This is a genomic window from Pseudomonas sp. Irchel 3H7 (assembly GCF_900187605.1).
Classification (GTDB): Bacteria; Pseudomonadota; Gammaproteobacteria; order Pseudomonadales; family Pseudomonadaceae; genus Aquipseudomonas.
In genome coordinates this window covers 229468-287138 of the sequence record NZ_FYEA01000008.1, presented here as the reverse complement: position 1 = coordinate 287138, position 57671 = coordinate 229468, and the positions used below count along the sequence as shown (strand labels likewise).

Genomic DNA, 57671 nt, shown 5'->3' with positions numbered 1-57671 from the left:
TGCGTAGCCTTGCGCCTTCGAGGTTCTTCGGCCCACGCCGAAGCTAAGAAGGGAACGCGGTCAATGCCGCGGCTGCCCCCGCAACTGTGAACGGTGATGTTCGCTGCCACGCCACTGCCAGCTCAACTGATGAGCCCGCGGGAAGGCGCAGCAAACGCCAGGCCCAGCGCCTGAACGCCGTCAGCCAGGAGACCTGCCTCGTCACAGATTCTCAATTCAACCGGGCGGGGTGATCCGGTGGCGAACTCTCCGGGCACGCACGCGCGTTGCCGGTTCTCGTCCCGTATGCCCGCCGCTTGCCAAAGGGCATACCGATGAAAACACTGGCCAAACTCCCCGTCACCATCGTCACCGGCTTCCTCGGTTCGGGCAAAACCACGCTGCTGCGGCACATGCTCGACAACGCTCAGGGCCGTCGTATCGCGGTGATCGTCAACGAGTTTGGCGAGTTGGGCATTGACGGTGAAATCCTCAAGCAATGCACCATCGGTTGCACCGAAGAAGAAGCCACCGGCCGCGTTTACGAGCTGGCCAACGGCTGCCTGTGCTGCACCGTTCAGGAAGAATTCTTCCCGGTGATGCGTGAACTGGTTGCCCGTCGTGGCGACCTCGACCACATCCTCATCGAAACCTCGGGCCTGGCCCTGCCGAAACCGTTGGTACAAGCTTTCCAGTGGCCGGAAATCCGCAGCGCCTGCACCGTTGACGCGGTGATCACTGTGGTCGACAGCCCGGCCGTCGCTGCCGGCACCTTCGCTGCGTTCCCGGATCAGGTCGATGCCCAGCGCAAACTCGATCCGAACCTCGATCACGAATCGCCGCTGCACGAACTGTTCGCCGACCAACTGGCCAGCGCCGACCTCGTCATCCTCAACAAGGCCGACCAGACCAGCCCGGAAGATCTGGCTCGCGTTCGCGCTGAAGTCGCCGAAGAGCTACCACCGGCGGTGAAAATCATCGAAGCCAGCAACGGCCGTCTGCCGCTGGACGTGCTGATCGGCCTCGGCGCCGGATCCGAAGAACACATCGACAGCCGCCACAGCCATCACGATCACCACCACGGTGAAGGCGATGACGACCACGATGATCACGATCACGACGCCTTCGATTCGATCTCCATCGAACTGCCGCAAGCCGATGAAAGCCTGCTGCTCGACGCACTGACACAACTGGTGGTCAAGCACGGCATCCTCCGGGTCAAAGGTTTCGCCGCCATTCCGAACAAGCCGATGCGCCTGCTGATCCAGGGTGTGGGTACGCGTTTCGACAAACATTTCGACCGTCAGTGGGGCGCCGATGAAGCGCGCGTGACACGTCTGGTGCTGATCGGCCAGGAACTCGACGCCGCCCTACTCGAAGCGCAACTGCGCGCCGCGCTCAGCGTTTAAGCCATGCACCTGCTCAGGACCCAGCCCGGCGGTTTCGTCTCGGATGACAACATTGCCGACCTTGGCCAAACCCCCGCCGAGCTGGTGATCCTGTGCAGCGGCGACTCCAGCCTGGCGCTGCTCGCCGAGGCCGCGCAGCAGTTGCCCGAGGATTACCCGAGCCTGCGCCTGGCCAATCCGATGCAGGTGCAGAATCACGCCTCGGTCGATCTGTATGTCGATGAAGTGCTGCGTCACGCCAAGGTGATTCTGATTTCGTTGCACGGTGGCATTGCCTATTGGCGTTATGGCGTTGAGCGTCTGGTTGAGTTGTCCGAGCGTGGCGTGCAGCTGATTCTGGTGCCGGGCGATGACCGTCCCGATCCGGAGCTCAGCGACTTGAGCACTGTCAGCGCCGAAGATCGCGACCGGCTCTGGCAGTTTTTGCGTCAGGGCGGCTTGGGCAATGCGCTGGACTTCTTCCGCTGTCTGGCCAGCCGTTGGCTCGCCCGCGATTACGCCTGGGAAGAACCGCAGACCCTGCCGCGCACGGCGATTTACCACCCCAATAAAACCTCCGCCGCACTGAGTGACTGGGAAGCCGAATGGCTGCCCGAAAACCCGGTTGCGGCGGTGCTGTTTTACCGCTCGCATCTGCAGGCGGCGAACACTGCTTTTATCGATGTTTTCTGCCAGCGCTTGCAGGCGGCGGGGCTTAATCCGTTGCCGATCGCGGTGGCCAGTCTGAAAGAACCCGGCTGCCTGACGGTGGTCGAGGATTGGCTGGATGAAGTCGAGGCTGGGGTGATTTTGAACACCACTGGCTTCGCCCAATCCAGCCCTGAAGCGCCGCACTTGCGGCCGTTTCGCCGCAATATTCCGGTGATCCAGGCGATCTGCGCACAGGACAACGAGCCTGGCTGGCGCGCCAGCGAGCAAGGCCTGGGGCCGCGGGATCTGGCCATGCACATTGCCTTGCCGGAACTCGACGGGCGCATCATCAGCCGACCGATCAGCTTCAAGGATCTGGCCTGGCGCAGCGAGCGCAGTCAGTCCGACGTGGTCTGCTATCGCGCGCAGCCCGAGCGTATGGATTTTGTCGCTGAACTGGCGCGGCGCTGGATCGATCTGGCGCGGGTGCCGAATGGTGAAAAACGCGTCGCGCTGATTCTCGCCAACTACCCAACCCGTGATGGACGCATCGGCAACGGCGTCGGCCTCGACACGCCGGCAGCGGCACTGAACATCCTGCGTGCGTTGCAGGCTGAGGGCTATCCGGTCACCGCAGAATTGCCGGGCAGCGGCACCGAGTTGATCCAGCAGTTGCTCGGTGGCGTCAGCAACGATCTCGACACCATTGATCTGCGCCCCTGCCAACAAAGCCTGGCGATGGACGCTTACCTGACGATGTTCAACGCCTTGCCCGAAACCAATCGTGCGGCGGTGGTTGAACGCTGGGGCGCGCCGCAAAACGATCCGATGTGCCGCGACGGGCGCATGATGATCGCCGGCATTCGCTTCGGCCTGACCTTCGTCGGCATTCAACCGGCGCGTGGTTATCAGGTCGATCCGAGTGCGGTCTATCACGACCCGGATCTGGTGCCACCGCACGGCTATCTGGCGTTCTATTTCTGGCTGCGCAACACCTACGGTGCACACGGCGTGATTCACGTTGGCAAACACGGCAACCTCGAATGGCTGCCGGGCAAGGGTGTTGGTCTTTCGGAGAATTGCTGGCCGGATGCGTTGCTCGGGCCGCTGCCGAACATTTATCCGTTTATTGTCAACGACCCGGGTGAGGGCGCCCAGGCCAAGCGACGCACGCAAGCGGTGATCATCGATCACCTGATGCCGCCGCTGACCCGCGCCGAAACCTACGGGCCGCTGCGCAATCTGGAACTGCTGGCTGACGAGTATTACGAAGCACAACTGCTCGATCCGCGCCGCGCTCGCGAGTTGCAGCGCGACATTCTGCAATTGGTGCGCGAGACGCAGATCGACCGCGAGCTGCAACTCGACGCCGGGATGGACAGCGACGCCGACGCGGCAATCTGGCTACCGCGTCTTGATACCTATTTGTGTGATTTGAAGGAATCGCAGATTCGCGATGGCTTGCACATTTTTGGCGAGTCACCGAGCGGGCGATTGCGCATTGATACGTTGCTGGCGCTGCTGCGCATTCCACGCGGAGACGGCAAGGGCGCGCAGTCGAGTCTGCTGCGCGCGTTGGCCAAAGCCTTTGAACTCGGTTTCGATCCGCTCGATTGCGCGCTAGCCGATCCATGGACCGGCCCGCGCCCCGCAGAGCTGCAATCGCAAAGCGATGAAGTCTGGCGCAGCGCCGGCGACACCCGCGAACGCCTCGAACTGTTTGCCACGCAACTGATTTCCCAGACGCTGCAATCCCCTTGTAGGAGTGAGCCTGCTCGCGATAGCGGAGTGTCATTCGATACGGATTTGCCTGACACACCGCCATCGCGAGCAGGCTCACTCCTACAAGGACCGCGTTGGGCTGAAGTCAGTGCAATAGTCGAGAATCTGCGCGAAGTCGTCGCCCCGCGTCTCGATGCCTGCGGCCCCGCTGAAATGCGCGGCCTGCTCGACGCGCTCAGCGGCCGTTTCGTCCCCGCCGGCCCCAGTGGCGCACCCAGCCGTGGCCGCCTCGACGTCCTGCCAACCGGGCGCAACTTCTACTCGGTCGACGTGCGCAACCTGCCCACCACCACCGCGTGGCGCATCGGCTTCCAGTCAGCGACGTTGATTCTGGAGCGACACCTGCAAGACCACGGCGATCACCTGCGCCAGCTCGGTTTATCGGTCTGGGGCACGGCAACCATGCGTACCGGTGGCGACGACATCGCCCAGGCCATGGCGTTGATGGGCGTGCGTCCGGTGTGGGCCACTGGCAGTCAGCGCGTTGACGATTTCGAAATTCTGCCGCTGAGTCTGCTCGACCGCCCGCGTGTCGATGTCACGTTGCGGGTTTCCGGATTTTTCCGCGATGCGTTCGCTAACCTGATTCGCCTGTTCGATGCGGCGGTGCAGGCGGTAGCGGCACTGGACGAGCCGGACGATCTCAACCCATTGGCCGCCAAAGTACGGGCCGAGCGCGAGGCACTGTTGCAGTCGGGCGTCGATGCGGACACCGCACGGCGTCAGGCCGGTTGGCGGATCTTCGGCGCCAAACCCGGTGCCTACGGCGCAGGCGTGCAGGGCGCGATCGATGGCCGTTTGTGGCAGAGCCGCGACGATCTGGCCGAGGTTTATCTGAACTGGGGCGCTTACGCCTATGGCGGTGCCGACGAAGGTACGGCCGCCCGCGAGCAGTTCGTCCAGCGCCTGAGTCAGGTCCAGGCGGTGCTGCAAAATCAGGACAACCGCGAGCACGACTTGCTTGATTCCAACGACTATTACCAGTTCCAGGGCGGCATGCTTGCTGCCGTGGAAACCCTGCGCGGCGAAGCGGCGGCGAGTTATCACGGCGATCACAGTCAACCGGATCTGCCGAAGATTCGCACCTTGAAAGAAGAACTGAACCGGGTGATTCGCTCACGGGCGGCCAATCCGAAATGGATCGACGGGGTCAAGCGTCATGGCTATAAAGGCGCGTTCGAGATGGCGGCGACGGTGGATAATCTGTTCGCGTTCGATGCCACGACACAGTTGATCGATGATCATCAGTACGCTTTGCTGGCCGATGCCTATTTGCTCGACCCGGCGACTCGGGAGTTTGTTCGCGAGCATAATCCGCATGCACTGAGGGACATGACCGAGCGCATGTTGGAGGCTCAACAGCGGGGGATGTGGCAGGAGCCGGGGGCTTATAAGGAAGCACTGGAAAATCTGCTGCTGGATATTGAGGAAGATATGTAGCGTCCTCAGGAAAGTCACCCCCTCACCCCAGCCCTCTCCCCCAAGGGGGCGAGGGGGAAAGGGAGCCGATTTGTGTGCTGTTCAGAATCGAAGTCGACTCGATAATCCAGGTCGGCGTAACTCGAAAGAGCACCGCAATCAGTTCCCTCTCCCCCAGGGGAGTATGGGGGGAAGGGGGAAAGGGAGCCGATTTTTGTTGGCTTGGAGTCTGAGTTCAACTCGATAAATCAGGTCGGCGTACCTTGAAAGAACACCTCGGTCAGTTCCCTCTCCCTCCGGGAGAGGGCTAGGGTGAGGGCCACCCCGACTGACACCCCACAATGCCAAGTACATCCACGACCACGACAGAGAAAACCCAAATGACCGACACCCCGCATTTCCCGCTCTCCGCCGTGGTCGGTGCCGATGACTTGAAACTCGCCCTGTGCCTCACCGCCATCGACCCGAAAATCGGCGGTGTGCTGATCGAAGGCCCGCGCGGCATGGCCAAATCCACCCTGGCCCGTGGTTTGGCCGACCTGCTCGCCAGCGGTCAATTTGTCACCTTGCCGCTGGGTGCGACTGAAGAACGCCTGGTCGGCACCCTCGACCTCGACGCCGCCCTCAGCGAGGGGCGAGCGCAGTTTTCGCCGGGCGTACTGGCCAAGGCTGACGGCGGCGTGCTCTACGTCGATGAAGTCAATCTGCTGCCCGATCATTTGGTCGATCTGCTGCTCGACGTTGCCGCCAGCGGCACCAACCTGATCGAGCGCGACGGCATCTCCCATCGGCATTCGGCGAAGTTCGTGCTGATCGGCACGATGAACCCGGAAGAGGGCGAGCTGCGTCCGCAACTGCTTGACCGCTTCGGCCTGAACGTTGCCCTCAGTGGCCACACGGCGCCGACCGAGCGCGGGCAGATCATCCGCCGGCGTCTGGATTTCGACAGCGACCCGCAAGCGTTCTGCACGCAGTGGGAAGCTGAGCAACAAGCCCTGCGTGTGCGTTGCGAAAATGCTCGCGCTGCCTTGGCCAATATTGCGCTGGACGATGCCGCACTGGCGCAGATCACCGAGCGTTGCTTTGCTGCCGGCGTCGATGGACTGCGTGCCGACCTGGTCTGGTTACGCGCCGCTCGTGCTCACGCGGCATGGCGTGGGGCCGCGGTGATTGGCGAGGAAGACATCGACGCCGTGGCCGAGTTTGCCCTGCGCCATCGGCGCCGTGAGCAAGCGCCATCGAGTCCGCAACAACCGGCTCAGGCGCCGGCCGAGACTCAGGCATCACCGAGCGAAGGGCAGGGCCAGTGGGGTGACATGCCGGCGCCGGCGCTCGCCACCGGCGCCCGCCGCGAAGTGCCGAGCTGGCCAAAAAAGCCTTAGGCATTCGCCCCCGATCCGATGCGGGGGCGAATGCCAGACCCCGCGCCGGACGGCTGGACAACGGACGTCAGGGCAAGCGCCATACGGCCCGCAGCGGTACGGTGAACTGGCCGGGCACGTTGCTCAAGGGGCGTCCTCGGGTTCGTGAAGATCTGCTGTTTCAACTGCGCACACGCTCGCCGCATGAGCTGTGGCTGGTGATCGTCGATGCCTCCGCCTCGACGCGGCGTCATCAGGCCTTGAGCGATGCCAAAGGCCTGCTCGCGCAACTGTTCGATGACGCCTATCGCCAACGGGCGCGCCTGGCCTTGTTGACGGCCAGCGGCTCGGCGCCGAAATGGCAGGTGCAAGGGTTGAAGGCCTCCAGCGGTTTGCATAGCTGGCTGGAGGCGTTGGGCGCTGGCGGTGGCACGCCGTTGCTGGCGGCACTGGCGCAGGCAGAGCAATGGCTGGCGGTGCGCCGCAAGCGTTTTCCCGCCGAGCAGCAACGCCTGCTGGTGGTGACCGATGGGCGTTTGAAACAGTGGTCGGGACTAGCGGCGCTGGCGTGTCCGGGGTTGTTGATCGATATCGAGCGCGGGCCGATCCGGTTGGGTCGGGCACGGGATCTGGCTTCAGCGTTGGGATCCGAGTATCGACACATTGATGAGCTGATTTCTCTCTAACCTTTTCGGCGATTGTTCTACCGTCTTCGCGAGCAGGCTCACTCCTACATTTGGAATGCGTTCCCCTGTAGGAGTGAGCCTGCTCGCGATTGCATCGACCCGGTCTAGAACCGAACACTCAAAACCCGCATCACTGCTCTATGCTGCACCCAGCCCAATCACAAGGAGTGAGCGATGCGCGTTCTGGTCAAAAACCCTCAAGACGACTTCCGCGTCAAAGCCTACGCCGGCACCAACGGCGTGCTGCTGGCCATGGATCTGGCCGAACCCCGGCGCAAAGGCCTGCTGGGATTTGCCATCGAAAAGCAGCAGGGCGCCAAACCCTGGTTGTTCCTGTTCAACAGCCTGACCTTCCCGAATAAGGCTCACACCTTTCCCCAGTTCCACGCGACACCAAGCGATACCGCGCCGCTGCAGAAATTTCGCTGGGCGGATTACGCGGTCAATCCGGGCATGACCCTCCACTATCGCGTGCATCCGGCCTACGGCACGGCCGATGCCGTGCAGTTGGGCGAGTCGCTGGAGCTGACGATCACTTCCGATGACGGCCAGCCGAGCAACCAAAGCGTGAATTTCAATCGAGCCGTTGCTGCCAGTCAGGCGTTCCAGCGCAAGTTTCCCGATCTCGACGCGCAGATCAGCGCCAATAAAAACATGCCCATCGAAGCCTGGCCCGATGCGGCCCGTCAGTGGCTGGAAAACGGCTTGCTCGGGCGCTTGCTGGGTTTTATCGAGCGTGCCGTCGATGGCCAATGGGCGCTGGACATTGCCATCTACGAATATCAATTGCAGGCGATCGTCGTAGCGGTGAACGCGGCGTTCGCGCGGGGCGTGAAGGTGCGGGTGCTCTACCACGCCCGGCCGGACGATGAAGACACCACAATCAACGAAGCGAGTCTGGCGGCACTGCCTGCGGCGAGCAAACGCGGGCGAGTGACCCATAACATCTTTCACAACAAATTCATGGTCCTCAGTCGCGTCGGTGTCAGTGGTGAGCATCACCCTGAAGCGGTTCTGTGTGGCAGCACTAATTTCACCGCCAACGGGGTCTACCGGCAGGCCAACGTGGTGCATGTGCTGGACGATGAATCGATCGCCGCGAGTTATCAGCAGACGTTCGAGCAGATCTGGGTGCAGCCGGACGACGTCGGTGCAACCCGTGACTGGATCACCGAACACAATCCGATGAATCCGCAGCAGCCGTTATTTACCGGGTTTTCACCGCGTACCGGCGGGGCTGACCTGCAGGCGTTCGAGAACATCATCAGCGCGGCAAAAAAGGACGTGCTGTTCGTCACCGCGTTTTCGCTGCCGGACGCGATCCTTAATGCCTTGCTTGGACAGCCCCACGACGACATTTTGCGTTATGGCCTGCAAAACACCGCCAGCCGCATCACCGGGTTTCACGCCGACCGCAGCGCCGAATTCGCCGCCACCGCTTTGCTCAATACCGGTCTGGAAGGCTGGCTGCGCGAGAACATGAAAGGTCAGAAAGGCAATCTGCTGGTGCACACCAAAGCGGTGGTCACCGACTTCACCACCGATACGCCGACCATCATCAGTGGCAGCCATAACCTCAGCGCTTCGGCCAGCAATGGCAACGATGAAAACTACCTGATCATTCGCGGCGACACCGATCTGGCGGATCGTTACGGGCTGGAACTGCTGCGATTTTACGAGCATTACCGGTTTCGCTATTTCGCGAAGAAGCTGGCGTTGAAGCAGGTGAGTCCGTTGGCCGTGGATGACAGTTGGACTAACGATTACTACATCGAGGGGGACTTGCGGCAGTTGTCGCGATTGCGTTTTGCCGGACGCTGACACCGAACTGTAGGAGCTGCCGAAGGCTGCGATCTTTTGATCTTGTTTTTAAGAATCAAAATCAAAAGATCGCAGCCTTCGGCAGCTCCTACAGAGGTATTCGGGGCGGATTACAGATTTTGAAATGATTTGCCGCTGTAGGAAATGTTCCCAAAGCCTGTACGCTCCAAGGCCACTTTTCATTCAGGATCTACATGAACACCCTCTCGGAGCCTCCCAGTTTCAGCTTCCCCACGCGCCATGGCGCGGTCTTGACGCACTCGCAGCAACCAGTTTTCCGACACCCGACTATCGTTGCTAACGCGGCCCCAGAGCCTTTGCGTTGCGCTTTGCCGTGTCCGGCAGCCTGAATCAATCGAGAGAGATAGAGACGTTTTATGGAATGGTTAGCGGATCCCACGGCCTGGTTAGGCTTGTTGACTTTGATCGTGCTGGAACTGGTGCTGGGTATCGACAACCTGGTGTTCATCGCAATCCTCGCGGATAAATTGCCGCCGCATCAACGTGATCGTGCACGGATTATCGGCCTGTCGCTGGCGCTGATCATGCGTCTTGGCCTGTTGGCGAGTATTTCCTGGCTGGTCACCCTCACGCAGCCGTTGTTCGAGGTGTTCGACAAGAGCTTCTCCGGCCGCGACCTGATCATGCTGTTCGGTGGTGTGTTCCTGCTGTTCAAGGCCACCATGGAATTGCACGAGCGCCTTGAAGGCCACATCGGTGAGCGCACGACCAACGCCGCTTATGCCTTGTTCTGGCCGATCGTCGCGCAGATTGTGGTGCTCGATGCAGTGTTCTCCCTCGATGCGGTGATCACCGCCGTGGGCATGGTCGATGAACTGGCGGTGATGATGATCGCGGTGATCATCTCGATTGGCTTGATGATTGTCGCCAGCAAGCCGCTGACGCGCTTCGTCAACGCGCACCCGACGGTGATCATGCTGTGTCTGGGCTTCCTGATGATGATCGGTTTCGCCCTGACCGCCGAAGGTCTGGGCTTCCACATTCCGAAAGGTTATCTGTACGCCGCCATCGGTTTCTCGATTCTGATCGAGGTGTTCAACCAGATCGCCCGGGCTCGGCGCAAGCGCTCGATGCAGGGTTTACGGCCGATACGCGAGCGCACGGCTCACGCGGTCATGCGTTTGCTGGGCGGGCGCAAACTGGCGGTGGAAGAGGTCGGCGAAGAACTCTCCGACCTGCTCGACGACGGTGACGCGCCAAGTACCGAACTGTTCGATCGTCGTGAACGGGTGATGATCAGCGGTGTGCTGCAACTGGCCGAGCGGCCGATTCGCGGGCTGATGACCGTGCGCGCCGATGTCGACACGATTGATCTGGCCGATGACCGCGAGGCGATTCGAACCCGCTTGATGCACTCGTCCTATTCGCGTCTGCCGTTGATTCGCAACGGTGCGGTGGATGAGCCGTTGGGCTTCGTGCACAAGAAGGAACTGCTCAAGGAATACCTGGCCGGCACCGAGCCGAACTTGGAACACCTGGCGCGCAAGACCATCAATTTGCTCGACAGTTACTCGATCCTCAACGCACTGGAGCAGATGCGCGCTGCGTCGACGCACATTGCCTTCGTGGTCAACGAGTTCGGCGACTTTGTCGGCGTATTGACCATGACCGACATTCTCGAATCGATTGCCGGTGAGTTGCCCGATGCCAGCGAAATCGAAGGCCCGGACGTGGTCGAGGAGCAGGGCGGGTTTATGGTCAGCGGTGCGTTGAACCTGGCGCGGGTGCGCCAACGCACCGGGTTTGGCGCCAAGACGACCGAGGACTATCAGACCATGGCCGGGTTGGTGATGAGCCTTCTTGATCGTCTCCCGGTCATTGGTGATCGTCTGGAACTTGAAGGCTGGCACATGACGGTCAAAGCGGTGGAAGAGCGGCGGGTGACGCGGGTGCTTTTGGAGCGCGCGCCAGCGTAATCCTTGAGTTCTCTACGAAACGTGCCGGCCACTTCGCGAGCAAGCTCGCTCCCACATTGGAATGCGTTTCAAATGTGGGAGTGAGCCTGCTCGCGAATGCTTGGGTTGATCCATTGTTCATCCTGACGTACCACTGCCTTGCTGTTCCTTGGGCGTTTTTACTTCCGGCTTTCGACGTCACTGCTCGAATGAGTGCGCTTCAACAAGAGAACAGGAAGCTGGATTTATCCCCTGACACCGAACAGGGATCTCCACTACACCACGATTCGCTCAAGGGTGTTTTTCGGTTCTCTAGTCTCCAGACTCAGTAGCACCAGACTGCCAAATTGCGCGGCGGCGACGCTGTTTGCTCCGTCTGTCTGGAGTCTGACTGTGGCGCCGGTCGTGCCGGCTGGCGCGAGGATCCAGTCGGTTCGCACTTGCCAGTTTGGATCGTCTGTCAGCGCCAACTCAAGTTCGTCGCCAGCAGGATGTAGCGTCAATATCACGCGAGCCGTGGAGCCGGATGCAGTCTTGATTCTGGCGGACAGCGCATATTCTTCGGCTTCAGATTGGAAAATGACGTCCTGACTGATGTATCCGGGTGAAGTGATCCTGCAGTCATCCTCGTTGAATTTCACCTGATCTGGATGGCTCACTGACCAGTCTTTCTCGCCTTCGTAGAACTCGCCATTCCTGATCAAATTCGTCATGTCCTTATCCCTCCCTGCGACTTTTTGGTTAACCCGGCTTCGGAACCTTCAGCCTGTTCAGCACTGACTCCGCAGGTGTGCACGTGCAACGGTGCACAGAGTACGAAGTGTCTGACGCAGCCAGAGCAGATCATGCGTTTTTTTACGGACGGCAACGGGCGCTTTGGTCTTGCCGATGTGCTCGGTGAAATCCCGTGAGAGGGTTTCTTCCGTGCCGATGCCTTTGAGTTTTTTCACCAGCCTGCCGTTCTTGTAGAACAGTACGGTGGGCGTGCCGGTGACCAGCGGGTGGCGCGGGGACTCGCTGGTATTGAGCATGTAGATATTGGCGCGATGCCGGTATGGCTCGGCCGTCTGGCGAAAAATCGGCCCGGCCCACTCGCAGGCGGGGCAATGTTCGTTAGCGAAATAAAGGATTACTGGGCGCCAGGTTTTCAGGGCTTTGCGATAGGTGGGGGGCAACGTGGCGAGAGGGATATTCGCGCTCATGAGAATCTCCTTTTCAGTTGTCGCTGTTTCACTAAACGGTAATCCAGCGCGCTCCGCACGCCTACTGTCAGAGTTGACAGGTGTCACGCGCTTTTTTTTGTGTCATGCGCCCCGCAATGTGGCGCGAATACCCGGCGTGTGTAGCCAACGGTAGCGAGTCTTCATGGTGTCTTTGGTAACAGCGCCATTGTCTTTTTCTGCATCTCTTTGATTTCGAAAACTTTTAATTCCACTACAGATTCCCCAACAATCCTGTGGCACACTTTCTGCTGTCTATTCCGTAGTAACAAACCGTGTTCCGGTATAGCGGAATAAACACCATTCTGGAGTGCTTGCCATGCATCGCCGTCCTTCGTTGTTCAAAGCGTGTGTTTTTGTTCTTGCGGCTTCGTCCGCTGTCATGGGTATGGCCCAGGCAGCCGACAGCAAACTCGACAGTGTTCTGGCCCGTGGCAAATTGATCGTGGGCACCGGCAGCACCAATGCGCCGTGGCACTTTCAGGGCGCGGACGGCAAGTTGCAGGGCTTTGATATCGACATCGCGCGGATCGTCGCCAAAGGTCTGTTCAATGATCCGAGCAAAGTCGAGTTCGTGGTGCAGTCGTCCGATGCGCGGATTCCCAATCTGCTCACCGACAAGGTCGACATGAGCTGCCAGTTCATCACCGTTACCGCCAGCCGCGCGCAACAAGTGGCGTTCACCCTGCCGTACTACCGCGAAGGCGTCGGCCTGTTGCTGCCGAATAACAGCAAGTACAAGGAAATTGAAGACCTGCAGGCCGCCGGCGACAGCGTCACCGTGGCGGTGCTGCAAAACGTCTATGCCGAAGAACTGGTGCATCAGGCATTGCCGAAAGCCAAGGTCGATCAGTACGACAGCGTCGACCTGATGTATCAGGCGGTGAACTCCGGCCGCGCCGATGCCGCCGCCACCGACCAGTCCTCGGTCAAATACCTGATGGTGCAGAACCCTGGCCGCTACCGCAGCCCGACCTATGCGTGGAGCCCGCAAACCTATGCGTGCGCGGTGAAACGCGGCGATCAGGACTGGCTGAACTTCGTCAACACCGCGCTGCATGAAGCCATGACCGGCGTTGAATTCCCGACTTATGCGGCGTCGTTCAAGCAATGGTTCGGTGTAGATCTGCCTTCGCCAGCAATTGGTTTCCCAGTCGAATTCAAATGATCCCGTGAGAGTGGGGCGATTGAAGTCGCCCCGCTCAAGGTACTGCTGACCATGAACTATCAGTTGAACTTTGCCGCCGTCTGGCGCGATTTCGACACCTTGCTGGCGGGGCTCGGTCTGGGCCTCGAACTGGCGCTGGTGTCGATCGCCATCGGCTGCGTGATCGGCCTGCTGATGGCGTTTGCCTTGCTGTCGAAGCATCGCGCCTTGCGGGTGCTGGCTTCGGTGTACGTCACGGTGGTGCGTAACACGCCGATTCTGGTGTTGATTCTGTTGATCTACTTTGCGCTGCCAAGCCTGGGCATTCGTCTGGACAAGATTCCCTCGTTCATCATCACGCTGTCGTTGTATGCCGGGGCGTACCTGACCGAAGTGTTCCGTGGCGGCTTGCTGAGTATTCCCAAGGGCCAGCGCGAAGCAGGGCTGGCGATAGGGCTCGGCGAGTGGCAGGTCAAGGCCTACGTCACCGTGCCGGTGATGTTGCGCAACGTCTTGCCGGCGCTGTCGAACAACTTCATTTCGCTGTTCAAGGACACCTCGCTGGCTGCCGCGATCGCGGTGCCGGAGCTGACCTATTACGCGCGCAAGATCAACGTCGAGAGCTACCGGGTGATTGAAACCTGGCTGGTGACCACGGCGTTGTATGTCGCGGCCTGTTACCTCATTGCCATGCTGCTGCGCTACCTCGAGCAGCGTCTGGCGATCCGCCGATAGGAGGCTGCGATGTACGAATCGCCCAGTTGGTTACATGAGTTGTGGGTCGCACGCGAGCCACTGTGGCAGGGTTTTTTGACCAGCGTGCAAGTGTCGGCGCTGGCGATTCTGCTCGGCACGATGCTCGGCGTTATTACCGGGTTGGTGCTGACGTACGGCAAGTTCTGGATGCGCGCACCGTTTCGGTTTTACGTCGATCTGATTCGCGGCACGCCGGTGTTTGTGCTGGTACTGGCCTGCTTCTATATGGCGCCGGCACTCGGCTGGCAGATCAGCGCATTTCAGGCCGGGGCCTTGGGGCTGACGCTGTTCTGCGGCTCCCACGTCGCTGAAATCGTGCGGGGTGCGCTGCAAGCCTTGCCGCGCGGGCAGATGGAGGCGAGCAAAGCCATCGGCCTGACATTTTATCAATCCCTCGGTTATGTGCTGTTACCCCAGGCACTGCGGCAGATCCTGCCGACCTGGGTCAACTCGTCCACCGAAATCGTCAAGGCTTCGACCTTGCTCTCGGTGATCGGCGTGGCCGAATTGCTGCTCAGCACGCAACAGATCATCGCCCGGAACTTCATGACCCTGGAGTTTTATCTGTTCGCCGGTTTTCTGTTCTTCGTCATCAACTACGGCATCGAATTACTCGGCCGGCACATTGAAAAGCGGGTGGCCCTGCCATGACTCAAGCTCAAGTTTCTCCACAGAATCAGGCGTTGCTGGACATCCGTGGCCTGCACAAACAGTACGGCGCAGTAGAAGTGCTCAAAGGTGTCGATCTGAGCATGCAGCGCGGCAACGTGGTGACGCTGATCGGTTCCAGCGGTTCGGGTAAAACCACGCTGCTGCGTTGCGTGAACATGCTCGAAGAATTCCAGGGCGGACAGATCCTGCTCGACGGCGAATCCATCGGCTATGAAGAGGTCAACGGCAAGCGAGTGCGGCATGCCGAAAAAGTCATCGCCCGCCATCGTGCGATGACCGGCATGGCGTTCCAGCAGTTCAACCTGTTCCCGCATTTGACCGCGTTGCAGAACGTCACCCTGGGCTTGCTCAAGGTGAAGAAAATGCACAAGGACGAAGCCGTCGTCCTCGCGGAAAAGTGGCTGGAGCGCGTCGGCTTGCTGGAGCGGCGCAATCACTTTCCCGGTCAGTTGTCCGGCGGTCAGCAACAGCGCGTGGCGATCGCCCGGGCGATTGCGATGAACCCGAGCCTGATGCTGTTTGATGAAGTCACTTCGGCCCTCGACCCGGAACTGGTTGGCGAAGTGCTCAACGTGATCAAGGGGCTGGCCGAAGACGGCATGACCATGCTGCTGGTGACCCACGAGATGCGTTTCGCCTTCGAGGTCTCGGACAAAATCGTTTTCATGAATCAGGGGCGAATCGAAGAGCAGGGGCCTCCCAAGGAACTGTTCGAGCGCCCGCAATCGCCGCGTCTGGCTGAGTTTCTCAAGAGCACGCGGTTTTAACTTTCGTTTTGTAATCAGGAGAAGCACCCATGAGCATTACGCGTTACGGCACCGGCAGCACCGCCGCTGGCGGCCAGCCACGTCCCTTCGCTCGCGCCGTTGAAGCGGATGGCTGGCTGCATGTGTCCGGCCAAGTGCCAGCGGTGGATGGCGAGATTATTGTCGGCGGCATCGTCGAGCAGACCCATCAGACCATGAAGAACCTGATCGCGATTCTCGAAGAGGCCGGTTATGGCCTGGAAGATGTCGTGCGTGCCGGGGTGTGGCTGGATGATCCGCGTGATTTCAGCAGTTTCAACAAGGTTTTCGGCGAGTACTTCAAACCTGAACACGCACCGGCGCGGGCCTGTGTGCAGGCGAGCATGATGGTCGATTGCAAGGTCGAGATCGACTGCATCGCGTACAAGAAGAAGGCTTGAAAATTGCTGTGTTGCTTAGGCCGCAGCCCCTCACCCTAACCCTCTCCCAAGGGAGAGGGGACTGATCTGTATCGATGTGGATTTTGCGTATGACGCTTACATTTACATCGATACGGCCAGGCTCTTTCTCTCTGGGAGAGGGGACTGATCTCCATCGATGCAGATTTTGGCGGCTGACCATGACATGTGCATCGATACAGTCAGGCTCCCTCTCCCTCAGGGAGAGGGCGGGGGGTGAGGGCAGCAATCCAACTGACACAACACCAAGGGCCAGTTACCATCCGGCGACTTTGAATGGGAACCACTGAAATGACCGAAGACACCATCAAACGCCGGGCACGCGGTCTGGACCGGGCGTTCGATATCCTCGATTTCCTCAAGGAGATCGGCCAGCCGCTGCGCCCCAACGACATCGCCAACGGCATCGGCAGCCCGAAATCCACGGTCTACGAACTGGTCGCGTCGCTGCTCGAGCGACGAATTCTGGAGCCGGTGGGCAAGGACGGTCATGTCTATCTGGGCCGGCAGTTGTATTTTCTCGGTCAGGCGCATTTGCGTCATTTCGACCTCAGCCGCGAGGCCGATCACGCCTTGCAGGAGATCGTCAGCCAGACCCATGAAACCGCGCAGATGTGCCTGCTCAACGGCCGTAAATACACAGTGGCGTTGATGAAGGAGGGCGAGCGGCATTTCCGCATTTCCTCCGACATCGGTGAAAACGCCCCCATCCCGTGGACGGCTTCCGGGCGTCTGTTGCTCGCGCACTTGAGCGATCAACAGATCATCGACCTGATCGACGAAGACGACTTCATCCTGCCCGATGGCGAACGTCTGCCGCTGGAGCGTTTTCTCGCGGAAATCCGTCAGGCGGGTATCGATGGATTCTTTTCCTTCGACAGCGTCGCCGACACCTTTACCCACTGCTTCGCCGCACCGGTCAAAGACCCTCAAGGCGTAGCGATTTGCACTTTGTGCATCGTCGCCCCGCGGGCCGATGCGAAGAACAATTACAACGACTATCGCCGAGTGCTGATCGAGAGCGCCAACAGCCTCGCCCGGCGCATCAACGAATAACCACGGCTGCCTGCGGCCGCGAAAGTGAGGAGTTCGACCATGACGACTGCCATCAATACTGCTGTGGAAAAGGGCGACGCCGCCATCGGCGCGCAACTGGTACGCGACGTCAGCCTGCCGGCGCTGGTGCTGCACCGCGAAGCGCTGGAGCACAACATCCGCTGGATGCAGAAGTTTGTCAGCGACAGCGGCGCGCAGCTTGCGCCTCACGGCAAAACCAGCATGACCCCGGCACTGTTCAAGCGTCAGCTCGACGCCGGTGCCTGGGGCATCACCCTCGCCAGCGCGACCCAGACTCGCGCCGCTTACGCCCATGGTGTGCGCCGGGTGCTGATGGCTAACCAACTGGTTGGCACGCCGAACATGGCGCTGATTGCCGATCTGCTGGCGGATCCGTCGTTCGATTTTTACTGCATGGTCGATCACCCGGACAACGTCGCGGATCTCGGCGCCTACTTCGCCACGCGCGGGGTGAAGCTGAACGTGATGATCGAATACGGCGTAGTCGGCGGGCGTTGCGGTTGCCGCAGCGAACAGGAAGTCATCGAACTGGCCAAGGCGATCACCGCGCAACCGGCGCTGGCCCTGACCGGCATTGAAGGTTACGAAGGGGTGATTCACGGTGATCACGCGGTCAGTGGCATTCGTGAATTTGCCGCGTCACTGGTGCGCCTGGCGGTGCAATTGCAAGACAGCGGCGCGTTCGCTATCGGTAAGCCGATCATCACTGCCTCGGGTTCGGCGTGGTACGACCTGATTGCCGAATCGTTCGAGGCACAAAACGCATCCGGACGTTTCCTCAGTGTGTTGCGTCCCGGCAGTTACGTGGCCCATGACCATGGCATTTACAAGGAAGCGCAGTGCTGCGTGCTTGATCGTCGCAGTGATCTGCACGAGGGCTTGCGCCCGGTGCTGGAAGTCTGGGCGCACGTGCAGTCGCTGCCCGAGCCGGGCTTCGCGGTGATCGCACTGGGCAAACGTGATGTTGCGTTCGATGCCGGTTTGCCGGTGCCGTTGTTGCGTTACAAGGCGGGTGTGGTGCCGGCAGTGGGCGAGGATGTCGGTGCGTGCAAAGTCACGGCGGTGATGGATCAGCACGCGTTCATGACGGTGGCGCCGGGCGTTGAATTGCGTGTGGGTGACATCATTTCCTTTGGTACGTCGCACCCGTGCCTGACGTTCGACAAGTGGCGTGTGGGGTTGCTGGTGGATGAGCAGTTGTCAGTGATCGAGAGCATGGAGACCTGTTTCTAAAGCTTGAGACCGAGTCGCGGCCATTCGCGAGCAGGCTCGCTTCCACAGGGGAATGCATTCCAAATTGTGGGAGCGAGCCTGCTCGCGAAGGCGCCAGTCCAGACACCATCGATCAACCAGAGACAGCACAAGATGAACACCCTCAGCCCCTTGGGCCCGAACACCCCGCGCATCGCCCTGATCGGCGAATGCATGATCGAACTGCAGCAGCGTGCCGACGGCAGCCTGCAGCAAAGTTTCGGCGGCGACACCCTGAACACGGCGCTGTATCTATCCCGCGCCATGGGCGACAAGGCCCAGGTCGACTACGTCACCGCGCTGGGAGATGACAGCTTCAGCGACGCCATGTGCCAGATCTGGAGCAGCGAAGGTATCGGCCTCGGTCTGGTGCAGCGTCTGCCGGGTCGCTTGCCGGGCCTGTATTGCATTCAGACTAACGCCAACGGCGAACGGCGCTTTCTCTACTGGCGCAACGAGGCCGCCGTGCGCGACTGTTTCACCACGCCAGCCGCCGCGCCGATTCTTGCGGCGTTGCCGGATTACGATGTGCTGTATTTCAGCGGCATCACCCTGGCCGTGCTCGGTGCGCTCGGCCGGCAAAAACTGATCCAGACCTTGATCGAAGCACGGCAGCGTGATGCGCGCATCGTCTTCGATAACAACTACCGGCCACGGTTGTGGGCTTCTGTAGAAGACGCGCGGACGGCGTATCGCAGCGTGTTGCCTTACGTTGATCTGGCGTTGCTGACCGTGGATGACGAACAGGCGCTGTTCGGTTTCGCCGATGGCGACGCGGTGTTTGCCGCTTACACGCAGTTCGGCACGCCGGAAGTGGTGCTCAAGCGCGGCGCCGAGGCGTGTCTGATTCGCTGTGATGGTGAGGCATTTGAAGTGCCAGCGCAGAAGGTCGAGAAAGTGGTGGACACTACGGCGGCGGGGGATTCGTTCAGTGCGGCGTATCTGGCCAGGCGACTGCTGGGGGGGAGTCCGGCGGAGGCTGCCGAGGCCGGGCATTTGCTGGCAAGTCGGGTGATTCAGGTGCCAGGAGCACTGATCCCCAGAACCTGAAATGCAATCCCTGTAGGAGCTGGCGAAGGCTCGGGCCGCGATCGGACGATCTTTTGATCTTGTTTTTCAAGATCAAGATCAAAAGATCGCAGCCTCGTTTCACTCGACAGCTCCTACACAGCTCCTACGCAGCTCCTGTGAGGAAAGTATTAATCCCGGTAAAACACCTGCACCAGGTGATAGCCGAACTTGCTCTTGATCGGCCCATGCACAGTGCGCAGCGGTTTCTTGAAAATCACCGCATCAATCGCCCCGACCATCTGCCCCGGCCGCACTTCACCCAGATCGCCGCCGCGCTTGCCGGACGGGCAGGTCGAAAATTTCTTCGCCAGCACATCAAACGCTTCACCCTTGGCGATGCGTTGTTTGAGCTGTTCGGCCTCTTCGGCGGTTTTCACCAGAATGTGGCGGGCTTGGGCTTTCATCGTGCGGTACCTGATAACGGGGTGACGGCGGGGCGCGGATTATGCCTCAAGTCACGGGGTTTGGCTGATCATCGTGCGGATCTTGCTGGCCAGCAGCTCAATGGCAAACGGTTTGGCGACCATGTCCATGCCGTCCTCGAGAAACCCCTGCCGTTCGGCGGCTTTCTGTGCGTAGCCGGTCATGAACAGCACCTTGAGGCCCGGCCGATGCTGACGGGCAATCTCCGCCAACTGTCGGCCGTTCATGCCTGGCAGGCCGACGTCGGTGACCAGCAGGTCCACGCGCAGATCGGATTCGAGCAGGGGCAGGGCGGTCTTGGCGTCTTCGGCTTCGTGGGCCTGATAACCCAGCTCCCGGAGCAGATCGAGCACCAGCATGCGCACCGCCGGGTCATCTTCGACGACCACCACGGTTTCACCGGTCGCCGTCGTCGGCGCTTGTTTTACTGGCACGATAGCCGGCTGTTCCGGTTCGATGCCGTACAACCGCGGCAAGTACAAGCGCACACACGTGCCCTGGCCTGGCAGGCTGTCGAGGCTGACATGCCCGCCTGATTGCTGGGCAAAACCATAAATCATCGACAGGCCCAGCCCGGTGCCTTGACCAATAGGCTTGGTGGTGAAAAACGGATCGAAGGCCTTGGAACGTACGGACGGCGTCATGCCGGTGCCGTTGTCGCTGACCGCCAGCATCAGGTAATCGCCAGCCTTGACCGGTTCGAGCGTGGTGATATCGCTGCCGTCGAGATAGACGTTGGCCGTCTCAATCAACAACTCGCCGCCATCGGGCATGGCATCGCGGGCATTGATGACCAGGTTGAGCAGGGCGTTTTCCAATTGGCTGACGTCGGTGCTGACCGGCCACACGTTCTCGGCCAGACGCAGGGTGAGTTCGATCGGGTCGCCCTTGGTCCGACGGATCAGGTCTTCCAGCGAATGCACCAGTTCATTGACGTTCAGGGTTTTGCGATCCAGCGACTGGCGCCGCGAAAATGCCAACAGGCGATGGGTCAATGCTGCCGCACGGTTGGCCGATGACACCGCCGCTTCGGTAAAACGACCAATCTCGTCTGCCCGGCCGTTGGCGATGTAGCGCTGCATCAAATCGAGGCTGCCGATAATGCCGGTGAGCATGTTATTGAAGTCGTGGGCGATACCGCCGGTGAGCTGACCGACCGCCTCCATCTTCTGCGCGTGACGCAAGGCATCTTCGGCGCGCTCGCGTTCGAACATCTCGTTCTGCAAACGCTGGTTGGCCTGGGCCAATTGTTCGGTACGGGCGCTGACCCGTTCTTCCAGGGTTTCGTTGAGATTGCGCAAGGCTTCTTCGGTTTTCTTGCGCTCGGTCTCATCGATCACAAAGATATAGAAACCACTGATCGCGCCGTCGGCGGCGTAACGCGGCAAGTAATTCATCAGCGCGTGGCGATTACTGCCATCACGGTGCGGGGTGTACAGGCTGAACGAACACGGTCTGCCGGCCAGCGCTTCGGCAATGTAGGGCAGGCGCAGGAAATAGGCTTCTTCACCGATGACTTCGCGAATGGTGCGGCCGTAGAGTTCCTGTGGCGTGAGGCCGTACCAGTCCAGATAGGCCGCGTTGTTCAGGCGAAAGCGCTCTTCACAGTCGACATAACTGATCAGGATCGGCATGGCGTTGATGATCAACTGCAGTTCGGTCTGGCTCTGGCGCAGCGCCTGTTCGGTGTGTTTGCGCTCGGTCAGGTCCAGCGCCGCGCCGAGGAAGCGCATGGGCCTGCCGTGGTGATCCTTGTAGCAACGCCCGCGGGCGAACACCCAGCGCACCTCGCCATCGCCTTGCTGCAAGCGATATTCCTCAGCGTATTCGGTGCCGTGGGTGATGCAGTGTTTGATGCTGCGCGCAATCATGGCGCGGTCTTCAGGGTGCACGCCTTGCAAGTAATCGCTGATCGGCAACTGCCCGGCGAGACTGGGATCGACGCCGTGCAATTGGGCGAAATGCGCGTCGGCGATAAAGCGGTCTTCACCGATGTCCCAATCCCAGGTGCCGACCGCATCAGTTGCGGCCAACGCCAGTTGCAGGCGCTCTTCGGTTTCCCGTTGAGCCTTGAGGCTTTCCTCGGAGCGTCGCTGCAGTTCCAGAGCGATGCGTCGGCGTTCGTTGGTTTCGATGGCGGTGACCAGAATCCCGGCGACTTGCGCGGTTTCATCGCGGATCGGACTGTAGGTCAAATCCAGCCAGAAGTCGGACTCTTGGCCTTCGCGCTGCAGGGTGAAGCGTCTTTCGCTGTAGGTGCGAACCTGGCCTTGTAGGACGGCGCTGTAAATCGGGTCGGTAAAGTCGCGAAGTTCTGGCCAGATCTGGTGCGCAGGCTGTCCGAAAGCGTGCGGATGCTTGTGGCCGGCGAGCAGGGCGAAACCATTGTTGTAGATCTGCGTGAGTTGCGGGCCCCACAACAACAGCATCGGCATCGGCGAGTGAATCACGATGTCCACCGCGGTGCGCAGGCTTTGCGGCCAGTTGCCGGCAGCGCCCAAAGGGCTGCGGCTCCAGTCGGTGCGGGCGATCAGTGCCTGGGCGTCGTCGTTGTTCGGTACAGCATTCATTACATCAGTCCTGAGCGTGGTTCGGTGAGGCGACGTCTATCATTGTTGCAGTTGATCTGCGCCAGGCGTAGTTCATTGTCTGTTCATTGAATGCTTCGCGGGTGTTTTTTGCCATGGAAATCGATGCACTGTTGTCAGTTTTGTCCAATAAAAACGGTTCGGATCTGTTCCTGTCAACGGGAGCAGCGCCCAGTGCGCGCGTCGACGGCGTGCTCACGGTGTTGAGCGAACGACCTTTCAAAAACGGTGAAACGGCCGCCATCGCTGCCTCCCTGATGGACGCCGAGCAACGACGGGAGTTCGACCGGGATCTGGAAATGAACCTGGCGATTTCGCGAACGGGCATTGGCCGCTTTCGCGTCAATATCTTCAAACAGCGCAACGATGTATCGATCGTCATTCGCAACGTCAAACTCGACATTCCGCGTTTCGCTGATCTGAAACTGCCAGCGGTACTGCTCGAAACCGTCATGCTCAAGCAGGGGCTGATTCTGTTTGTCGGTGCCACCGATTCCGGCAAATCGACGTCGCTGGCTGCGCTGATCGACCACCGCAATCGCCACAGCAGCGGGCACATCATCACCATCGAGGATCCGATCGAGTACATCCATCGCCACCAGCGTTCGATCATCAATCAACGGGAAGTCGGGGTCGATACGCGCAGTTTCCACGCCGCCCTGAAAAACACCCTGCGTCAGGCACCGGATGTGGTGCTGATCGGCGAAATCCGTGACCGCGAAACCATGGAACATGCGCTGGCATTCGCCGATACCGGGCATTTAGTGCTCTCGACGTTGCACGCTATTAACGCCAATCAGGCGCTCGACCGGATTATCAACATGTTCCCGCAAGAGCGACGACCGCAGTTGTTGCAGACGTTGGGCAATAATCTTAAAGCCTGTGTTTCCCAACGATTGGTGCGCACGGTTGACGGGCAGAGACGGGCAGCTGTGGAAGTCATGCTGGGAACGCCGACTGTCAGAGATCTGATACATCGTAATGAATTAGGCGAGCTTAAAACGATCATGGAAAAATCCGTGGCGCAGGGTATGCAGACGTTTGATCAATCATTGTTCGATTTGTTTGAGAGTCATGTTGTTAACGAAGAGGAGGTGATGAAACATGCCGACTCTGGAACCAATCTGAAGCTGAAGATCAAGCTGAAAGTTGAGGGTGGGAGTGGCACGGGCGACGGGAGTGATGGTTGGGGTTTATTGGAGTAGTTGTTGTTTTTTGAATTTCTTACATACGAACTTATAAATGTTTGATGGCGTCTTTGGCGATGAGTGGGGTTAACTTTACTTGCTCAGCTAGAGCGTATCTATATTTATAAGGAAGTCGTGATGTCGTCTGAAAGTTCAGGGAAGTTATTCAAGTCTTACAGCGTTGCCCATCAAGAGCAGCAGCGCCGACAAGCGATTGACGCTGAAGAGCGAGAGGCCGTACTTGCTCAGTTGCGCGATGCAGTCAAAGAGCAAGGTGTTGATCCGGTTTATAGCTGGCAGGGCTACGCCGTTGATGTGCAGGCGGGATCGTCTTTTCATGAGGTTTTTAATCCTGGGCGCGTGCTCTGGAGCAAATTGCTCGACAACGACCGGATTATGAGTGAGCTACGTCGCCATCGTGCGCTTAATACCGTCTTGGTCAGAGTAAATGAAAACGGTGGGGTCGAAGTCTTTCGAAAGGAAACCGGGAAATGGCATGAAGTGGATATCGACAATATCCCCCATCGTACCCGCCTTTATCAAAATGTTCTGCTGGTCGGTGATATCGCCAGTCAGGCTTGTGGATATATCTACGACGCCGATGACGTCAACATTGATCAATGGCTAAAGTTTCACAATTTGCCCGTCCCGCAAACCTTGGTGCAAACCCAGAATCTGATCGGTTACTTCGAATTCAATCCGCAGGTGGATTCGCTCGGCAATTTCTGGGAATTGCTGGATGCAGAAGATCATTCGCTGATCGTGCTGTCTGCCGAACAATGCCGCGCCATACGTTCGGTAACAACGCAACTGGTAGGAGCAGGCCAAAAGCTATTGGACGTTCTGCACCGTAATACCGGACAAACATCCGTCACCGCAGAGAATGCTGACGGATGGATTGTGCGTGTACTTAGCCATGACTATGCGCGTGATCTGGCCGCGGCTTATCTGCAAAAACTGCAGTGGCTGGGTTCGCAGCCGGGAGAGATACCATCAAATCGTGGTCTCGCCAAGTTGTTGGTAACTGCCCTGTTGCTGGATATCGACCCATCGATTGGCGGTAACTCCGTTCGCAAGTCCATCGCAGGCCTGCAGCTTTATGCCCCGAGCAATGTCGGCCGCCAGGCCTCCGTTATTTGCCAGGAGCTACGGGCCTTTTTGGTAGCCAAACAAATGGCATCGGCCGGTTTGGCAGCCGTTGCTGCGCACTTGTTGCTGACGGGCATTGCTCCGGAATTTATGGTCAAGGGTATTCCGTCTTCGCTACTGATGGGATCGGTGGAATGGATGAGTTATTGCCGCGCCGTCGTCTTGGCCGAGTCTGTGAGAAAGGGCGCTGCGCGGGTGATGAGCTATGCGCAAATAGTCGCCTATGGCGAACTGGAGCCACTGGGTGAGGCGCAGATACACCTGCGTGATATGGCGATGATCGGCCCGATGATCGACTGGGCATTGATCAATGATGTGGTGACGTCGTCTGAATTGGCGAATAAGGAAAAGGCCACCACAGAGCGTGCGCTGTCTGCATTTCAGGAGTATGCAGACAACTTCGTTCCGCGCTTCGGGCGGCTGCCGGACAGACGTCTGATCGCAAAAGAAGCGCTGGAAGATGCCGCGCCGTTGTGTGACTTTCTGGAAGAAAAAGTACTTCACCAGCATCCGGGCCTCGGCGCGTCTCCGACGGCCGCCTGCATGATCGATTTGCATATGTCCGGCGATCTGTCTGGAGGGGCTTGGGATCGGCCGGAAATCTTCCCGGATAACGTCTACTCCAATATTCCTTCCTTGCATGCTGGTGTAACCAACTACGAACGGCCCAAACGTCATGACCCTTCGGTTGCGAGTATCCACGAAGAATTTCCACGGCTACGTCGCCTGCGCCCGAATGACCAAGAGTTTCATCGCCAGTTGCGGGTCTATCTGGAAAACCTCAATCGCTCGTTGGTTGCCACGGTGAAACTGGCGCTTTCCAACATGCCTCATAGGGATCTGCAGGCCTTTCTGACAGGCACTGTCACCTTCTTTACCTTCCGCGACCGTGCGATTGAAACTTCGTCGTTTCGCGCCGCCGGACCTTTTACCTTTGAGGTGGACTATGAAACACGCCAAGGCAAGGATGCTGCCACCGGGCGTTTCGGACTATTGATGTGCGTGTCAAATGGTGCGGAGCTGACTGCCTATGAGCTGTTTACGTTGCGGGGCGAACTGGTAAAGAATAATCAGCTTGGTAATGAACTGGTCAGCAGAGGCTTGTTCCAGAAACCCGCCAGACTGGATTTTAAGGGTGATCTGAAGAAACAAGACGAGCCCATCGCTAAAACGTCTTTCAATATTGATTTCTCCAAGTACTTACATGGCGATTCTCCAGACTTCAGTTCAGGATCTGGTCAGGCCATCGCTGAAAAACTGGGCGTGCTGAGCGCTGCTGCCAATCCGATCCAGCTGGACAAGAGTGTTTACAAGAACTTCAGCAATCCACAACTTGTGCGCCTGGCCGACTTCATCATCAATCATCATCCTGTCATCAAGTTTGAAGAACTGGTAGCGGCGGCCACCGAGCCAACGGAACTCGAAGCAGAGCGGGCCAAAGGCGAGAAAATCGCCACTTACTTCGTTGATCTGGCCGTGCCTTTCAAAAAATGTATCGAGGACATATCAACGGGTGAGCACAATCGAGTCGTAGACGGGATCTACGGTTGCCTCATGGATGCCATTGCTTTGGGTGGCGCATTCTATGGCGCCGGTGTCAAAGCCTTGAGCATTTCCGCCAAGGCAGTCTCTGCGGCCGGCAAAGCCGCGCGCGTGACCAAACTAGTGGTGGCAACCTCCGTATCGGCTTTCAATCCGGTGGATGGAGTACCTACGGCGGTGTACGGCGTCGGCAAACTCGTTCACAAGGGATTACTGCGATTCAGCAAGCCTACGCTGGAACTGTTGGGACTGGCCAAATCTCAATTGACCACGTTGCACGGCGGTAATAAAGGCAAGCACCTGATCCGCTCAGCGGATAATGCTTCAATAGCGCATGGTACCTGGCGGCCGAATGCTTCAGCTTCGGACACGCTCACGGTGCTGGCGGCGCGCAATAACTACAAGTGGTATGCACTGGATAGTTTGGGCAAGCCCTGGGGGCCGGCTCTGGGGCATTTCAACTTTACTGCGTCACTTCGGTTGCCGCGTGCCAATCACACCTTGCCCGTCAGTTATACACGACTGTTCATCGAGCAAAGCTTGCCCCGGGCACGGGCAAAAATAGAAAGTGCAATCGGTGTGTTGACCAGCCATGACTACCGGGCTGAGCGCGATGCGCTGATAAAAATATTGATGGGCCAGACCTCCAGCGATGCGGCGAATCGTGTGTTGGATTATCTGCGGTTGGTCAGGGCGGATTTTGCCGGCGTTTCCATGAGCAACTTCTTTCTCGATCCGCTCAAGGAGACGAACGACATCGCTGAGTTTGATGCGCAGGCCTACCAGCAATGGAAGCGCGCCGGTGGGCAGAGTCCGATTCCGTTCATCCAGATCAATACACCCAATATCAATCGACAGTTCATCGATAAGGGCATGAACCACGACGTAGTAGCGGATGATGTGATTCACGAGTTATTTCATGGGGTCGTACAGAACAATGATGTCGGTTATGCCCTGGATGTCGATGGCGTTACCAAGGGTGGGCAACAGCTGGACGTGGCTGCACTGCTTAATCTTGCCTTGGGGCGACTGGCGGTTGCAGATGCCAGCAACGTCTTTCACCCAAGTACCAAAGCCTTTGAAAACGCCGATTCTCTGGCAGTGCTCACCTCGCTCCTCAGCCAGATGAGCACCGATAAAGTGACGTTTGAAAGCAATCTGCGAGTGCTTCGCGCAGCCGTTGACAACAAGGTCGAGGGCACGATTATCGGACCTGTATTGATCAAACTGAACGCCACATCTACACACGATCTGATTGATCCGCCCCTGGCAGATGGCTGGGTCAGACCGGTGTAGTCATCTGGCGCAAATCTGTTGTACTAGATCTCCAGCTCCGGCCGATCCCGAAACTGCTCCAGCGCTTCGGGATTGGCCAGCGCATCGGTGTTCTTCACTGGCCGTCCATGCACCACTTCACGTACAGCCAGTTCGACAATCTTGCCGCTGATGGTGCGCGGAATGTCCGTCACCGCAACGATCTTCGCCGGCACGTGCCTTGGGGTGGTATTGGCGCGGATCACCTGGCGGATGCGTTGTTCCAGCGCCTCATCCAGCGCTAACCCTTCACGCAACCTGACAAACAGCACAACCCGCACATCATCCTGCCACTGCTGACCGATGGCGACGCTGTCCAGCACTTCGGCGACTTTCTCGACCTGGCGATAAATCTCTGCCGTGCCAATGCGCACGCCTCCCGGATTGAGCACGGCGTCGGAGCGGCCATGGATCAGCATCCCGCCGTGCGGCCGTTGCTCGGCGTAATCGCCTTGTGCCCAGACGCCCGGAAAGAGGCTGAAATACGATTGCCGCAGTTTCGTTCCGTCGGGGTCATTCCACAGACCGATCGGCATGGCCGGAAAGTGCCGGATGCAGACCAGTTCGCCTTTTTCGCCAATCACCGGTTGGCCGGCGTCATTCCAGACTTCCACCGCCATGCCCAGGCTCTTGCCCATGATCTCGCCGCGCCGCACCGAGGACAGTGGATTGGCGTTGACGAAGCACGAAACGATATCGGTGCCGCCTGACATCGACGCCAGGCACACATCCGGCTTGAAGTCGCGATAGACGAAATCGTAGCTTTGCGGCGATAACGCCGAACCGGTGCACAGCAGCGTCTTCAGGCTACCGAGGTCATGACTTTCACGGGGTTTCGCACCGCTGCTTTCCAGGGTGGCGAGGAACTTGGGGCTGGTGCCGAACACGCTGATGCGTTCGTCGTCGATCAAGTCGAGCAAACGCTGGTTGTCCGGGTGAAACGGCGAGCCGTCGTAGAGCACCACGGCGCTGCCGACCGCGAGCGCCGAAACCAGCCAGTTCCACATCATCCAGCCGCAGGTGGTGTAGTAGAAAAGTCGATCGCCCGGGCCGAGATCGCAATGCAGGCCGTGTTCCTTGACGTGTTGCAGCAGTACGCCGCCGGTGCTGTGGACGATGCATTTCGGCACGCCAGTGGTGCCGCTGGAATACAACACGTACAGCGGATGACTGAACGGCACCGGGACAAAATCCGCTTCGCCGCCGGCTTGATAGAAGTCATCCCACAAGGTCACTTCGGCGTGAGTCCGGTACGTCTCGACGTGGGCGTGCGGCTGGGCATAAGGCACGATGATCAACTGCCTTAACGTTGGCAGTTGCTCGAGTATTCCGTTGATCTTGTCAGTCTGGTCGATGGTTTTGCCGGCATAGCGATAACCGGCGCAGGTGAGCAGCACCTTGGGTTCGATCTGGCCGAAACGATCAATCACGCCGTGGGTGCCGAAATCCGGCGAGGAGCACGACCAGATCGCGCCGAGGCTGGTGGTGGCCAGCATCGCCACTAGCGTCTGCCAGGTATTCGGCATGCACGCGGCGACACGATCACCGATACCGACGCCGGCGGCCTGCAAACTGGCTTGAAATCCGGCGACATGCTCGGCGAGTTCGGCCCAGGTCAATTGCTCGCGCTGACCGTTCTCCGCCACGCTGATCACCGCCACTGCATCGTCACGCCGGCGCAGCAGGTGTTCGGCGAAGTTCAGCGTGGCGCCGGGAAACCAATCGGCGTCGGGCATGTTTGGGCCTTCGCGCAGCACCGCATCGGGCTGAGTGTGGAAGCGGATATCGAAGAAATCGACAATCGCCTGCCAGAACTCCGCGCGCTGCTCGATGCTCCATTGGTGCAGGGTAGGGTAGTCGTCGAGTTTCAGCGAGTGGCGCTCATTGATCGCACGGCGGAAGGTGTCCATGCGCGAACTAGCGATACGGTTGGCGTCGGGTTGCCAGAGGATGTCGGACATTGGTTGCCTCTTGTTATCGGATTACAAAAATTCCCCTGTAGGAGTGGGCCTGCTCGCGATGGCGGTTTGTCAGTTAACTGTTACGGGGCTGACACACCGCTATCGCGAGCAGGCTCACTCCTACAGGAACGCAGCATTACTGCGCCAACCACCCACCATCAATATTCCACGCCGCCCCACGCACCTGACTGCCAGCTTCGCTGCACAAAAACAACACCAGTTCGCCCAGATGCTGCGGTGTCACGAACTCCAGCGACGGCTGTTTCTCTGCCAGCAAATCATGCTGCGCCTGCTGCGGATCGACACCCTTGGCTGCGCGGTCATCGATCTGTTTCTGCACCAGCGGCGTCAGCACCCAGCCCGGACAGATCGCGTTGCAGGTGACGTTGCTGGTCGCGGTTTCCAGGCCGACCACTTTGGTCAAACCGATCACGCCGTGCTTGGCGGCCACATAAGCCGCTTTGCCGGTGGAGCCGACTTGGCCATGTACCGAGGCGATATTGATGATCCGCCCCCAGCCTTTGGCGCGCATTCCCGGCAGGCTCAAGCGCGTGCTGTGAAACACCGAAGACAGGTTGATGGCAATGATCGAGTCCCAGCGCTCGACGGGGAAATCCTCCACGGCGGCGACATGCTGGATGCCGGCGTTGTTGACCAGAATGTCGACGCCGCCGAACTCGCGCGCGGCGTAATTGATCATGTCGGCAATTTGCGCCGGGTCACTGACATCGGCCGGATGATGGCCGACCTTGCCGCCGAACCGGGCGACTTCGGCGATGACTTTCGATGCATCGCCAAACCCGTTGAGAATCAGATTGGCGCCAGCCTTGGCCAGGCTCAGTGCGATGCCCAGACCGATGCCGCTGGTGGAACCGGTCACCAGGGCGGTCTTGCCGGAAAGAGTCGTCATGAATACCTCACACAATGCCAGTGGCGTAGAAAGTGCCGATCACTACGAAAACCGCCAGGGTCTTGATCAGCGTAATACAGAAAATGTCTTTATAGGCTTCGCGGTGGGTCAGGCCTGTCACCGCAAGCAAGGTGATGACCGCGCCGTTGTGCGGCAGGGTGTCCATGCCGCCACTGGCCATCGCGGCGACGCGGTGCAGCACTTCCAGCGGAATATTCGCGGCGTGGGCCGCACTGATGAACTGCTCGGACATCGCCGCCAGCGCAATGCTCATACCGCCCGACGCGGAGCCGGTGATACCGGCCAAAAGGGTCACGGTGATGGCTTCGTTGACCAGCGGATTGGGGATTTGCTTGAGCCAGTCCGCCAGCACCAGAAAGCCCGGCAGCGACGCGATCACCGCGCCGAAGCCGTATTCCGACGCGGTGTTCATCGCCGCCAGCAATGCACCGCTGACCGCACTTTTGCTACCTTCGGCGAGCTTGCTGCGAATCGCCTGAAAGCCGAATGCCAGCACCATCAGAATGCCGACCAGCAAAGCCGCCTGCACGGCCCAGATCGCCGTCAGTTTGGCGATCTCGGTGGTGACCGGAGCCGCCATGCCCGGCAGCGCGAGGCTGTGGGTCTTGCCGTACCACTGCGGAATCCACTGGGTGAAGAGCAGGTTCATGATGCCCACCGCCAACAACGGCGACAGCGCAAGCCATGGGTTTGGCAGTTTCAGGTCTTCAGCGGTTTCCGGCTCGTTGCGCAATTCAGTGCCGTAGCCTTCGCCAGCGCGTTGGGCCTTGTTGCGTTGACGTTGCAGAAACAGCATGCCGGCGCAGAACACGAAAATTGTACCGATCACGCCCAGCCACGGCGCCGCCCACGCGGTGGTATTGAAGAACGTGCTGGGGATGATGTTCTGGATCTGCGGGGTGCCGGGCAGGGCGTCCATGGTGAACGAGAACGCGCCGAGGGCGATCGTTGCCGGGATCAGCCGCTTGGGAATATTACTCTGGCGGAACATCTCGGCAGCAAACGGGTAAACCGCGAAGACCACCACGAACAGCGACACGCCGCCGTAAGTGAGCAAGGCGCAGACCAGCACGATCACCAGCATCGCCTGTTTGGTGCCCAGCAAGCGAATGGCCGCAGCGACAATCGAGCGGGAGAACCCCGACAGTTCGATCAACTTGCCGAACACGGCGCCGAGCAGGAACACAGGGAAATACAGCTTGATGAACCCGACCATTTTTTCCATGAACACCCCGGTGAACGCGGGAGCGACGGCGGAGGGGTCGGTGAGCAGCACGGCGCCGAGGGCAGCAATCGGGGCGAAGAGGATAACGCTATAGCCACGGTAGGCAGCCAGCATCAGCAGCGCCAGGGCTGCCAAGGCAATGATCACACTCATGGTGTGTCTCTCCAGAATTGTTATTTTTGTGGGTGGAACGGGTGTGGGAGAGGTATTAGCGAGATCTGTGCCAGATATTTAAGGTATTGAAATATATGGATTTTATTGGTTGTGACTAAAGGTTTTCACCGGTTTCGTCTCCTTTTAGAGACTGAGTTAAACCGAAAAGATCGCAGCCTTCGGCAGCTCCTACAGTGCGAACGCGAATTGCCCCTGAAGGAGCTGCCGAAGGCTGCGATCTTTTGCTCTTCAAATAACTGATCTAAAAAAAGAGATTGATGTCTCTTTATAGAGACTCAAGCAATCCCCAGTGCCACCATTTTTTTGTATAACGTCGACCGCCCCAGCCCCAGTCGAGCCGCTGCCTCGGGCACGTTCCCCGCACATTGCGCAAGAGCTGCCTGGATCAGTTGTCGATCAAAACGCTCCCGCGCCTGAGCGAATGTCTCTTCAGCCAGCGCCTCTATCGTCGGTACGGTCGCACGTTCAACCGGCGTCAACGTGCCAATCGCCGCGCGGATATCCTGCTCGGTCAGCATCAAGTCATCACTGAGCAACGCCGCCCGTTCCAGCACATTGCGCAGCTCGCGAATGTTCCCCGGCCAGGCGTGTTGCCCGAGCAGTTCGAGAGCATCACGGTGCAGCTCATGCTGACTGCGCAGCTCTTCAAGGATTGCTTCGCTGAGCGCCGGCAGATCATCGAGACGCTCACGCAATGGCGGCACCTGAATCGGCAACACATTGAGGCGATAGTACAAATCGGCGCGGAACTCACCGCGTTTGATCGCCGCTTGCAGATCGGTCGAGGTGGCGGCAATCACACGCACATCGCTCTGAATCACCTCGTTGGAGCCGACCGGTTCGAACTCCTTTTCCTGCAACACGCGCAGCAGCTTGCTCTGCAAGGGCAGCGGCATGTCGCCAATTTCGTCGAGAAACAGCGTGCCACCCTGGGCAATCTGCAGCTTGCCGGTGCGGCCCTTGCGGTCGGCACCGGTAAAGGCGCCCGGTGCCGTGCCGAAAAATTCTGCCTCCAGCAGTGCCTCGGGAATCGCCGCGCTGTTGATGCTGACAAAGGCTTTGTGTGCCCGTGGCGAGGCACTGTGAATCGCCTGGGCCAGCAACTCTTTGCCAGTGCCGGTCTCGCCGAGCAGCAACACCGGCGACTCGGCGCTGGCACTGCGTCGGGCACGGCGTTTGACTTCGAGGCTGGCGGCGCTGGTGCCGATGAAATGGGCGAAGTTGTACTTGGTCTGTCGGGCGCGCAGCAGAGAACGGGTCGAGGCCAGTTCTTCCTGCATGCTCAAGTAGCGTTTGAGCATCGGCGACAGCGTGCGCAACTCGTCGAACAGGGCAAATCCGATCGCGCCGATCACCGTGCCGGCGTCGTCATGGATCGGCAGGCGCATCACCACCAAAGGCTCTTTTGGCGTGTCTTGCATGTCCAGAAGAATAGGGCGGCCGGTGCGCACCACTTCCCGCAACAAGCTGCCGGGAATCACGCTTTCACAGGGTTTGCCGATCGCGCCTGCTGCCGATTCAAGACCGAAACGCCGGGCGTAACGCTCGTTCATCCAGACGATGTTGGCATCGCGGTCGACAATCACCGTGCCTTCGCTGGACTGCTCGATGATCTCGAACAGCGAACGGATCGCGAGGGTGCGAACCCGTTGGTAGTCCTTGAGGCTTTCGGTGGTGTTCATCTGGCGGCTGGTCCGGAATTTGAGTTGTTGATGCGGGCCTCTTCGCTGGCAAGCCAGCTCCCACAGGGTTCTCGGTCGTTCACACCTGTTGTGTACACCGCAGCCCCTTGTGGGAGCTGGCTTGCCAGCGATGGCCGCGACTCGGTTTCACGTCGATCCCCGATTATGCCTACCCCGGATGCGCCGCCGCCAACAGCTCTTTGGTATACGGATGCTGCGGTGCATCAAACACGTCATGGCTGGCACCACGCTCGACCACTTTGCCATCCTTGATCACGATCATGTCGTGGGCCAGGGCGCGCACCACCGCCAGGTCATGGCTGATGAACAGATAGGTCAGACCGTGTTTTTCCTGAAGCTGGCGGAGCAGGGCGACCACTTGTTTCTGCACCGTGCGATCCAGCGCCGACGTTGGTTCGTCGAGCAGGATCAGTGCCGGTTTCAGCACCAGCGCCCGAGCGATGGCAATGCGTTGGCGCTGGCCACCGGAGAACTCGTGTGGGTAGCGATGGCGACTCTCGGGGTCGAGGCCGACTTCTTTAAGCACGCGGATCACTTGTTCGTCGCATTCATCAGCGCTCGACTCGCAGTGCACTTCCAGGCCTTCGCTGATGATCTGCGCCACTGACATGCGCGGGCTGAGACTGCCGAACGGATCCTGAAACACCACCTGCATTTGCCGGCGCCACGGCCGCATCTGCTTCTGATTGAGGCCGTCGAGCGCCTGGCCCTGAAAGCGGATACCGCCCTCGGAGTCGAGCAAACGCAGGATCGCCTGACCCAGCGTCGACTTGCCTGAGCCGGACTCGCCGACGATGCCGAGGGTCTTGCCACGCTGGATGCTCAGGCTGATGCCATCCACCGCCCGCAGGTATTGCTTGCGCTGAAACAGACCGCCACCGACGACGAACTCAACCTTCAGGTCATCGACCTCCAGCACGTTTTCGCGCTCATCCCGGGGCAGGGCTTCGCCTTCGGGTTCGGCGTTGAGCAGCACGCAGCTGTAAGGATGCTTCGGCTCGGTAAACAGGGTTTCGCAGGGCGCCTGTTCGACGATTTCACCGGCCTTCATCACGCACACGCGTTGGGCAATACTGCGCACCAGATTGAGATCATGGCTGATCAGCAGCAGCGACATGCCCAGGCGTTGCTGCAGGGATTTGAGCAGCAGCAGAATCTTGCGCTGCACCGTCACGTCGAGCGCCGTAGTCGGTTCATCGGCGATCAATAGCTCCGGTTCGCAGGCCAGCGCCATGGCGATCATCACCCGTTGCCGTTGGCCGCCGGAGAGTTGATGCGGGTAAGCCTTGAGGCGTTCCTTGGGTTTCTGGATGCCCACCAGTCCCAGCAGTTCGAGGATCCGCGCCTGCGCCGCTTTGCCGCTGAGGCCACGGTGCAGCAGTAAGGTTTCGCCGATCTGCTTTTCAATGGTGTGCAGCGGATTGAGCGAGGTCATCGGCTCCTGAAAGATCATGGCGATGCGGTTGCCGCGCAACTCGCGCAAGACCTTGGGATCGGCGCCGATCAGTTGCTGTCCGCGATAGCGAATGCTGCCAGTGGTTTGCGCTTCGCTTTCGGGCAGCAATTGCAGAATCGAATGGGCGGTCACCGATTTGCCCGAGCCCGATTCGCCCACCAGCGCCAGACATTCGCCGGGGCGGATGTCCAGACACAGGTCGCGCACCACGTTCTGGCCATGGAAGGCGACGTTGAGGTTACGGATTTCAATCAGGTTGTCAGTCATGGCCACGCTTCATGATCGAGGGTCGAACGCGTCGCGTAACGCTTCGCCGATGAACACCAATAAAGAAAGGATCAGCGCCAAGGTGAAAAACGCTGTCAACCCAAGCCACGGTGCTTGCAGGTTCTGTTTGCCCTGACCGATCAACTCACCCAGCGAGGCGCTGCCGGCAGGCATGCCGAAACCGAGAAAATCCAGCGCAGTAAGGGTGGAAATCGCCCCGGTCAGAATGAACGGCAGGTAGCTCAGTGTCGCATTCATGGCGTTGGGCAGAATGTGCCGGAAGATCACCTTGCGGTCGCTCAGGCCCAGCGCGCGGGCGGCTTTGACGTACTCCAGATTACGTCCGCGCAGAAACTCGGCGCGCACCACATCCACCAGCGCCAGCCATGAGAACAGCGCCATGATCCCCAGCAGCCACCAGAAATTCGGCTCGACGAAACCGGAGAGGATGATCAACAGGTACAACACTGGCAACCCCGACCAGACTTCCAGCACGCGTTGCCCGAGCAGGTCGACCCAGCCGCCGTAGTAGCCCTGCAAAGCCCCGGCGGCGATGCCTATGAGGGCGCTGACAAACGTCAGCATCAAGGCAAACAGAATCGACACCCGTGCGCCGAAAATCACTCGCGCCAGTACATCTCGCGATTGATCGTCGGTGCCCAGCCAGTTGACCGACGTCGGCGGGCTCGGCGCCGGTTTGTTGAGATCGTAGTTTGGTGTGTCGTCACTGAATGGAATCGGTGGGAACAGCAACCAGCCGCCGTCCTTGCGAATCAGCTTCTGCACATAGTCGCTGCGGTAATCGGCCTGGAACGGCAGTTGCCCGCCGAACTCCTGCTCGGTATGCCGCTTGAACACCGGGAAGTACCATTGGCCCTGATAGCTGACGACCAAAGGCTTGTCATTGGCGATCAACTCACCGCCCAGTGTCAGCACAAACAGGCCGATAAACAGCCACAGCGACCACCAGCCACGGCGGTTTTTCTTGAAGCGTTCGAAGCGCCGACGGCCCAACGGCGAGAGCTTGAACATCAGGCGTTCCTCGCGGCGAAATCGATACGCGGATCAACCATCGTGTAACACAAGTCACCGACGAGTTTTATCAGCAGGCCGAAAAGGGTGAAGATGAACAGCGAACCGAACACCACCGGGTAATCCCGCGAAACCGCGGCTTCGTAGCTCATGCGCCCGAGACCGTCGAGGGAGAAGATCACTTCGATCAGCAAGGAACCGGCGAAGAACACGCTGATGAACGCCTGCGGGATGCCTGACACCACCAGCAGCATCGCGTTGCGGAACACATGTCCGTAGAGCACGCGACGTTCGCTCAGACCTTTGGCGCGCGCGGTGACCACGTACTGGCGAGTGATCTCATTGAGAAACGAGTTTTTCGTCAGGATGGTCAGTGTGGCGAAACCACCAATCACCAGCGCCGTGACCGGCAGCACCAGGTGCCAGAAGTAGTCGGCAATCTTGCCGAGAGTCGACAGCGATTCGAAGTTGTCCGAGACCAGGCCACGCACCGGAAACCAGTTCAGCGACGTGCCGCCGGCAAACACCACGATCAGGAACATCGCAAACAGAAACGCTGGCATTGCATAGCCGATGATGATCGCCGTGCTGCTCCAGATATCGAAATGACTGCCATGGTGCACAGCCTTGCGGATTCCCAACGGGATCGACACCAGATAGGTGATCAGCGTCGCCCACAGCCCGAGGGAAATGGTCACCGGCATTTTTTCCAGGATCAGGTCGGTGACCGTCGCGCCACGAAAGAAGCTCTTGCCGAAATCCAGTTGCGCGTAGTTCTTCAACATCAGCCACAAGCGTTCGTGAGCCGGTTTGTCGAAGCCGTACTGTTTTTCGATGTCCTTGATCAGTTGCGGATCGAGACCGCGACTGGCGCGGGAAGTACCGCTCATGGTTTCGCTGGCACCACCGCCGACACTGGCGCCGCCGATCCCTTGCAGGTGGGCGATGGCCTGTTCCACCGGACCGCCGGGCGCGGCCTGGATGATCACGAAATTGACCAGCAGGATGATCACCAGCGTCGGGATGATCAGCAGCAGGCGCCGCAGTATGTAACCCCACATCAGTGCGGTCCTCCGGGTCTGCCACGGGCGATCTTCTCGGCCGTCATCTGTTGATTGGTCAGCGGCGTGCTGCTGATTTCCCACCAGCTCTCGATGGCTTCGTCATTGCTGGCTTGCACCGACGGTATGCCGAAGCGGTTCCACCACACGGTCGAGGTGCCCGGTGGATAGTAGTTGGGAATCCAGTAGTAATTCCATTGCAGCACGCGGTCCAGAGCATGGGCGTAGCGCAGCATGTCGGACTGCGTGGAGGCGCGGATCAGACCGTTGATGAGCGTATCCACGGCAGGGTTTTTCAACACCATGTAGTTGTTCGCGCCCGGGTCGTTGGCCGATGCGGAACCGAAGTAGTTGAGCAACTCGCCTCCCGGCGAAGTGCTGACCGGATAGCCGGTGACGATCATGTCGTAGTCACGACTCATCAGGCGATTGACGTATTGCGAAGAGTCGATGCGGCGAATATTCAGGTCGATGCCGATCTGTTTCAGCGTGCGCTTGTACGGCAGCAGCAAGCGGTCCATGCCGTTCTGGCTGACCAGGAAGGTGAAGGTCAGCGGCTCGCCCTGGGCATTCACCAGTTGATCGCCATCCGGTTTCCAGCCAGCCTGTTCGAGCAATTCGAGGGCCTGTAATTGTTTGTCGCGGATCAGGCCGCTGCCGTCGGTTTTCGGTGCTTCAAAGACTTTGCTGAAGACTTCATCGGGAACCTGACCGCGCAGCGGTTCGAGAATTTTCAGTTCCTGCGCATCGGGCAATTCGCTTGCGGCCAATTGCGTGTTGGAAAAGTAGCTCTGCTGACGGATATACATGCCGCGCATCATCTGCCGGTTGCTCCATTCGAAGTCCCAGAGCATGGCCAGGGCCTGGCGCACGCGGCGATCGGCGAATACAGGTTTTTGCAGATTGAACACAAACCCCTGGGCCGACTGGGGCGCCTCGGTGGCCAGATGCGCTTTTTGCAGGCGTCCGTCGCTCAGTGCGGGGCTGTCGTAGCCGATCGAGTAGCCGGTGGCCGAGAACTCGCGGTTGTAGTCATAAGCACCACCGCGCAGCACTTGCCGGGCGACGTCGGTATCACCGAAGTACTCGATGCTGAAATGATCGAAATTGTAGAGGCCGCGACTGACCGGCAAATCCTTGCCCCACCAGTCGGCGTTGCGCTCAAAGGTGATGCTGCGCCCTGAATCGACTTTGCCGACTCGATAAGGGCCGCTGCCCAGTGGTGGTTCATACCCGCCACCCCCGGCGAAATCGCGGCTCTTCCACCAGTGCTCGGGAAATACCGGCAGGGTCGCGACGTCCAGTGGCAGGGTGCGGTTTTCATTGCTCTTGAAGTCGAAACGCACGGTCAACGGGCCTTCCACTTCGACGCCTTTGACGTCAGCAAACTGGGTGCGATAACGCAGGCTGCCCTGGGTCATCAATAAATCGTAGGTGTAGCGTACGTCTTCGGCGGTAATCGGCTTGCCATCAGCAAAACGTGCCTTGGGATTGATGAAAAATCGCAGCGACAGACCGTCATCCGAGCGCTCCATCTTTTGCGCGACCAGTCCGTAAACCGTGTAAGGCTCATCCAGCGAACGCTGGGCCAGCGGCGAATAGAGCAAACCATCGATCTGGGTGACGCCGATGCCTTTGTCTATATAAGGAAGAACATGATCGAAGTGGCCGATTTCGATGGCCGAGCGGCGCATCGTCCCGCCCTTGGGCGCTTGCAGGTTGGTGTAGTCGAAGTGACTGAAGCCGGCAGGGTACTTGGCGGGTTCGCCATAAACAGTCAGCGCGTGTTGCGGTGCAGCGTTCGCGCCGGTGGCGCCCGTCAGCAGGGCGAGGGCGGTGAGCATCAATGTGGGGAAAACCAGTCGCATCGTCAGCCTTGGAACCGGGAAATCGATAAGCGCAAGTTGTACGCGAGAGGCGCGCCAGTCGCCAGCCGTATGTGTAACTGAAACACAACGGCCCACCAGAAGGCGGGCCGTTGATAAGCAGTCAGGCGACGGATCAGTCCTGACGGCTGGTGACTTCCAGCAGGTGATAACCGAACTGGGTTTTCACTGGACCTTGCACGACGTTGATTGGCGCGCTGAAGACCACGGTGTCGAATTCCTTGACCATCTGGCCAGGACCGAACGAACCCAGATCACCGCCCTGGCGGCTGGACGGGCAGGTTGAGTTGGCTTTGGCAACTTCGGCGAAATCAGCGCCACCTTCGATCTGGGCCTTGAGTTCGTTGCACTTGTCTTCGCTGGAAACCAGGATGTGGCGGGCAGTGGCTTTAGCCATGGGGAAACTCTCCAATCTATTTCAGTAAAGTGTGGAGCCTACCGGATTCAGTGGGCGAATTCTCGGCAAAGTTCCGTTCGATTGTCCGCAGCTTTGCTCAGAGATTCGCGGCGTGCAGACGTTCGGCGTGTTCAACGTACAGTTCAATCGGGTCGGGCAGGGTCGTGATGGGACTGGCCGTGCGGCGCAGGCTGCCCAGATGGTCCAGCGGATAGTCGGAGCGGATAACCTGCCCCAGATGAGAACTGAAGCGACCGACGAAACCGTCATTCTGCTGGGTCTCGGTCATGAAGTATTGCGATAGCGCATGGCAAATGTTCCGGGTCGGATCGAGTGTCGATGGACTGTCAGCCGGCAGGACGCCGCTCCATGAGTAATAACGCACACCATTGACTTGCTCCGCGCCGTGGCCGCCCCAGCTCCCGGGCAACCCTTGAGGAAACTTGTCGTTGAAATCGCCCACGCCTTCGGTAGTCAAGGCATTGAGTGCCGCCAGCGCGTTTTGCGGCAATCTTGCACTGCCACTGAGCAGCGAAAGAAAGTTGCCGAACAGGGTCGCAACATTCTGTGCGACCGCCTCGGGCAGTCGCCCGGGCACCAGTGCCTTGCGCAGAAAGTCGGCCAGCTCCGAACCGTGGTTCGGACCGCTGACAGAAGTCACCGAGGCTACCGCGTGTGGCGCAAGCGCCGCAGCGTATCGGGCAGCCAGTGCGCCCTGGCTGTGTCCGATGAGATTGACTTTTTCGGCACCTGTGCCCCGCAATACACGATCAATCTGTGCAAGCAGTTGTTCACCTCGTATTTCGTTTTTGTGGGTGGCAGAGAGGTGCGGAACAAACACTCGGCTGCCGCCGGCTTTCAGCGCGTTCTTTACGTCATGGAACAGCTCGAAATGACCAATGCGCTCAAATCCGAACAGGCCATGTACCAACAGGACGGGATAACGAGTTGAAGCATTCCGTTGCATGTTCTTACCTTTTTCGCAGAAGTTCATCGGGGAGTACCGAGGCCACTCTAAAACACTCGTCCCGTTGACGAAGTAAGAAGAGGCTTCTCTTGGCCGTTGAATCTGGACTAGGTGCTGTACGAATTTTCAGATACTTATGAAATCCGAATCGGAAGTTGCGGCCATCTTTCGCCCGGTTGATAGCGGTTTTGTGCAGTTTGCCTACCCAGTTGGAGGCCTTTGCCGGGAACCTGCGGCGGATCGGGCTGACATCGAAAATGTGAGAGGGCGGGTTAAATGTTGGCTGTCGACGCCGTCCACCTACACGGCGTTTTTTCCAAGGAATGGAGCCACCAATGCACACGCATGAAGTCGAGTTTTGCTACCGGATGCGTCACCCCGTCAGTCCCTGTGTGGCGAACGAACTGCTGCCAGCGGCAACCCTGGATTGTCTGGAGGGGGCGGTGCTGGACCCTTCTCTTGGCAAGGTCGTTGCCCGTATTGCCCCTTATGCAAACATGACCTGTGGCGATCAGTTGCTGTTGAGTTGGGACGGTCTGGATATAGAGGGCTTTGCTTATCAGCATGAAATGGTTCGTTATGTCAGCGAAGCCCAGGTCGGCAAGGATGTCGTTTTCGTTATCAAAGGCATGCACATCGCGGCGCTGGATGGCGGCTCGCTGGAGGTCTACTGGAAGCTGCTCAGTGCGGGCGCGTCCGTCCCTGCGCTATCTGCACGGGTGCAATTGTCTGTGGGAGATACTCCGCCGCAGTTGCTTGCACCAGTTGTCGAGGGGGCGATAAGGGGAACACTGGATCCGGAGCGAGTGACGGAAGGCACGCTAATCGTGATCCAGCCTTACGCCCGAATGGCGGTGGGGGATCGGGTCAGGTTGCTGTGGGGCGCTGACGCACTGCCCGCAGCGTTCAGCGACAGCTTGAAGGTTGAAGCCTGTGCTGTCGCTGACGTGCTGTCGTTCTGGGTTGACGGGGCGCACATCGCAGCGCATCTCGGTGGCGAAGTGATGGTGAGCTATCGAGTCGAGCAGGCCGGTGGAGCAGTGCGAAAATCCGAGGTGACAAAAATCCTCGTCGCTCCGCTCCTTCGTGGTGAACTGGATGCTCCCGACGTGCTGGAAGCTGAAAATGGCGTGTTGCTGAAAGAGGACTCAGTCGATGGTGTCACCGTCGTGATCGGTAATGCCCAGACGCAGGAAGGTGAGCTGGTTTATCTCAAGTGCGACGGCGATCTTTTCAACCACCGGGATGACCGTGAGATCACTCGGGAGACGGCGGGAAAGCCGCTGATCTTTATCGTGCCACACCGGTTCTGGCGTGAGCACCATGGCACGACCGTGCGTGTGGCCTACACGGTTGAGCGTCTGGACGATGTCAGTCAGGCATCGGCGGTGGCGCAGGTGCAAGTGGAGGCATAGCGGGAACGTGGCCAGCCCTCCGGATTGCACTGAATCTGGAGGGCAAGCCTGGTTGTCAGGCTTTTACCTGTGCCGCCAGGCGTTGTGCGGCGTCAAGGAGCAGGTGTTCCGTTGCGCTGAAACCGAGGCAGCCATCGGTAATCGACACCCCGTAACGCAGGGACTCGCTCAGTGGCTGGCAGCCTTCGAACAGGTGCGATTCAATCATCATGCCGATCAGTGCGCGATCACCTTGCAGGCGTTGCTCGAGCACTTCGTTGAATACGCCTGGCTGGCGCAATGGATCTTTGCCGCTGTTGGCGTGGCTGCAGTCGACCATGATTCGGCCTGGAATCTTCAGTCGGTTCAGGTCAGCGTGGATTTTTGCCACGCTCTCGCGATCATGGTTCGGCCCTTTATGGCCCCCGCGCAATACCAGATGAGTGTCGGGGTTGCCTGGCGTTTGAATGATGGCCGGATGACCTTGGCTGTCGACGCCGAAATGCCGGTGCGGATGGGCTGCCGAACGCATGGCGTCAACCGCAATGGCTGCGCCGCCGTCGGTGCCGTTCTTGAAGCCGACCGGCATGCTCAAACCACTGGCCATCTCTCGGTGAATCTGCGATTCAGTGGTGCGGGCGCCAATGGCCACCCAGCTCAACAGGTCATCGAAGTAGCCGGCGGCCATCGGTTGCAGCAATTCTGTGGCCACCGGCAAGCCGAGACGGATCATTTCCAGCATCAGCTCGCGTGACAGAGTCAGGCCGCCAGCCATGTCATCGCTGCCATCCAGGTGTGGGTCGTAGGCCAGACCTTTCCAGCCGACCGTGGTGCGTGGTTTTTCGACGTAGGCGCGCATCACCAAGAGCATTTCGCCGCTGACTTCTTCAGCCAGTCGAGCGAGTTTGCCCGCGTATTCGAGTGCCGATTGCGGGTCGTGGATGGAGCAGGGGCCAACGATAACCAGCAGTCGCGGATCTTGGCCATTGAGAATGGCACGAACCGCCTGGCGGTGGTTGGTGACTTGCAGGCTTAAGGCATTGCTCAGAGGCAATTGCTGTTTGAGTTGCAACGAGCTGGGCAGACGCAGGGTCAATGCTTCGTTGGCAGGGTTCAGGGTGGACAGTGGCAGAGCAGAAACGGACGAGTTCATATTCGGTCTTCCTGGGCTGGCGGCGGGTTCTTCCCGCGCACTCGGCCCTACTGGGGTGTTCGACAGTTGGCCGTATTGGCTATATGTGTGTGCTTGCCACCTGTAGGTGACCGATCGGAGGCGGCAGGCTGTCCCGAGCGGAAGCTGGTAAATCGCCAGGCGCTAAAGCTGTCGTAACGGTAATAAGTGGCGTAGTTCATTTCGTGAATCCTCAAAGTGTCTGGTGTGTTGCTGAAAAAGTGTGGGGCTGAAAAAACAAAACCCCCGGTCGGGAGGCCGACCGGGGGTTGAGAATTCTCTGGTAGGCGACCCGTTTTTATGGGCGCCGTTTGGGTATCAGGCGCGCCAGTGGCTAAACCAATACCCAAAATAAAAGCTGATCGGAGCGCAAACGTCATTCACCCGGGCAGCCGCAACCGAGCGCAGGGCGCTGGCGGTACGAAGCTGTGAGAGGGCGTTGAGCATGGTCTGTCTCCGATGAATGGGCCGAGCTTACTAGAGGCTGATACGCCTCAGCAATCAGAAATTGCTATCGCCTGATCAACAAAACGCCTATTGCGAGAGTCACGCAAGAGTGGTGACACTCTGTGCTTTGCTTGATTGCCAAGGATGAAACGTGTCGACATTGACTATTGCTGCTGCCCAGACCATTTCCATCGCCGGTGATCTTTCTGCAAACATTACCCGGCATGGTCGCTTCATTGAGATCGCTGCGCAGCAAGGCGTCGAATTGCTGGTTTTCCCCGAGTTGTCGCTGACTGGCTACGAGGGAGAGGTGGCGGCAGCTTTGGCGATAGACCCGCAAGATGCCGTGCTGCAACCTCTGAGGGATTTGGCCCGAGCGCTTGGTATAACGGCCGTCGTCGGCATGCCGATTCGGCTTGAAGACGGTGCTTCGGTTTTGATCGGTGCCCTCGTCCTGGGCGCTGATGGCTCGCTCGGCGTGTACAGCAAGCAGCATTTGCACTCGGGCGAGGAGCTTGTATTTGCCCCAGGTGTCGGCGGGTCGACGCTGAACATTGGCGGCGAAGTGATCGCATTGGCGGTGTGCGCCGATTTCTCACATGCCAGCCATGCTGCAGCGGCCGCTGATCAGGGCGCTGGCTTGTACGCGGCCGGTGTATTGATCAGCGAAAAAGGGTACGCAGCCGACACAGCAATACTTCAGGGTTATGCCCGGCAACATTCGATGGCTGTGTTGATGGCCAATCACGGCGGGCTAACCGGTGGATGGCAATCCGCAGGGCGCAGTGGCATCTGGTCTGAAGATGGTTCGTTGGTCGTTGCGGCGCCAGGGGCGGGCGATCTTCTGGTAATCGCCGAGCGCCACGAGGGTGGATGGCAGGGGCGAGTAGTTCCTGTTGTGCAAGCCTGATGACATTGCGCTTACGTCTCGCAAGTCCAGAGGATCTGGCGTGTGCCCGCGATCTCACCTGTCAGAACATGCTGCGCTACTACATTCACCATGACCTGTTATGGCAGGACGAGGCGTTTGACGTGGCGTGGTCGGGGCGGCAGAACTGGCTGATAGTGCAGGGTGATGTGCCGGCAGGTTATCTCAGCCTCAGCCGGGATATGCGCGCGTTGTACATTCGTGAACTGCAGATTGCTGAAGCGTTTCAGGGGCGGGGCCTGGGTTCCTGGGCGATTGATCAGGTTATCGAGATGGCTCGCAAAGAAAAGCGTCCGGCTTTGCGGCTGACCGTATTCGAAAATAATCCGGCGAGAAACTTGTATGAAAGAAAAGGCCTACAGGTTCAGGGCGCGGACGAGTGTTTTCTGCGAATGCAGCTTGATATCAGTACACATGTGCTCTGAAACCCACGGCCGGCAAGCCTTCAATGATGAATTGAAACTTTTTAAATGATGCTTTCCGCTAGGTCTGTGTGGCTCTTTTTGCTAAGGTGTCCGGCATCCCAATATGACCATATCGCGAGGTGTCTGCTTGATTAGGGTGCTAGTGGTCGATGACCATGATCTCGTTCGTACAGGCATTACACGTATGCTGGCCGATATCGATGGCTTGCAGGTGGTTGGCCAGGCCGAATCCGGGGAAGAGTCCCTGATCAAGGCCCGAGAGTTGAAGCCCGATGTGGTGCTGATGGACGTCAAGATGCCTGGCATCGGCGGTCTGGAAGCCACGCGCAAACTGTTGCGCAGTCATCCGGACATCAAGGTGGTCGCGGTTACGGTGTGTGAAGAGGATCCTTTCCCGACACGTTTGTTGCAGGCAGGTGCCGCGGGTTATCTGACCAAGGGCGCGGGTTTGCCGGAAATGGTCCAGGCCATTCGCCTGGTGTTCGCCGGCCAGCGCTATATCAGTCCGCAGATTGCCCAGCAATTGGCGATCAAGTCCTTTCAGCCGTCCAATGATTCGCCCTTCGACGCCTTGTCCGAGCGGGAAATTCAGATCGCCCTGATGATCGTTGGCTGTCAGAAGGTACAGATCATTTCCGACAAGTTGTGTCTGTCGCCGAAAACCGTGAACACCTATCGCTACCGTATTTTCGAGAAGCTTTCGATCAGCAGCGACGTCGAGTTGACACTGTTGGCGGTTCGTCACGGCATGGTTGATGCCAGCCTCTGACCATGACTGACACATTCGATTCCGGCGCGTTTCTGTCGACAGTCAGCGGGCGGCCGGGCGTCTATCGCATGTTCGACAGCGATGCACGCCTGTTGTACGTGGGCAAGGCCAAGAACCTGAAAAAACGCTTGGCCAGCTATTTTCGCAAAACCGGTCTGGCGCCCAAGACTGCCGCGTTGGTGGGGCGCATTGCGCAGGTCGAAACGACCATCACCGCCAACGAAACCGAGGCGCTGCTGCTTGAACAGACGCTGATCAAGGAGTGGCGGCCGCCGTACAACATCCTGTTGCGCGACGATAAATCCTATCCCTACGTATTTCTGTCCGACGGCCAGTTCCCGCGTCTGAGCATTCATCGCGGGGCGAAAAAAGCCAAAGGCAAGTACTTCGGCCCCTATCCGAGTGCCGGCGCCATACGTGAAAGCCTGAGTCTGCTGCAAAAGACCTTCTTCGTTCGCCAGTGTGAAGACAGCTATTACAGGAACCGCACCCGTCCCTGTCTGCAGTATCAGATCAAACGCTGCAAAGCGCCTTGCGTGGGGTTGGTTGAGCCTGAGGTTTATGCCGAAGACGTTCGTCACTCGGTCATGTTCCTTGAGGGGCGTAGTCACGCGCTGACCAACGAATTGTCGACTGCAATGGAAGAGGCGGCAATCAACCTGGAGTTCGAGCGAGCTGCCGAACTGCGTGATCAGATCGCGCTGCTGCGTCGAGTCCAGGATCAACAGAGCATGGAGGGCGGCACGGGAGATATCGATGTCGTCGCGGCATTCGTCAATCCGGGCGGCGCCTGCGTGCACTTGATCAGCGTCCGTGGTGGGCGCGTGTTGGGCAGCAAGAATTTCTTTCCGCAAGTCGGTATCGAAGAGGATGTGTCGGAAGTCATGGCCGCGTTTCTCGGCCAATACTTCATCAGCAGCCCTGAGCGCGATCTACCGAGCGAGCTGATCGTCAACGTGGTGCATGAAGATTTTCCAACTCTGATTGAAGCGATCCATGAGTTGCGTGGTCGCGAGCTGGCCATCAGTCACCGGGTGCGCGGTACGCGTGCGCGCTGGCAGCAACTGGCCGTCACCAATGCCGAGCAGGCGTTGGGCGCGCGCCTGGCCAACCGTCAACACACTGCCGCGCGGTTTGAGGCCTTGGCCGAAGTATTGAACCTGGATGAGCCGCCGCAGCGCCTGGAATGCTACGACATCAGTCATTCCAGTGGTGAGGCGACGGTCGCGTCTTGTGTGGTGTTTGGTCCGGAAGGCGCGATCAAGTCGGACTACCGGCGCTACAACATCGAAGGGGTCACGGCGGGAGACGACTATGCCGCCATGCATCAGGCCCTGACGCGTCGCTTCAGCAAACTCAAGGAAGGCGAGGGCAAGTTGCCGGACATCTTGCTAGTGGACGGTGGCAAGGGCCAGCTGTCGATGGCACGAGATGTTCTCAACGAATTGGCCGTGCCGGACCTGATCCTCCTCGGTGTTGCCAAAGGTGCTACGCGCAAGGCGGGCTTCGAAACGTTGTATCTGAATGATGCAGCGCATGAGTTCACCTTGCGTGGCGATTCGCCGGCGCTGCACCTGATTCAACAGATCCGCGATGAGGCCCACCGCTTCGCGATTACAGGACACCGCGCACGCCGCGGCAAAACCCGCCGTACGTCAACGCTGGAAGGCGTTGCCGGCGTTGGGCCGACCCGACGTCGCGACTTGTTGAAACATTTTGGTGGATTGCAGGAGCTGTCTCGTGCAAGCATCGAAGAGATCGCCAAAGCCCCGGGGATCAGTAAAAAGCTCGCAGAGTCGATTTATGCAAACCTGCATAGCGAGTAGAATGCCCCTTCACCTCGTAGCCAGTTGTGCCGATGAATATCCCTAATCTGATTACCGTTCTACGCGTCCTGCTCATCCCGATCTTCATTTTGCTGTTCTATCTGCCTTACCAGTGGAGTTACATGGCCTCCGCCTCGGTGTTTGCCTTTGCGGCAGCGACGGACTGGCTGGACGGTTATCTGGCCCGTCGTCTGGAGCAAAGCACGCCTTTCGGTGCGTTTCTCGATCCGGTCGCCGACAAACTCATGGTTGCGGTGGCACTGGTACTGCTGGTCCAGGAACACGGCAACCTCTGGCTCACTCTGCCGGCGGCTGTCATCATCGGTCGCGAGATTGTGGTATCGGCCTTGCGTGAATGGATGGCCGAACTCGGCGCCCGTGCCCACGTCGCCGTTTCCAATCTCGGCAAATGGAAAACCGCAGCGCAGATGCTCGCACTGGTAATCCTGCTGGCCAATCCAAAGGACTTCAGTTTCTGGGTTATCCTGGGTTACGCCTTGCTGATGGTCTCTGCTGGCCTGACATTGTGGTCGATGGTTCAATACCTTCGTGCCGCCTGGCCGCACCTGAAGACCGATGTTGAAAAGAAATAAAACTTTTTTGAATCAAGGGGTTGACGGAGCTTCTTAATTCTATAGAATGCGCATCACCAAGCGGGAATAGCTCAGTTGGTAGAGCACGACCTTGCCAAGGTCGGGGTCGCGAGTTCGAGTCTCGTTTCCCGCTCCAATTTGTACAGTGTTTGTTGTTGTGCTACTGACAGCAAATACTTTGAGGCCGAGTAGCAAAATGGTTATGCAGTGGATTGCAAATCCACCTACGCCGGTTCGATTCCGACCTCGGCCTCCACTATAAACAAGCTCCGTAGATCCATGATTTACGGAGCTTTTTTATTTGCACTGCGCTGCAAGATTTAGTCTTGAAAAACGGCCATTGCGAACTTGCTTCACCGGGAAGTGATGTATATATTTCCCGCACTACTGTTCAAGGCTGGATCCTGTCAGGATCGCTACCGTGCAGCAGAACACAGCAACACCGCGCTACCGCCCGAATGGCGAAACTGGTAGACGCATGGGACTTAAAATCCCCCGCTCGTAAGGGCGTGCCGGTTCGATTCCGGCTTCGGGCACCATCTTGAATCAAGGGTTTGCGGGCGAAAGCTGATGCAAACCCTTGTTTGTTTCCGGGTCGCAATCCAGGTCGTAAACGCGCTGAAGTTGGTGCAATCCCATCCCTTGGGCTTGCAGGCAAAGGTGTGTGGAGGCCGTTGGCTGCTATCGGCAGTTTGCAGGCGTTACGAATAAGAAGCCCGGACGTATCCGGGCTCGTCGTGGAAAATTCAGCGCGAATCTACTTCTTTCGAAGAGCGAGAGGAAGATCTTTCAATCCGTCTCCGAAGCCAGCTGAAGATCGCGTGCACCGGGTGTAGGAAGGCGGTAAGCACGCCTATGAGCATGATGATGAAGATGGCAACAAGCGGGATGCTTTCGTGCGAGAACATGGTGGGTTACTCCTGTAGTCACTATGTCGGAACCCGCAGCCTAGACGCATCGAGCCATGTTTTCGATGAACGTATGTTCATCCTTCGGTGCCTCATTTGTGCTAAAGCGAGGCTCTCCAGATTGGCGGGATTGAGTCCATGTGGATGTTCGGACAACGCCGCGCGGCACCTTGAATATTAAAGGCCTGCATGAGTTTTCTCATGCAGGCCTTTTTTGTGCCTTGCTTATACGCGCTGCTAGACGAATGCTTGCCCGCTAAAGCCGCGAGGCAAGCGCTGAAGGCCGGCCATGGCGGTCAGGCGCTCGATCCATTCTGCGCGCCAATTTGTTGCGCCGTGCGAGGTTTTGGCCTGACGGGCCATGCGGCGGGTGGCGTTGCGCTGATCCTTTCGTGCCTGCTTGTAGGCATCGGTATTGCGGCAACTGCGGCACTTCACGCGATTGAGTTCGCGACTTGCCGACAGTTGTTTGCCTTTGTGGCCGCAGGCCAGATGCCCGTCGACGCTGAAATGGGTAACCATGACTGTCTCCTTTGCGACATGTATAAGTTATGACAACTTACGAACTGCAACCGTTCGCCGTTTGGGCATTGGCAAAAAAACACCCGCATGCGGGCGGGTGAGGGCGTTACTTTGCAAAGGAGTGATTTCACTGTAGTCGCGCGGATGTATTGGTCATGTGAAAAACTGGAAAAAGAAACATAGCGGCCAGACACATGCGCGGTGACCCATGTGTCACCGCTAATGAGCAAATTCCTGAAACCCTGGCCGGGTCGAGGTCATCTGAACCGAGGCAGTGGCCGATCAAGGGGTTTGAGCGCCGACAGCGTATTGCGAATCAGCGGAGCATCTTTCTCTATGTCGTTCAGCCGGTCACGGATGCGCAGGGCGGTTGGATGTCCGCCTTGGTGGTCGACCCAGTCGGCGATCTCTTTGCAGGCGGCCGCGAGGCGCGCTTGCCGAGCGTCGAGCAGGGTGAGGAGGGTGGTGATGGACTCTTTTTCGGACATGGAACACCTCCGTTCTATGAAACCTGAGCTGCAGCAAAAAGCCCGCGTGTTGCGAGCCTTCTGCCGTGGGGTGCTGCTCCTTCAGCTGGTTTCAGTATAGACCCGCTTCTGATCGGCATCAGCCGGACGGCGCGCGGGCCGGTAGTGGGGAACTGGCTGCGTTGAGACGCCTGCATTCGCGCTGCGCGTCCTGCTCTGCGTCGAAGCCGTCGCCGATAAAACCGCCGGTGCGAGTGTCGCAGATGCGAAACCAGCCAGTGGCTTCGGCGGGATCATGTTGACTGTCTCCGGCGCGTCGACCGTGAATGATGATCTTGTTGCAACGCTTCACGACGAAAATGTCTTCCATGGCGTCACCGCAGCTGATTCGTGTCAGATCAACTATAGAAGCCCTTGGCAATCGTGCAAAAAATAGACAGCTCAGCTCGTCGGTTGCCAGCGCCAGCCTTCGCGGTGCCAAGTCAAATGATGGCTTGGGTTTAACGACTCTAGAAACGCCTGATCGTGGGACACCGTGATAATCGCTCCGGGAAATGTCCGCAAGGCTTGTTCGAAGGCCTGCACCGACGCCAGGTCCAAATGATTGGTGGGCTCATCCAGCAGCAGTAGTTGTGCGGGTGTCTGGCGCCACAGCGCCAGCGCGAGCGCGGCTTTCAAGCGTTCACCACCACTGAGTGAGGCGCAAGGTCGGGTGACACGCTGCGCATCCAGTTGCAGTTGAGCGAGGTAACTGCGCAGCGTCCCTTCGCTCAAAGGCGTCTGCTGTGTCAGCAATTGATCGACAATAGATGCATCGGGATCCAGCAGTTTCAGCTGTTGATCGAGAAAGGCAAAAGGCACATGGGTGATGCACTCGCCACTCACGGGTGCCCACTCGCCAGCCAGCAATCTCAACAGCGTTGATTTGCCGCAACCGTTAGGACCGCTGACAGCAATGCGCATCGGCCCTTGAATGGCGAGGTCAAGCCGAGAGCTGGGCGCGTCTGCCGACAACCATGGCAAACAGGCGTCGACGAGTGTGCACACCCGGCGATTATCTGGAACCACGCTGCCCGGCAAATTGATCAGCACACCGTCGTCCAGCGGGACCTTGGCGTAAGCCTCACGAACGCGTTCATCCAGTTCGGATTTGCGTGCCTGATGGCCAACCTTTGTTTGCCCCGTGATGTCCCGCGCGGCCGCTTTCATCGCCGCCCGTTCGAAGGCAGAAACGTTGGCAGTTTGCGCATTGCGCCGGCTGCCAGCCGCGTGGCGCTGAATCGTATCGTGCTCGCGTTGCAGTCGCGTGCGTTCGCGCTGACGCTCGGTACGGGCCTGATCGAGTTGTGCCTGCGCGGCTTGTTGATGTATCCGGCGCTGCTCGGTGAACGCCGAAAATCTTCCGCTGAAAACAGTTGCCCCCAGCGGTGTAAGTTCGACGATTCGCTGCATGTGCTCCAGTAGTTGTCGGTCATGGCTGACGACAATCAGTCCGCCCTGCCAGCGATCAAGTGCGCTCATCAGCCACTGTCGACCGGCAGTGTCGAGGTGATTGGTGGGTTCGTCGAGGACGAGCAATTGCGCCTGACTCAGCAACGCGCCGATCAAGGCAATTCTGGCTTGCTGGCCACCGCTGAGGTTTTCGGTCAGGTCCGTCGCGGTGATATCGCTCATCCCGGTCTCATCAAGTATTTCACGCAAGCGTTCGCTCAGGTCCCAGCGTTCGCCGATGAGATCGAAATCTTCGCTTGTGGCACAACCGAGTTGCAGTCGCTCCAGTGCGCGGAGCACCGTGGCTGTTCCTGTGGCGTCAGCTACGGTTTGTCCATGTGTGGTGACCAAGGTTTGCGCGACATAGTGCGCGGACGCTGAACGTGCCACGCTGCCGAAATCAGGCTGCAAATGCCCGGCAATCAAACGTGCGAGCACACTCTTGCCGACACCATTGCGCCCGACGATAGCGGTCGGTTGACCATCGAAGTTCAGGTTCAGGGCTTCGAAAAGCGTTGCGCCATTGGCGAACTGAAAGCCCAGTTGATTCAGGGAAACGAGTGCGGCTGTACGCGAGACGTGAGTCATCGGCACCTCCAAAAAATGTCGTGAACACTGACAAGCGCCGAGAGCGGCCTGTCGCGATTACATTTTTAGAAGGCTGGATTGTTCACTTCTGCGGTCGTCCGGGGAGGAGGAGAAGGTCGCTAGCCTAGATGACGTTTTGCCGTGGATCAAGGGGCTTCGGTCATCTCGCTCATTTGTTCGAGAAACATCGCCAATGCCACTTCCTCGGCACGCAGGCCCTTGCGCACACGCGGCCGGGGCAGTTCAGCGAGGGCGCCGAGCATGAATTTCTCCACCACCGCGGGGTGGATGTAGCACTTGCGGCACACCGCCGGGGTGTTGCCCAATTGCTTGGCGACGCCTTTGACCATCTCCACCACATGCCGCTTGGCCTCCGTCTCGGATTCCCATTGCAACTCGCGCAACACCGCCAGCGCCAAGGCACTGCCCGCCCAAGTGCGGTAATCCTTGGCGGTGAAATCGGCGCCGGTCAGAGTTTGCAGGTAGGCGTTGACGTCGGAAGAGCTGACGCTATGTCGTTCGCCGTTTTCATCCAGGTACTGAAACAGGTTCTGCCCGGGAATCTCCAGGCAACGTTTGATGATGCGGGCCAGGCGTCGATCCTTGACGGTGATCTGGTGTTCGATGCCGCTTTTGCCGCGAAACTGGAACAGGATCGCGCTGCCGTTGACCTCGACATGTCGGCTGCGCAGGGTGGTCAGGCCGTAGGAACGATTGTCGCGGGCGTATTGCGTGTTGCCGACGCGAATCAGTGTGGCGTCGAGCAGCGTGATCACCGTGGCCATGACCTTGTCACGACTGAAACCGGGTGCGTCCAACAGTGCCTCCAGTTGTCTGCGCAATTTTGGCAACGCCAGACCAAACTCGCGCAGGCGTGAATACTTGTCGGCATCGCGCACTTCGCGCCAGCGAGCGTGATAACGATATTGCTTGCGGCCACGGGCATCACGGCCGGTGGCTTGCAGGTGGCCACGCGGGTCCGCGCAGATCCACACGTCGGTGTAGGCGGGCGGCACGGCGAGGGCATTGATGCGTTTGATTTCGTCGGTGTCGGTTATGCGCTGACCTGACGGTTCGAAGTAGCTGAACTTGCCGCGCAGCTTCTTGCGGGTGATACCGGGCTGGGTGTCATCGACGTAATGCAGATCGGAGGGCAGTTCGGCAATCAGCTCGGTGTCGGGCATGGCGGTTTCCTTCAATGGCGCGGCGGTCTGTAAAACGATTGACCGCGCGCCGTTGCCGTCGTGCCGAATGATTCAGGCGAGAACCGCGACCGCTTTGATCTGCGCCCACAATGACTGGCCCGGATGTACGCCCAACTGATCTCTGGAGTAGCGCGTGATGCGCGCGAGCAGCGGGGTGCCGCCGGCATCGAGACGAATCAGCACGTGAGCGGCGTTGTCTGCCGATTGTTCGCTGACCACCGTTACCGGCAGTCGATTGAGAATGCTGCTGACCTCGCTGTTGTGCAGGGTCAGGCTGATATCGCGAGCGTGTACCTTGCAGCGCAGGGCCTGACCCACTGCCATCGGCGCGTGCGTGACACGGATGCTCATGTCGGTGGCCGGCAATTGCAGACTCAGCAATTGATACTCCGCATCGTAAGCACTGACCTGGCCTTCAATAATTACACCCGCGTCATCGCCCATCGCCATCGGCAGGTCCAGACGCGCAAGGGTTTCGCCGATCGGGCCGCTGGCCAACGCCTTGCCTTCGCTGAGCAAGACCAGATGATCGGCCAGCCGTGCGACTTCATCTTGAGCATGACTGACGTACAGCAGCGGAATATCCAGCTCGTCATGCAGGCGTTGCAGGTAAGGCAGGATTTCACTTTTGCGCTGACTGTCGAGCGCCGCCAATGGCTCGTCCATCAATAGCAGCTTCGGGCTGGTCAGCAACGCGCGGGCGATACCGACTCGCTGGCGTTCGCCCCCCGATAAGTGCTGCGGATGGCGTTCGAGCAGATGACCGATGCCCAAGAGCTCGGTGGCTTGCGCCATGTCGACGCGACGCTGGGATCTGGCGATACGCTTGAGGCCGAACTGCAGATTGGCCAGCACCGACAGGTGCGGGAACAGGCTGGCTTCTTGAAACACATAGCCGAGCGCACGTTTGTGCGGCGGGACGAAAATGCCGTTGGCGCTGTCCTGCCAGATTTCGTCGTTGATCCGGATAAAACTTTGTTCGGCGCGCTCAAGCCCGGCGATACAGCGCAGGCAGGTGGTTTTACCCGAGCCGGAATGCCCATAAAGCGCGGTCACGCCACGCCCCGGCAAGTTCAGGTCGACGTCGAGGCTGAAGCCCGAGTAGGCAATGTTAAGACGTACATCAATCATCACTCAGCTCCAGCCTGCGCGGGTTTTGCGACTGGAGTACAGCGCCAGCAACACCAGAAACGAGAACACCAGCATCGCCCCGGCCAGCCAGTGCGCCTGTGCGTATTCCATCGCTTCGACGTGGTCGTAGATTTGTACGGAAACCACGCGGGTCTTGTCGGGAATGTTGCCGCCAATCATCAGCACCACGCCGAATTCGCCGACGGTATGGGCGAAGCCAAGAATAGCTGCGGTGATAAAGCCGGGGCGCGCGAGCGGCACAATCACGCTGAAAAAAGTGTCCCACGGGTTGGCTCGCAGGGTAGCGGCGACTTCCAGTGGGCGGGTGCCGATCGCCGAGAACGCGTTTTGCAACGGTTGCACCACGAATGGCATGGAATAGATCACCGAACCGATCACCAGGCCCGTGAAGCTGAAAGTCAGGGTGCCCAGACCCAGCCATTGGGTGAATTGGCCGAGAACCCCGTGCGGGCCCATCATCAGCAACAGATAGAAACCGATGACGGTCGGTGGCAACACAAGGGGCAGGGCGACGATCGCGCCGATCGGGCCGCGCAACCACGAACGGGTGCGCGACAGCCACAGGGCAATCGGAGTGCCGACAACCAGCAGGATCGCGGTGGTCAGGGACGCCAGTTTCAGGGTCAGCCAGATCGCCGCGAAATCGGCACTCGTCAGCGACATTTACAGCTGGTATCCGTAAGACTTGATTACCGCAGCGGCTTTCGGGCCTTTGAGGTATTCAACCAAGGCTTTGGCGGCGGCGTTGTCTTTGCCTTTATTGAGGATCACGGCGTCTTGCTTGATCGGGTCGTGCATGCTCGCAGGGACGATCCATGCCGAACCGCTGCTGACTTTGCCGTCCTTGAAAATTTGCGACAGGGCGACAAAACCCAACTCGGCGTTGCCGGTCGAAACGAATTGGTAGGCCTGAGTAATGTTCTGGCCTTCAACGATCTTGGCTTTGGTGGTTTCGGTCAGTTTGAGTTTTTCCAGCACTTGTGTGGCTGCGAGGCCGTAGGGAGCCGCTTTCGGGTTGGCGATGGACAGGTGCTGGTACTCGTTGTTTTTCAGCACCTCGCCCTTTGCATCGACATAACCTTCTTTCGCCGACCACAGCGCCAGAGTGCCGATGGCGTAAGTGAAGCGCGAACCTTTGACGGTGTCGCCTTCTTTTTCGAGTTTTTCCGGGGTGGTGTCGTCAGCGGAGAGGAACACTTCGAACGGCGCGCCGTTCTTGATCTGGGTGTAGAACTGGCCAGTGGCGCCATAGGCAGCCACCAATTTGTGCCCGGTGTCTTTCTCAAAATCGGCGGCGATGGCCTGGATCGGCGCGGTGAAGTTGGCTGCTACCGCCACCTGCACCTCATCAGCCTGAGCAGCGCCAATGGCGAAGACGGCGAGTAAAGAGGCCAGGCAGGTAGGGGCAAAACGTGGGGCACGAATGGTCATGTAACAGCTCCGTGTTGGCGAGTGCAGAGGGCGCTTTTGTTGGACGTGGACTGCGCCGATGCGAGGGGGTGAATTCGCTATATAGCGAAATATATAGCGAAATGCCGCCAAACGGGAAGCGTTGCTTAAAAGCAGAGTGAGGATGCTTGAATCCTCACTCTGGTTAGCGTCACTGGCGAGTGAGTTTTGCCAATGCACCTTCGGCCAATTGCCGGGTCAGCTCAGCGCTGCCGATGTCTTTACCGAGAGTGAATGCCTGACCGGCCCAGAGGTTGGCAAACTCTGTTTCGTTGATCGCTCGCAGTGGCATCAGTGCACCACCGGCCAAGGGAAATGCCGGTGCCTTCGACGACATCGGACCCAGCTCGCGCATGACGCGGTTGAGAATACCCCGCGCTGGTCGCCCGGTGAAAATATTGGTGATCGCTGTTTCGCTCTCTTTGGCGGTGCGCAGTGCTTTGTGGTGAGCGGCGCTGACTTTCGCTTCCGGCGTGAACAGATAGGCTGTGCCGACCTGCACTGCTGAAGCGCCCAACAAGAATGCCGCTGCCACACCGCGAGCATCGGCGATGGCCCCGGCAGCAATCACCGGCACTTTCACCGCATCGACCACCTGAGGCACCAGGGCAAACGTGCCGACCTGACTGCTCAGATCATCGCTGAGAAACATGCCGCGATGGCCGCCGGCCTCGTAGCCCATGGCGATGATCGCGTCGCAACCGTTCTGCTCCAGCCAGATCGCTTCATCGACAGTGGTGGCCGAGGACAGAATTTTCGCCCCGGTCGCCTTGACCCGATCCAGCAGGGATTTCTCTGGCAGACCGAAGTGGAAACTCACAACCTCAGGTCGAAATTCTTCCAGCACTGCGCAGGCTGCCGCATCGAACGGTGCTCGGTTCGACACCGGCGTCGGTGCGTCGAAATCGGCGCCCAGTTCGCGGTAGTACGGTTCCAGCAAATGCTTCCATTCACGCGCGCGCTGCTCATCGGCCGGCGGTGGCTGATGGCAGAAGAAGTTGACGTTGAAGGGCTTGTCGGTGTGGTGGCGAATGGTGTTCAGCTCTTCGCGCAATTGCTCGATGCTCAGCATCGCCGCCGGCATCGAACCCAGGCCACCGGCATTGCACACGGCGATGACCATGGACGAATTCGTCGCGCCGGCCATCGGGCCCTGGATGATCGGCAGTTCAATGCCGAGCAGGTCAACAATGCGCGTGTCTGGCCATTGGCTCATAAGGCTGTACTCCAAACTATGAAAGGCAGAGCCGGTTTTTTAACAGCAAAACCGGATCCGCAGCCAGTTCGAAATTCAGAACAACCCGTGCAGTTTTTCAGCGTCGATGAAATCCGCCGCCTCCACCGCCGCCAAACGAGTGATTCATGAATTGCGAAGAGTTGTGAAAGTTGTTGGTGCGCTGGTTGCCGAAGTTGCGCGCAGCGGAGTCACGGTTGAGGTTCTGCAATTGCGCATTGTTATTGACCGGGGCAGTGCGAGTCGCGCCCCCGACCATCGATTGCCAGCCGTTGTCGGTCTTCTTGTAGACGTTGCCGTCGCGTCCTGCGTAAACGTTGTCGCCCACGCGTGCAGCGCCGCCATTGCGCCCGCGAATCCCGCCATATTGAGTGGTGTTGCCGGTGTTGGGGTTGTACACGGCGCCACGATTGGCGGTGACCTGCGTGCCGTTACGCG

At 59.0% G+C, this 57671-nt stretch carries 47 protein-coding genes, 3 tRNA genes and 1 riboswitch (1 of these 51 running past the window's edge); of the genes, 25 read left to right on the top strand and 25 right to left on the bottom strand.

Going from position 1 to position 57671, the window contains the following annotated elements; all coding sequences use genetic code 11:
* Positions 1 to 3 precede the first annotated feature (3 nt).
* Positions 4 to 216, top strand: a riboswitch (cobalamin riboswitch).
* A gap of 98 nt (positions 217 to 314) precedes the next feature.
* From cobW to CKW38_RS17350, 6 genes are all read left to right on the top strand, one after another.
* Positions 315 to 1388 carry a cobalamin biosynthesis protein CobW gene (gene cobW, locus CKW38_RS17375; protein ID WP_095113373.1) on the top strand — a complete coding sequence of 358 codons (1074 nt, stop codon included), beginning with the start codon at positions 315 to 317 and terminating at the stop codon, positions 1386 to 1388.
* Positions 1389 to 1391: 3 nt separating this feature from the next.
* Complete coding sequence (gene cobN, locus CKW38_RS17370) at positions 1392 to 5240, top strand: cobaltochelatase subunit CobN (protein WP_095113372.1); 3849 nt, start codon at positions 1392 to 1394, stop codon at positions 5238 to 5240.
* Positions 5241 to 5599: 359 nt separating this feature from the next.
* Positions 5600 to 6601, top strand: a complete 1002-nt coding sequence (locus CKW38_RS17365) for an ATP-binding protein (RefSeq protein WP_007919214.1) — start codon at positions 5600 to 5602, stop codon at positions 6599 to 6601.
* Positions 6583 to 7266, top strand: coding sequence for a VWA domain-containing protein (locus CKW38_RS17360; protein ID WP_176472345.1), 684 nt, complete (start codon positions 6583 to 6585; stop codon positions 7264 to 7266). The genes CKW38_RS17365 and CKW38_RS17360 overlap by 19 nt, the downstream gene beginning before the upstream one ends.
* 174 nt (positions 7267 to 7440) lie before the next feature.
* Positions 7441 to 9087 (top strand): phospholipase D-like domain-containing protein, encoded by a 1647-nt coding sequence (locus CKW38_RS17355; RefSeq protein WP_095113370.1) that lies wholly within the window; start codon positions 7441 to 7443, stop codon positions 9085 to 9087.
* Between the two features lie 377 nt (positions 9088 to 9464).
* Positions 9465 to 11024 carry a TerC family protein gene (locus tag CKW38_RS17350; protein WP_095113369.1) on the top strand — a complete coding sequence of 520 codons (1560 nt, stop codon included), beginning with the start codon at positions 9465 to 9467 and terminating at the stop codon, positions 11022 to 11024.
* Positions 11025 to 11278: 254 nt separating this feature from the next.
* On the opposite strand, the gene CKW38_RS17345 is transcribed toward CKW38_RS17350, so the two are convergent.
* Complete coding sequence (locus CKW38_RS17345) at positions 11279 to 11716, bottom strand: hypothetical protein (RefSeq protein ID WP_007912336.1); 438 nt, start codon at positions 11714 to 11716, stop codon at positions 11279 to 11281.
* A 57-nt stretch (positions 11717 to 11773) separates the two neighbouring features.
* Entirely contained in the window at positions 11774 to 12205 is a 432-nt protein-coding gene (locus tag CKW38_RS17340; protein WP_095113368.1) for a co-chaperone YbbN, read from the bottom strand.
* A gap of 337 nt (positions 12206 to 12542) precedes the next feature.
* Between CKW38_RS17340 and CKW38_RS17335 the strand changes: the two genes are divergently transcribed.
* The 8 genes from CKW38_RS17335 (at position 12543) to CKW38_RS17300 (ending at position 19380) form a co-directional block, all read left to right on the top strand.
* The gene (locus CKW38_RS17335) at positions 12543 to 13391 is read left to right on the top strand and encodes a transporter substrate-binding domain-containing protein (RefSeq protein ID WP_064117896.1); all 849 of its coding nucleotides are present in this window, start codon (positions 12543 to 12545) and stop codon (positions 13389 to 13391) included.
* A gap of 51 nt (positions 13392 to 13442) precedes the next feature.
* A complete protein-coding gene (locus CKW38_RS17330; RefSeq protein ID WP_003225455.1) occupies positions 13443 to 14105 on the top strand; it encodes an amino acid ABC transporter permease in 663 nt (220 codons plus the stop codon).
* A 9-nt stretch (positions 14106 to 14114) separates the two neighbouring features.
* The gene (locus CKW38_RS17325) at positions 14115 to 14777 is read left to right on the top strand and encodes an amino acid ABC transporter permease (RefSeq protein ID WP_007912332.1); all 663 of its coding nucleotides are present in this window, start codon (positions 14115 to 14117) and stop codon (positions 14775 to 14777) included.
* Positions 14774 to 15565, top strand: coding sequence for an amino acid ABC transporter ATP-binding protein (locus tag CKW38_RS17320; protein ID WP_095113367.1), 792 nt, complete (start codon positions 14774 to 14776; stop codon positions 15563 to 15565). Before CKW38_RS17325 ends, CKW38_RS17320 begins: the two co-directional genes overlap by 4 nt.
* 29 nt (positions 15566 to 15594) lie before the next feature.
* Positions 15595 to 15984, top strand: a complete 390-nt coding sequence (locus tag CKW38_RS17315; RefSeq protein ID WP_007912330.1) for a RidA family protein — start codon at positions 15595 to 15597, stop codon at positions 15982 to 15984.
* Between the two features lie 309 nt (positions 15985 to 16293).
* Positions 16294 to 17058, top strand: a complete 765-nt coding sequence (locus CKW38_RS17310) for an IclR family transcriptional regulator (protein ID WP_007912327.1) — start codon at positions 16294 to 16296, stop codon at positions 17056 to 17058.
* Between the two features lie 39 nt (positions 17059 to 17097).
* Positions 17098 to 18312 (top strand): amino acid deaminase, encoded by a 1215-nt coding sequence (locus CKW38_RS17305; RefSeq protein WP_095113366.1) that lies wholly within the window; start codon positions 17098 to 17100, stop codon positions 18310 to 18312.
* Between the two features lie 132 nt (positions 18313 to 18444).
* The gene (locus tag CKW38_RS17300) at positions 18445 to 19380 is read left to right on the top strand and encodes a sugar kinase (protein WP_095113365.1); all 936 of its coding nucleotides are present in this window, start codon (positions 18445 to 18447) and stop codon (positions 19378 to 19380) included.
* A 149-nt stretch (positions 19381 to 19529) separates the two neighbouring features.
* On the opposite strand, the gene CKW38_RS17295 is transcribed toward CKW38_RS17300, so the two are convergent.
* Both CKW38_RS17295 and CKW38_RS17290 read right to left on the bottom strand, forming a co-directional pair.
* Positions 19530 to 19805 (bottom strand): peptidylprolyl isomerase, encoded by a 276-nt coding sequence (locus tag CKW38_RS17295; protein ID WP_007912322.1) that lies wholly within the window; start codon positions 19803 to 19805, stop codon positions 19530 to 19532.
* Between the two features lie 51 nt (positions 19806 to 19856).
* Positions 19857 to 22394 (bottom strand): PAS domain-containing sensor histidine kinase, encoded by a 2538-nt coding sequence (locus CKW38_RS17290; RefSeq protein ID WP_095113364.1) that lies wholly within the window; start codon positions 22392 to 22394, stop codon positions 19857 to 19859.
* Between the two features lie 113 nt (positions 22395 to 22507).
* On the opposite strand from CKW38_RS17290, the gene CKW38_RS17285 reads away from it, so the two are divergent.
* Positions 22508 to 23617, top strand: coding sequence for a PilT/PilU family type 4a pilus ATPase (locus tag CKW38_RS17285; RefSeq protein WP_095113363.1), 1110 nt, complete (start codon positions 22508 to 22510; stop codon positions 23615 to 23617).
* A gap of 120 nt (positions 23618 to 23737) precedes the next feature.
* Positions 23738 to 27586, top strand: coding sequence for a hypothetical protein (locus CKW38_RS17280; RefSeq protein ID WP_095113362.1), 3849 nt, complete (start codon positions 23738 to 23740; stop codon positions 27584 to 27586).
* 23 nt (positions 27587 to 27609) lie between these two features.
* Here the strand turns inward: CKW38_RS17280 and CKW38_RS17275 are convergent, their stop codons facing one another.
* The 10 genes from CKW38_RS17275 to CKW38_RS17230 form a co-directional block, all read right to left on the bottom strand.
* Positions 27610 to 29565 (bottom strand): acetoacetate--CoA ligase, encoded by a 1956-nt coding sequence (locus CKW38_RS17275; protein WP_095113361.1) that lies wholly within the window; start codon positions 29563 to 29565, stop codon positions 27610 to 27612.
* Positions 29566 to 29701: 136 nt separating this feature from the next.
* Positions 29702 to 30475 carry a 3-hydroxybutyrate dehydrogenase gene (hbdH, locus tag CKW38_RS17270; protein WP_095113360.1) on the bottom strand — a complete coding sequence of 258 codons (774 nt, stop codon included), beginning with the start codon at positions 30473 to 30475 and terminating at the stop codon, positions 29702 to 29704.
* A 7-nt stretch (positions 30476 to 30482) separates the two neighbouring features.
* A complete protein-coding gene (locus tag CKW38_RS17265; protein WP_007912313.1) occupies positions 30483 to 31874 on the bottom strand; it encodes a GntP family permease in 1392 nt (463 codons plus the stop codon).
* A gap of 296 nt (positions 31875 to 32170) precedes the next feature.
* Entirely contained in the window at positions 32171 to 33577 is a 1407-nt protein-coding gene (locus CKW38_RS17260) for a sigma-54-dependent Fis family transcriptional regulator (RefSeq protein ID WP_007912311.1), read from the bottom strand.
* Positions 33578 to 33746: 169 nt separating this feature from the next.
* Positions 33747 to 35321 carry an ABC transporter ATP-binding protein gene (locus tag CKW38_RS17255; RefSeq protein WP_095113359.1) on the bottom strand — a complete coding sequence of 525 codons (1575 nt, stop codon included), beginning with the start codon at positions 35319 to 35321 and terminating at the stop codon, positions 33747 to 33749.
* A gap of 9 nt (positions 35322 to 35330) precedes the next feature.
* The gene (locus CKW38_RS17250; protein WP_007912307.1) at positions 35331 to 36353 is read right to left on the bottom strand and encodes an ABC transporter permease; all 1023 of its coding nucleotides are present in this window, start codon (positions 36351 to 36353) and stop codon (positions 35331 to 35333) included.
* A complete protein-coding gene (locus tag CKW38_RS17245) occupies positions 36353 to 37414 on the bottom strand; it encodes a microcin C ABC transporter permease YejB (protein ID WP_007912305.1) in 1062 nt (353 codons plus the stop codon). Before CKW38_RS17245 ends, CKW38_RS17250 begins: the two co-directional genes overlap by 1 nt.
* Complete coding sequence (locus CKW38_RS17240) at positions 37414 to 39282, bottom strand: extracellular solute-binding protein (RefSeq protein ID WP_007912304.1); 1869 nt, start codon at positions 39280 to 39282, stop codon at positions 37414 to 37416. The genes CKW38_RS17245 and CKW38_RS17240 overlap by 1 nt, the downstream gene beginning before the upstream one ends.
* A gap of 133 nt (positions 39283 to 39415) precedes the next feature.
* Positions 39416 to 39697, bottom strand: a complete 282-nt coding sequence (locus CKW38_RS17235) for a peptidylprolyl isomerase (protein ID WP_007912303.1) — start codon at positions 39695 to 39697, stop codon at positions 39416 to 39418.
* Positions 39698 to 39794: 97 nt separating this feature from the next.
* A complete protein-coding gene (locus CKW38_RS17230) occupies positions 39795 to 40664 on the bottom strand; it encodes a triacylglycerol lipase (protein WP_095113419.1) in 870 nt (289 codons plus the stop codon).
* 335 nt (positions 40665 to 40999) lie between these two features.
* Here CKW38_RS17230 and CKW38_RS17225 point away from each other — a divergent pair, with 335 nt between their 5' ends.
* Positions 41000 to 42079: a hypothetical protein gene (locus CKW38_RS17225; protein ID WP_095113358.1), complete on the top strand. Its 1080-nt coding sequence runs from the start codon at positions 41000 to 41002 to the stop codon at positions 42077 to 42079.
* A gap of 55 nt (positions 42080 to 42134) precedes the next feature.
* On the opposite strand, the gene CKW38_RS17220 is transcribed toward CKW38_RS17225, so the two are convergent.
* Positions 42135 to 43211 carry a 3-deoxy-7-phosphoheptulonate synthase gene (locus CKW38_RS17220; protein WP_007912298.1) on the bottom strand — a complete coding sequence of 359 codons (1077 nt, stop codon included), beginning with the start codon at positions 43209 to 43211 and terminating at the stop codon, positions 42135 to 42137.
* Between the two features lie 616 nt (positions 43212 to 43827).
* On the opposite strand from CKW38_RS17220, the gene CKW38_RS17215 reads away from it, so the two are divergent.
* The 8 genes from CKW38_RS17215 (at position 43828) to CKW38_RS17180 (ending at position 48756) form a co-directional block, all read left to right on the top strand.
* On the top strand, positions 43828 to 44586 hold the full coding sequence (locus CKW38_RS17215; protein ID WP_095113357.1) for a carbon-nitrogen hydrolase family protein: 759 nt from the start codon (positions 43828 to 43830) through the stop codon (positions 44584 to 44586).
* Positions 44586 to 45029: an N-acetyltransferase gene (locus CKW38_RS17210; RefSeq protein ID WP_095113356.1), complete on the top strand. Its 444-nt coding sequence runs from the start codon at positions 44586 to 44588 to the stop codon at positions 45027 to 45029. The genes CKW38_RS17215 and CKW38_RS17210 overlap by 1 nt, the downstream gene beginning before the upstream one ends.
* 127 nt (positions 45030 to 45156) lie before the next feature.
* Positions 45157 to 45798 (top strand): UvrY/SirA/GacA family response regulator transcription factor, encoded by a 642-nt coding sequence (gene uvrY, locus CKW38_RS17205; RefSeq protein WP_016984198.1) that lies wholly within the window; start codon positions 45157 to 45159, stop codon positions 45796 to 45798.
* Positions 45799 to 45800: 2 nt separating this feature from the next.
* Positions 45801 to 47624: an excinuclease ABC subunit UvrC gene (gene uvrC, locus CKW38_RS17200; RefSeq protein WP_095113355.1), complete on the top strand. Its 1824-nt coding sequence runs from the start codon at positions 45801 to 45803 to the stop codon at positions 47622 to 47624.
* A 32-nt stretch (positions 47625 to 47656) separates the two neighbouring features.
* Positions 47657 to 48217: a CDP-diacylglycerol--glycerol-3-phosphate 3-phosphatidyltransferase gene (gene pgsA, locus CKW38_RS17195; RefSeq protein WP_007950102.1), complete on the top strand. Its 561-nt coding sequence runs from the start codon at positions 47657 to 47659 to the stop codon at positions 48215 to 48217.
* Positions 48218 to 48277: 60 nt separating this feature from the next.
* Positions 48278 to 48353 (top strand) — tRNA-Gly (locus tag CKW38_RS17190).
* A gap of 46 nt (positions 48354 to 48399) precedes the next feature.
* Positions 48400 to 48473 (top strand) — tRNA-Cys (locus tag CKW38_RS17185).
* 196 nt (positions 48474 to 48669) lie between these two features.
* Positions 48670 to 48756: transfer RNA gene (locus CKW38_RS17180), tRNA-Leu, on the top strand.
* A 606-nt stretch (positions 48757 to 49362) separates the two neighbouring features.
* Here the strand turns inward: CKW38_RS17180 and CKW38_RS17175 are convergent.
* The 10 genes from CKW38_RS17175 to CKW38_RS17130 form a co-directional block, all read right to left on the bottom strand.
* Positions 49363 to 49647: a hypothetical protein gene (locus CKW38_RS17175; protein WP_007912280.1), complete on the bottom strand. Its 285-nt coding sequence runs from the start codon at positions 49645 to 49647 to the stop codon at positions 49363 to 49365.
* Positions 49648 to 49904: 257 nt separating this feature from the next.
* Positions 49905 to 50135, bottom strand: a complete 231-nt coding sequence (locus CKW38_RS17170; protein WP_007912278.1) for a hypothetical protein — start codon at positions 50133 to 50135, stop codon at positions 49905 to 49907.
* Between the two features lie 118 nt (positions 50136 to 50253).
* A complete protein-coding gene (locus CKW38_RS17165; protein WP_007912276.1) occupies positions 50254 to 50484 on the bottom strand; it encodes a hypothetical protein in 231 nt (76 codons plus the stop codon).
* Between the two features lie 71 nt (positions 50485 to 50555).
* The gene (locus tag CKW38_RS17160; protein WP_095113354.1) at positions 50556 to 52193 is read right to left on the bottom strand and encodes an ATP-binding cassette domain-containing protein; all 1638 of its coding nucleotides are present in this window, start codon (positions 52191 to 52193) and stop codon (positions 50556 to 50558) included.
* A 146-nt stretch (positions 52194 to 52339) separates the two neighbouring features.
* Positions 52340 to 53377: a DNA topoisomerase IB gene (locus tag CKW38_RS17155; protein WP_095113353.1), complete on the bottom strand. Its 1038-nt coding sequence runs from the start codon at positions 53375 to 53377 to the stop codon at positions 52340 to 52342.
* 72 nt (positions 53378 to 53449) lie between these two features.
* The gene (modC, locus tag CKW38_RS17150) at positions 53450 to 54529 is read right to left on the bottom strand and encodes a molybdenum ABC transporter ATP-binding protein (protein ID WP_095113352.1); all 1080 of its coding nucleotides are present in this window, start codon (positions 54527 to 54529) and stop codon (positions 53450 to 53452) included.
* Between the two features lie 3 nt (positions 54530 to 54532).
* Positions 54533 to 55213 carry a molybdate ABC transporter permease subunit gene (modB, locus tag CKW38_RS17145; RefSeq protein ID WP_095113351.1) on the bottom strand — a complete coding sequence of 227 codons (681 nt, stop codon included), beginning with the start codon at positions 55211 to 55213 and terminating at the stop codon, positions 54533 to 54535.
* The gene (gene modA / locus CKW38_RS17140; protein WP_007912266.1) at positions 55214 to 55981 is read right to left on the bottom strand and encodes a molybdate ABC transporter substrate-binding protein; all 768 of its coding nucleotides are present in this window, start codon (positions 55979 to 55981) and stop codon (positions 55214 to 55216) included.
* A 169-nt stretch (positions 55982 to 56150) separates the two neighbouring features.
* Positions 56151 to 57215, bottom strand: a complete 1065-nt coding sequence (locus tag CKW38_RS17135) for a nitronate monooxygenase family protein (protein WP_095113350.1) — start codon at positions 57213 to 57215, stop codon at positions 56151 to 56153.
* Positions 57216 to 57312: 97 nt separating this feature from the next.
* On the bottom strand, positions 57313 to 57671 hold the 3' portion of the coding sequence (locus CKW38_RS17130; protein ID WP_095113349.1) for an autotransporter. The gene runs 2077 nt beyond the window's last position; only the last 359 of its 2436 coding nucleotides appear in the window; its start codon lies beyond the right edge, outside the window; the stop codon is at positions 57313 to 57315.

Bases quoted from the DNA above. Each gene is read 5' to 3' on its own strand.
- cobW (WP_095113373.1), top strand. From the start codon at position 315: ATGAAAACACTGGCCAAACTCCCCGTCACCATCGTCACCGGCTTCCTC.
- cobN (WP_095113372.1), top strand. From the start codon at position 1,392: ATGCACCTGCTCAGGACCCAGCCCGGCGGTTTCGTCTCGGATGACAAC.
- CKW38_RS17365 (WP_007919214.1), top strand. From the start codon at position 5,600: ATGACCGACACCCCGCATTTCCCGCTCTCCGCCGTGGTCGGTGCCGAT.
- CKW38_RS17355 (WP_095113370.1), top strand. From the start codon at position 7,441: ATGCGCGTTCTGGTCAAAAACCCTCAAGACGACTTCCGCGTCAAAGCC.
- CKW38_RS17350 (WP_095113369.1), top strand. From the start codon at position 9,465: ATGGAATGGTTAGCGGATCCCACGGCCTGGTTAGGCTTGTTGACTTTG.
- CKW38_RS17345 (WP_007912336.1), bottom strand. From the start codon at position 11,716: ATGACGAATTTGATCAGGAATGGCGAGTTCTACGAAGGCGAGAAAGAC.
- CKW38_RS17340 (WP_095113368.1), bottom strand. From the start codon at position 12,205: ATGAGCGCGAATATCCCTCTCGCCACGTTGCCCCCCACCTATCGCAAA.
- CKW38_RS17335 (WP_064117896.1), top strand. From the start codon at position 12,543: ATGCATCGCCGTCCTTCGTTGTTCAAAGCGTGTGTTTTTGTTCTTGCG.
- CKW38_RS17330 (WP_003225455.1), top strand. From the start codon at position 13,443: ATGAACTATCAGTTGAACTTTGCCGCCGTCTGGCGCGATTTCGACACC.
- CKW38_RS17325 (WP_007912332.1), top strand. From the start codon at position 14,115: ATGTACGAATCGCCCAGTTGGTTACATGAGTTGTGGGTCGCACGCGAG.
- CKW38_RS17320 (WP_095113367.1), top strand. From the start codon at position 14,774: ATGACTCAAGCTCAAGTTTCTCCACAGAATCAGGCGTTGCTGGACATC.
- CKW38_RS17315 (WP_007912330.1), top strand. From the start codon at position 15,595: ATGAGCATTACGCGTTACGGCACCGGCAGCACCGCCGCTGGCGGCCAG.
- CKW38_RS17310 (WP_007912327.1), top strand. From the start codon at position 16,294: ATGACCGAAGACACCATCAAACGCCGGGCACGCGGTCTGGACCGGGCG.
- CKW38_RS17305 (WP_095113366.1), top strand. From the start codon at position 17,098: ATGACGACTGCCATCAATACTGCTGTGGAAAAGGGCGACGCCGCCATC.
- CKW38_RS17300 (WP_095113365.1), top strand. From the start codon at position 18,445: ATGAACACCCTCAGCCCCTTGGGCCCGAACACCCCGCGCATCGCCCTG.
- CKW38_RS17295 (WP_007912322.1), bottom strand. From the start codon at position 19,805: ATGAAAGCCCAAGCCCGCCACATTCTGGTGAAAACCGCCGAAGAGGCC.
- CKW38_RS17290 (WP_095113364.1), bottom strand. From the start codon at position 22,394: ATGAATGCTGTACCGAACAACGACGACGCCCAGGCACTGATCGCCCGC.
- CKW38_RS17285 (WP_095113363.1), top strand. From the start codon at position 22,508: ATGGAAATCGATGCACTGTTGTCAGTTTTGTCCAATAAAAACGGTTCG.
- CKW38_RS17280 (WP_095113362.1), top strand. From the start codon at position 23,738: ATGTCGTCTGAAAGTTCAGGGAAGTTATTCAAGTCTTACAGCGTTGCC.
- CKW38_RS17275 (WP_095113361.1), bottom strand. From the start codon at position 29,565: ATGTCCGACATCCTCTGGCAACCCGACGCCAACCGTATCGCTAGTTCG.
- hbdH (WP_095113360.1), bottom strand. From the start codon at position 30,475: ATGACGACTCTTTCCGGCAAGACCGCCCTGGTGACCGGTTCCACCAGC.
- CKW38_RS17265 (WP_007912313.1), bottom strand. From the start codon at position 31,874: ATGAGTGTGATCATTGCCTTGGCAGCCCTGGCGCTGCTGATGCTGGCT.
- CKW38_RS17260 (WP_007912311.1), bottom strand. From the start codon at position 33,577: ATGAACACCACCGAAAGCCTCAAGGACTACCAACGGGTTCGCACCCTC.
- CKW38_RS17255 (WP_095113359.1), bottom strand. From the start codon at position 35,321: ATGACTGACAACCTGATTGAAATCCGTAACCTCAACGTCGCCTTCCAT.
- CKW38_RS17250 (WP_007912307.1), bottom strand. From the start codon at position 36,353: ATGTTCAAGCTCTCGCCGTTGGGCCGTCGGCGCTTCGAACGCTTCAAG.
- CKW38_RS17245 (WP_007912305.1), bottom strand. From the start codon at position 37,414: ATGTGGGGTTACATACTGCGGCGCCTGCTGCTGATCATCCCGACGCTG.
- CKW38_RS17240 (WP_007912304.1), bottom strand. From the start codon at position 39,282: ATGCGACTGGTTTTCCCCACATTGATGCTCACCGCCCTCGCCCTGCTG.
- CKW38_RS17235 (WP_007912303.1), bottom strand. From the start codon at position 39,697: ATGGCTAAAGCCACTGCCCGCCACATCCTGGTTTCCAGCGAAGACAAG.
- CKW38_RS17230 (WP_095113419.1), bottom strand. From the start codon at position 40,664: ATGCAACGGAATGCTTCAACTCGTTATCCCGTCCTGTTGGTACATGGC.
- CKW38_RS17225 (WP_095113358.1), top strand. From the start codon at position 41,000: ATGCACACGCATGAAGTCGAGTTTTGCTACCGGATGCGTCACCCCGTC.
- CKW38_RS17220 (WP_007912298.1), bottom strand. From the start codon at position 43,211: ATGAACTCGTCCGTTTCTGCTCTGCCACTGTCCACCCTGAACCCTGCC.
- CKW38_RS17210 (WP_095113356.1), top strand. From the start codon at position 44,586: ATGACATTGCGCTTACGTCTCGCAAGTCCAGAGGATCTGGCGTGTGCC.
- uvrC (WP_095113355.1), top strand. From the start codon at position 45,801: ATGACTGACACATTCGATTCCGGCGCGTTTCTGTCGACAGTCAGCGGG.
- pgsA (WP_007950102.1), top strand. From the start codon at position 47,657: ATGAATATCCCTAATCTGATTACCGTTCTACGCGTCCTGCTCATCCCG.
- CKW38_RS17175 (WP_007912280.1), bottom strand. From the start codon at position 49,647: ATGGTTACCCATTTCAGCGTCGACGGGCATCTGGCCTGCGGCCACAAA.
- CKW38_RS17170 (WP_007912278.1), bottom strand. From the start codon at position 50,135: ATGTCCGAAAAAGAGTCCATCACCACCCTCCTCACCCTGCTCGACGCT.
- CKW38_RS17165 (WP_007912276.1), bottom strand. From the start codon at position 50,484: ATGGAAGACATTTTCGTCGTGAAGCGTTGCAACAAGATCATCATTCAC.
- CKW38_RS17160 (WP_095113354.1), bottom strand. From the start codon at position 52,193: ATGACTCACGTCTCGCGTACAGCCGCACTCGTTTCCCTGAATCAACTG.
- CKW38_RS17155 (WP_095113353.1), bottom strand. From the start codon at position 53,377: ATGCCCGACACCGAGCTGATTGCCGAACTGCCCTCCGATCTGCATTAC.
- modC (WP_095113352.1), bottom strand. From the start codon at position 54,529: ATGATTGATGTACGTCTTAACATTGCCTACTCGGGCTTCAGCCTCGAC.
- modB (WP_095113351.1), bottom strand. From the start codon at position 55,213: ATGTCGCTGACGAGTGCCGATTTCGCGGCGATCTGGCTGACCCTGAAA.
- modA (WP_007912266.1), bottom strand. From the start codon at position 55,981: ATGACCATTCGTGCCCCACGTTTTGCCCCTACCTGCCTGGCCTCTTTA.
- CKW38_RS17135 (WP_095113350.1), bottom strand. From the start codon at position 57,215: ATGAGCCAATGGCCAGACACGCGCATTGTTGACCTGCTCGGCATTGAA.